33 protein-coding genes and 2 tRNA genes are annotated in these 45224 nt (G+C 37.5%); 16 read left to right on the forward strand and 19 right to left on the reverse strand.

Translation table 11 applies throughout. The features are described 5' to 3' along the window. Together ACOVQ4_RS14105 and ACOVQ4_RS14110 are read left to right on the forward strand one after the other, a co-directional pair. Positions 1-1723, forward strand: a 1723-nt coding sequence (locus ACOVQ4_RS14105; protein ID WP_421821271.1) for a TonB-dependent receptor plug domain-containing protein, incomplete at its 5' end; no start/stop codon positions are given. 194 nt (positions 1724-1917) lie between these two features. After that, a complete protein-coding gene (locus ACOVQ4_RS14110; protein ID WP_421821272.1) occupies positions 1918-2406 on the forward strand; it encodes a hypothetical protein in 489 nt (162 codons plus the stop codon). Positions 2407-2567: 161 nt separating this feature from the next. Here ACOVQ4_RS14110 and ACOVQ4_RS14115 read toward each other — a convergent pair whose 3' ends face one another. Continuing rightward, positions 2568-2948, reverse strand: coding sequence for a hypothetical protein (locus ACOVQ4_RS14115; protein ID WP_421821273.1), 381 nt, complete (start codon positions 2946-2948; stop codon positions 2568-2570). A gap of 432 nt (positions 2949-3380) precedes the next feature. Between ACOVQ4_RS14115 and ACOVQ4_RS14120 the strand changes: the two genes are divergently transcribed. Beyond that, positions 3381-3839, forward strand: a complete 459-nt coding sequence (locus tag ACOVQ4_RS14120) for a hypothetical protein (protein WP_421821274.1) — start codon at positions 3381-3383, stop codon at positions 3837-3839. Between the two features lie 235 nt (positions 3840-4074). Here ACOVQ4_RS14120 and ACOVQ4_RS14125 read toward each other — a convergent pair whose 3' ends face one another. The 7 genes from ACOVQ4_RS14125 to ACOVQ4_RS14155 form a co-directional block, all read right to left on the reverse strand. Next, positions 4075-4998 (reverse strand): sugar phosphate isomerase/epimerase family protein, encoded by a 924-nt coding sequence (locus tag ACOVQ4_RS14125; RefSeq protein WP_421821275.1) that lies wholly within the window; start codon positions 4996-4998, stop codon positions 4075-4077. 52 nt (positions 4999-5050) lie between these two features. Beyond that, entirely contained in the window at positions 5051-6766 is a 1716-nt protein-coding gene (locus ACOVQ4_RS14130; RefSeq protein ID WP_421821276.1) for a GMC oxidoreductase, read from the reverse strand. Positions 6767-6932: 166 nt separating this feature from the next. Beyond that, positions 6933-7919 carry an alpha/beta hydrolase gene (locus tag ACOVQ4_RS14135; RefSeq protein WP_421821277.1) on the reverse strand — a complete coding sequence of 329 codons (987 nt, stop codon included), beginning with the start codon at positions 7917-7919 and terminating at the stop codon, positions 6933-6935. A 427-nt stretch (positions 7920-8346) separates the two neighbouring features. Further along, positions 8347-9615, reverse strand: a complete 1269-nt coding sequence (locus ACOVQ4_RS14140; protein ID WP_421821278.1) for a DUF4105 domain-containing protein — start codon at positions 9613-9615, stop codon at positions 8347-8349. A 180-nt stretch (positions 9616-9795) separates the two neighbouring features. Then, the gene (gene rsmI / locus ACOVQ4_RS14145) at positions 9796-10473 is read right to left on the reverse strand and encodes a 16S rRNA (cytidine(1402)-2'-O)-methyltransferase (protein ID WP_421821279.1); all 678 of its coding nucleotides are present in this window, start codon (positions 10471-10473) and stop codon (positions 9796-9798) included. Positions 10474-10497: 24 nt separating this feature from the next. Continuing rightward, positions 10498-10728: a 4a-hydroxytetrahydrobiopterin dehydratase gene (locus tag ACOVQ4_RS14150; protein ID WP_421821280.1), complete on the reverse strand. Its 231-nt coding sequence runs from the start codon at positions 10726-10728 to the stop codon at positions 10498-10500. Between the two features lie 221 nt (positions 10729-10949). After that, positions 10950-12098 carry a DNA-binding transcriptional regulator gene (locus ACOVQ4_RS14155; RefSeq protein ID WP_421821281.1) on the reverse strand — a complete coding sequence of 383 codons (1149 nt, stop codon included), beginning with the start codon at positions 12096-12098 and terminating at the stop codon, positions 10950-10952. Positions 12099-12230: 132 nt separating this feature from the next. Between ACOVQ4_RS14155 and ACOVQ4_RS14160 the strand changes: the two genes are divergently transcribed. Then, complete coding sequence (locus ACOVQ4_RS14160; protein WP_421821282.1) at positions 12231-13316, forward strand: mandelate racemase/muconate lactonizing enzyme family protein; 1086 nt, start codon at positions 12231-12233, stop codon at positions 13314-13316. Positions 13317-13318: 2 nt separating this feature from the next. After that, positions 13319-14074, forward strand: coding sequence for an SDR family NAD(P)-dependent oxidoreductase (locus tag ACOVQ4_RS14165; RefSeq protein WP_421821283.1), 756 nt, complete (start codon positions 13319-13321; stop codon positions 14072-14074). A 194-nt stretch (positions 14075-14268) separates the two neighbouring features. Here ACOVQ4_RS14165 and ACOVQ4_RS14170 read toward each other — a convergent pair whose 3' ends face one another. The 5 genes from ACOVQ4_RS14170 to ACOVQ4_RS14190 form a co-directional block, all read right to left on the reverse strand. Next, complete coding sequence (locus ACOVQ4_RS14170) at positions 14269-15066, reverse strand: DUF3667 domain-containing protein (RefSeq protein WP_421821284.1); 798 nt, start codon at positions 15064-15066, stop codon at positions 14269-14271. Positions 15067-15291: 225 nt separating this feature from the next. Continuing rightward, positions 15292-15474, reverse strand: a complete 183-nt coding sequence (locus tag ACOVQ4_RS14175) for a hypothetical protein (RefSeq protein WP_421821285.1) — start codon at positions 15472-15474, stop codon at positions 15292-15294. Positions 15475-15964: 490 nt separating this feature from the next. Then, positions 15965-16052 (reverse strand) — tRNA-Ser (locus ACOVQ4_RS14180). A 210-nt stretch (positions 16053-16262) separates the two neighbouring features. Further along, on the reverse strand, positions 16263-17507 hold the full coding sequence (gene fabF / locus ACOVQ4_RS14185; protein ID WP_421821286.1) for a beta-ketoacyl-ACP synthase II: 1245 nt from the start codon (positions 17505-17507) through the stop codon (positions 16263-16265). Positions 17508-17658: 151 nt separating this feature from the next. Continuing rightward, positions 17659-18243 (reverse strand): TetR/AcrR family transcriptional regulator, encoded by a 585-nt coding sequence (locus ACOVQ4_RS14190; RefSeq protein WP_421821287.1) that lies wholly within the window; start codon positions 18241-18243, stop codon positions 17659-17661. Positions 18244-18480: 237 nt separating this feature from the next. On the opposite strand from ACOVQ4_RS14190, the gene ACOVQ4_RS14195 reads away from it, so the two are divergent. Next, the gene (locus tag ACOVQ4_RS14195) at positions 18481-18927 is read left to right on the forward strand and encodes a hypothetical protein (protein WP_421821288.1); all 447 of its coding nucleotides are present in this window, start codon (positions 18481-18483) and stop codon (positions 18925-18927) included. 37 nt (positions 18928-18964) lie between these two features. Here ACOVQ4_RS14195 and ACOVQ4_RS14200 read toward each other — a convergent pair. After that, positions 18965-19052: transfer RNA gene (locus tag ACOVQ4_RS14200), tRNA-Ser, on the reverse strand. Positions 19053-19464: 412 nt separating this feature from the next. Here ACOVQ4_RS14200 and ACOVQ4_RS14205 point away from each other — a divergent pair. Then, entirely contained in the window at positions 19465-22056 is a 2592-nt protein-coding gene (locus ACOVQ4_RS14205; RefSeq protein ID WP_421821289.1) for a penicillin-binding protein 1A, read from the forward strand. Positions 22057-22207: 151 nt separating this feature from the next. Further along, entirely contained in the window at positions 22208-23104 is an 897-nt protein-coding gene (gene hemF, locus ACOVQ4_RS14210; protein WP_421821290.1) for an oxygen-dependent coproporphyrinogen oxidase, read from the forward strand. 481 nt (positions 23105-23585) lie between these two features. Here the strand turns inward: hemF and ACOVQ4_RS14215 are convergent, their stop codons facing one another. From ACOVQ4_RS14215 to ACOVQ4_RS14225, 3 genes are all read right to left on the reverse strand, one after another. Beyond that, complete coding sequence (locus ACOVQ4_RS14215; protein ID WP_421821291.1) at positions 23586-24428, reverse strand: L,D-transpeptidase family protein; 843 nt, start codon at positions 24426-24428, stop codon at positions 23586-23588. A 21-nt stretch (positions 24429-24449) separates the two neighbouring features. Continuing rightward, positions 24450-24854 (reverse strand): hypothetical protein, encoded by a 405-nt coding sequence (locus ACOVQ4_RS14220; protein ID WP_421821292.1) that lies wholly within the window; start codon positions 24852-24854, stop codon positions 24450-24452. Between the two features lie 149 nt (positions 24855-25003). Next, positions 25004-26098, reverse strand: a complete 1095-nt coding sequence (locus tag ACOVQ4_RS14225; protein WP_421821293.1) for an o-succinylbenzoate synthase — start codon at positions 26096-26098, stop codon at positions 25004-25006. A gap of 362 nt (positions 26099-26460) precedes the next feature. Here ACOVQ4_RS14225 and lpxK point away from each other — a divergent pair, with 362 nt between their 5' ends. From lpxK to ACOVQ4_RS14260, 7 genes are all read left to right on the forward strand, one after another. After that, positions 26461-27534, forward strand: coding sequence for a tetraacyldisaccharide 4'-kinase (lpxK, locus tag ACOVQ4_RS14230; protein WP_421821294.1), 1074 nt, complete (start codon positions 26461-26463; stop codon positions 27532-27534). Positions 27535-27585: 51 nt separating this feature from the next. Then, a complete protein-coding gene (locus ACOVQ4_RS14235; RefSeq protein WP_421821295.1) occupies positions 27586-29556 on the forward strand; it encodes a putative porin in 1971 nt (656 codons plus the stop codon). A gap of 216 nt (positions 29557-29772) precedes the next feature. Then, positions 29773-30354, forward strand: a complete 582-nt coding sequence (locus ACOVQ4_RS14240) for a tRNA-(ms[2]io[6]A)-hydroxylase (RefSeq protein WP_421821296.1) — start codon at positions 29773-29775, stop codon at positions 30352-30354. 796 nt (positions 30355-31150) lie between these two features. Further along, positions 31151-34519 (forward strand): TonB-dependent receptor, encoded by a 3369-nt coding sequence (locus ACOVQ4_RS14245; protein WP_421821297.1) that lies wholly within the window; start codon positions 31151-31153, stop codon positions 34517-34519. An 11-nt stretch (positions 34520-34530) separates the two neighbouring features. Next, positions 34531-35904, forward strand: a complete 1374-nt coding sequence (locus ACOVQ4_RS14250) for a RagB/SusD family nutrient uptake outer membrane protein (protein WP_421821298.1) — start codon at positions 34531-34533, stop codon at positions 35902-35904. Between the two features lie 213 nt (positions 35905-36117). Beyond that, positions 36118-37242: a redoxin domain-containing protein gene (locus ACOVQ4_RS14255; protein ID WP_421821299.1), complete on the forward strand. Its 1125-nt coding sequence runs from the start codon at positions 36118-36120 to the stop codon at positions 37240-37242. Between the two features lie 381 nt (positions 37243-37623). After that, positions 37624-39669, forward strand: a complete 2046-nt coding sequence (locus ACOVQ4_RS14260) for a protein-disulfide reductase DsbD family protein (RefSeq protein WP_421821300.1) — start codon at positions 37624-37626, stop codon at positions 39667-39669. A gap of 436 nt (positions 39670-40105) precedes the next feature. On the opposite strand, the gene ACOVQ4_RS14265 is transcribed toward ACOVQ4_RS14260, so the two are convergent. Both ACOVQ4_RS14265 and ACOVQ4_RS14270 read right to left on the reverse strand, forming a co-directional pair. Then, positions 40106-40756 carry a hypothetical protein gene (locus ACOVQ4_RS14265; protein ID WP_421821301.1) on the reverse strand — a complete coding sequence of 217 codons (651 nt, stop codon included), beginning with the start codon at positions 40754-40756 and terminating at the stop codon, positions 40106-40108. 182 nt (positions 40757-40938) lie between these two features. Beyond that, complete coding sequence (locus ACOVQ4_RS14270) at positions 40939-41973, reverse strand: LacI family DNA-binding transcriptional regulator (RefSeq protein WP_421821302.1); 1035 nt, start codon at positions 41971-41973, stop codon at positions 40939-40941. A 507-nt stretch (positions 41974-42480) separates the two neighbouring features. Here ACOVQ4_RS14270 and galB point away from each other — a divergent pair. Then, a complete protein-coding gene (gene galB / locus ACOVQ4_RS14275; protein ID WP_421821303.1) occupies positions 42481-45201 on the forward strand; it encodes a beta-galactosidase GalB in 2721 nt (906 codons plus the stop codon). Positions 45202-45224: the final 23 nt, after the last annotated feature.

A 45224-nucleotide genomic window follows, 5' to 3' on the forward strand; every position in this document is an offset into this window, starting at 1 on the left:
TGCAGGTAATATCAACGGCCAGCCTGAAAACACAGCTGCTAAGTTTTTGATTAATGGAGGTTTTCCTTTAACAGATAAGGCAGAATTATATTTTAACGGAGCTTACGTATATAAAAAAGTAAATTCATTTGCTAACTATCGTACGCCATATTGGAGAACTACCGACGATGGTTTATTGACACCAGCAGGACAGCCTTATATGGGTTATGCACCAACATTTCAAGGTGATTTGAATGATTACAATGCAACTATCGGCTTGAAAAGTACACATAATGGTTGGAGTACAGATTTGAGTTTTACGACAGGTGGAAACAAGCAATTGTACACAGTATCGAATACTCGAAATAGAGATTTAGGTAAAAACTCACCGACTTATTTTAAACCGGGTGGATATCAATTTACAAACAATATTGGAAACATTGATGTTTCAAAACAGCTTTCGGATAAATTAAGCTTTGCATTTGGTTCTGAATTCCGTATGGAACAATTTACAGTTTTTGCAGGTGATTCAGCCTCTTACTATCTTTCTGGCGCTGATTCATTCCCAGGAACTCAACCAGGAAATGCTGGTATATTTTCACGTTTTAACTTTGGTGGATATATGGATTTGAGCTATGATATCACTAAAGATTTCTTGGTAAATGGTACAGTTCGTCAGGAACGTTATAGCGATTTTGGGGATGCAACCGTATACAAAATAAGCTCTCGCTACAAATTCAATGATGATAAAATTACCCTTCGTGGTTCATTCTCGACAGGTTTCCGTGCGCCATTATTGCACCAAATTTATCAGCAACAAGCTCAGGCAAGTTTTGTGCCTGGACAAGGTATCCAAACAAAAGGTATCGTAAACAACGTGTCTCCACAAGCATTTGCTTTGGGTGTACCAAAATTGACGCCTGAAAAATCAAATAACTTTACTTTAGGCCTAGGTTATAAGCCAAACAAAAACCTTAGTGTTACTTTGGACTACTATAATATCGTAGTAAAAGACCGTATTGTGTTAGGTTCGGAGATTGCAGGAACAGCTAGTGGAAATACAGCTTTAGACCAGATTTTGGTGAAAAATGGTATTGTTGCGGTTAGTTTCTTCTCAAATGCTTTGAATACTGTTACTTCTGGTTTGGACTATGTAGTGTCTTTACGCAACCTCGAATTGGGTTCTGGTAAATTAGCTGTAAACTTGGCTGGTAACTATACATTCGAAAATAAGTATACTTCTATCACAAACACGAAATTGATTGCAGATGCAGGTAAGTCTGTATTTGATAGAACTCAAGATGCATTATTGTTCCAATCTAGACCAAAATATAAAACAATTTTAGGTTTGGATTACACGGTAAAAGGTATCAACGTTAACTTGAACAATACTTTGTTCGGTCCAACTCGTTTCCATCAAAATGGTTTGGACGCAAACACTGATACAGAATTTGTGCCTGCTGTTTTGACAGATTTAGCTATCTCGTTGCCACTTTCAAAAGATATTACTTTCAATTTCAACGTAAACAATATCTTGAATGTAATGCCTAAATGGGACTTTATCGACCTAAAAACAGGTGTTAAAACGCGCTACGATGCTAGCAATAACGTACCTTCTCAAAAGTATTTCGAGCAATTTAACTTGATTACCTTCAATGGTCGTTATTCAAATGTTACTTACGATGGTTCGCAGTTTAATCAGCTTGGTACTACTTTCCAAGCTAGTTTGAATGTGAAATTCTAAGTAAAGATAATAGTAAGCCATCTGTGAAAGCAGATGGCTTTTTTGTTTTAAAATAGAAAAACAAAAGAAGAAACTGCAAAAAGAGGCTTTTAGTCTTTTTTTTATGCGATTTTGTCGCATACAATATGAAAGTTCACTGTATATACATATTTTTGTTACTGATTCTATTGCAATAAATCACAAGAACAAAATCAATGTCCGTTACAAAAAAATTACTCGCTACGCTTTTGATAGGAGCGGGCTTGTTTATATGCTCAACAAATGATGCCGACGCCCAATACGGTGGGGGCTATGGTGGTGGATACGGCGGAGGCTTTGGAGGCCGTAGGTTCGGCAGCGGTATCCCGCAAGCTGGGCAAGGCGATGATCGTAAAAGAGATAATACGCCCGACCCCGAGAAAATTGCAGAGGAAGAAACTCGTTGGATGACCAAGAAATTGAGTTTGAACGAGGATCAACAAATGAAAGTCGAAGATATCAACATCAAATATGCTTTCCAGCGATTGGACATGTATGAGGCGATAAAGAAGGCTACTAACAATGGAACAACTCCTCCTTCAGAAGAAACACGGATTAAACTTCGTGAGCAGATGCAGAAAATGAAGGTAGATAAAGATAATGATTTTAAAGCCGTTTTGACACCTGAGCAATATGAGATTTATCTCAAAAAGCGCAAAGACTAGGTCACGGCCAAAGACTTTTTGATTGAGAAGTTTAAAGAGGTTTATACAGCAAAGTCACTCCTAAATTAGGAGTGACTTTCTTTTTGTGCTTGTTTGGTAAAATAAAATTGCGCTTTTGACAAAATTGAAGCTTTTGACAATTAAAGCTCAGCCTAAAGTAATCACAAACTTTCTGACAAGAATCTTCTGAATTCAGTTTTGTTTTCGGTCCAGATTTTTTCAAAAACTTCAATCTTATCCCTTAATTCAACTAAATCTTCAAAAATAACTCTATCGCCTGCTGGATTGCCCTTTACTTTTTCTCCTAAATCATTATCAGTAATTTGTAGTTCGTGAGATAATTCGTCGTTTACCTCATCTTGTCTTATGAAAACACTTTCAAAATGCCCAACTTTCATTTTGACTTCTTGAGCTGTATTTTGAGATGAAACATTGGCCAGCTGATCTTGGAAAGTTTTAAGTTCATCTTTTACAAAATTTACTTTACTCTTCCACTCATTGATTTCTGAATGTAACTCGGTAATATGTTTTTTGTTACTCATGGTTGGTTATGGTTTTGGGTACATCAATTAATTATGCTGAATATACCGCCAATAATTTGGGTATAGTCAATTCAATATTGGGAAGATTTGAGAAGTTTTTCTTTCATTATTTATTAATCTTCTGTAGCAAAGTTGTATCGAAATTAATAGATGGGCTATGAGAAGAGTCAGTCAAAAATCCAACCTTTCTCAGGAGCATAAAAGCGCCTGTTAAAGCATTTTTCATTACAAAATCCTATCGTTTAATAAATATTGGAACAAAATTGTTTGGCTTGTGTTTTAGGGTAATTTGTTGTTTGTCAAAAAGTTATAATTACTTTTTTTAAAAAAAAAGGACATGTTGAAAAAAAGAAGTTATCTTAATTTACTTATATTTGTACTAAAACTGTTCGATTGCCGTTAACAAGAAAGTATCAACTCAAATAATTTTTTATGAAGCATTTAGCCCTTGTCCTTGTAGGATTGTTATTAGTAGTTTCATCTAGCTGTAAGAAAAATAACGTTTCTACGAAAACGAATACAGAAAAATTGACTGCCAAAGTATGGATGGTATCAGAAGTTTCTTCTACTGGTGGTTTGGTAGTAGTCTACAAAAGAGATTTAGCAAATAACGGATATGATTTATCTAAAGTTAGATTAGAATTCCTTGCCAATGGGACAATTCGTGGGGTAGATAACAATGGCAATACTTCTACTAGTGGTACTTGGAAGTTTGTAAATAATGAAACTCAAATAGAAATATCAGGTATTAACTTTGCGGGGATTACTTTTGGTACAATTACCGTTACCCGCTTAGAGGATGCAAACTTTGATTTTACAGGAACTGCATCGATTCCTCAGTTAGGAATTCCCTCAACTGATGCAACGGTGAAAATGATTCCAGCAAGCTAATTTTTAGTGAGTTCGTGGTTTTTTAATCATAAATTCATTATCGTCTTTAAAAATCCCCACCAGACTAATTTTATTTGTTTGATGGGGATTTTTAGTTAAAAGTACTGTTTTAAGTACGAAGCATTCTGCAAAATTAGAGTTATGTTTATGTTTTAGGCATAAGGCAGTAGTCACAAGGCAAAGAGTTGTGCTTGCCTAAGACCTACAGCCTACAGCACTCAAGTCGCACGATAACTTAATATGGCAAAAACTGCTTTAAATAGTTTCTTGCGGTCAGAATAGCCTTTTCGATATCAGCACTTGAGCCTTCGTAAGCTTTGTCTTCTACCTCGATTACAATAGGTCCTCGGTATCTAACATCATTGAGTGCAGATATAAATTTTGACCAGTTTATATCTCCAAGCCCTGGGAGTTTTGGCGAATGATACTCCAAAGGATTAGCCATAATACCAACTCTGTCTAGTTTTTCTTTATATACTTTAGCATCTTTTAGGTGAATATGGTGCAAACGTTCCGTGTAGTCATAAATAGGACGACAGTAGTCCATTTGTTGCCATAATAAGTGCGAAGGGTCATAGTTTAGCCCCAGTGTTGCTGAAGGGATAATCGTAAACATTTTGTCCCAAATAGCTGGAGTGGTAGCTAGGTTTTTGCCCCCTGGCCATTCGTCGTCTGTAAAAAACATTGGACAGTTTTCAATCCCTATTTTTACGCCGTTATCTTCTGCTAGTTTGACAATCTCTGGCCAAACTTCTTTGTATTTGTCGAGGTTGTAGGCAACATTTTTCGAAATATCTCTTCCGATAAAAGTATTCACTACAGGCACTCCCAATTGTGCTGCCGTCAGGATGATTTTCTTGATATGGTCTTGAAAAAACTTAGCTTGCGTTTCGTTGGCATCTAATGGATTTGGATAATACCCTAAACCAGAGATATAGATTCCTTTGGAGGCTACATATTGTTTGATATAGTCAACTTTTTCGGCAGTCAAAGATTCTACATCGATATGTGTAACCCCCGCATAACGACGGGCATCGGCATTTCCTGCGGGCCAACACATAATTTCAATACATTTAAAGCCGTTGGCTGCCACAAAATCTACCGCTTGCTCGAAGGTATTATCCGCTAAAATGGCACTTACAATTCCTAAATCTAACATGTTTTTGGATGGTTTTATCTTAGTTTATTAGTTGGATGTTTTTTAGAGAATTTTACAAATTTTTCTTCTTCAATTCATTTACCGCATAATTAACTGCTCTTGCGGTAAGTGCCATGAATGTCAACGAAGGGTTTTGATTACCAACCGAAGTCATTGCTGCACCGTCTGTTACAAATACATTTTTGCAATTATGTAGCTGATTATGAGCATTGAGCATTGAAGTTTTGGGGTCTTTGCCCATACGAACGCCACCCATCTCATGAATATCGAGCCCAGGGGATTGTTTGGTATCGTACATAAAAATATCCTTTATCCCTGATTTTTCTAATATTTCGCTAGCTTGAATATGAAAATCTTGCACCATTTTGGTATCGTTGGGCTCGTTGTATCCAATAGAGGTAATTAATTGAGGAACTCCCCAAGCGTCTTTATGTTCTTGAGAAAGTCTAACATGATTTTGCTCCTGTGGTACTGTTTCACCTTGCATCATAATAAACACCCCCCAAGGGCCAACTTCAGTAGATTCTCGTTTAAAGTCAGAACCAAATGCATCGCTCTGTATATTACGGTTCCAGCCCGTTCGGTAGGCCGAAAAAGCAACCATATAGCCTCTAAGAAAATCCGTTTCTTGTTTACGCAAGTTTCTGAAAGATGGCATAAACGCTGTAGTTGGTCGGCGCCCTAAGTAATATTCTTTCTCAAAACCTTCATACTTGCCGCCTCCAGCACCACGATAATTGTGGAAGGCAACATATTTCCCAAGCAAACCGCTATCGTTGCCAAGTCCATTCGGGAAGCGATTCGAGGTTGAATTGAGGAGTATCAAATTGGTATTTAAACAAGCAGCATTGACAAAGATTATTTTAGCGTAAAACTCTGTCATCTCTTTAGTTTGGGTATCGATGACCCTCACACCCGAAGCTTTTTGTTTTTTTTCATCAAAAATAATTGAATGAACTACCGAGTGGGGTCTTAAGGTGAGATTCCCGGTGCGGGCTGCCCAAGGTAGGGTAGAGGAGTTACTGCTAAAGTAAGCACCAAAAGGGCAACCTCGATAACATAAATGACGAGCTTGGCATTGACCTCTTCCTTGTTTAAGGTGGATTTCCTTGGGTTGGGTCAAGTGAGCACACCGACCAATGATTACCTGACGGTCTGTATAGTTTTGTTTTACACGTTGTTGGATATGTTTTTCGAGACAATTGAGCTCCCAAGGAGCTAAGAACTCCCCATCTGGAAGGCTGTCAATGCCATCCTTATTACCACTAATTCCCACAAATTTTTCTACCTTAGTGTACCAAGGAGCTAAATCTTTGTATCGAATAGGCCAATCAACGGCAAAACCATCTCGAGCTGGTGCCTCAAACTCAAAATCACTCCAACGCTGAGTTTGACGAGCCCAAATCAAAGATTTTCCACCGACTTGATAGCCCCGAATCCAATCGAAGGGTTTTTCTTGAACGTAGGGATGTTCGTGGTCTTTGACAAAAAAGTGTGAAGTAGCTTCATCATACGCATAGCAACGCTTCACGATAGGGTCTTTTTCTTGTTCTGCTAATGGAATTCTACCATGATGTGGCATATCCCAAGGATTGTACATGGCAGTTGGGTAATCTTCGACGTGCTTTACGTCTCGTCCTCGCTCAAGTACAAGGGTTTTGAGACCCGCCTCACAAAGTTCTTTGGCAGCCCAACCACCACTTATTCCTGAGCCAACAACGATGGCATCATAAGTTCTTGTTTTTTGTGAAGTTATATTCAAATTCATGTTGAAAATTGGGTTGTGTTTTTGATAAAGCTTAATCCTGATAGAATGAATCAATGCTTTTCAGCTTTTTATTAAAATTTATCAAAAAAAAAGAATAGCTTTTTCATCCTGAATTTAAGCTATTCTTAGTAATAATTGTTGTGGGTTTGTCTGGTTAGTTTACCAATTACTTATCCAGAAAACCCTTGATATGCGCTACCATTTGCTCTGATTGACAGGAGGTTGCCATGTGTCCACAATTGCCCTCTAACAAAACCAACGGGCACTTGAGTATTTTTGAAAGCTGTATAGCCGCCAAAGGGTTAACCATTTGGTCTTCGGGGGCTACTAATATCATTACCTTGGCCTTTACTAAGGTGGCTATTTCTTGAGGTGCTTTTCCCTGATAAATATCCTGCTGTAGCATAGCTCTTAGCTGCGAGGCCCAATCGTAAGCATTGAGCGTGCTTGCCTCTTTTTCAACTTTTTCGATAAGCTCTTTATAAGTATTTGAAGAGGTATTTTGGGCACGATATGAGGGCGTCCATAGGTGTATTTGATGCAGTGCATTTACCGATGCCATGGCTTCTTGGCTGTAATTTCCTCGCTCAATGATGTTTAATTGAAGATTCCAGAATAGTTTATCATAGCTACTTTGTTGTGGTGAACCAATAATGGGTATCACTTTGTCCATATAATCAGGATGGCTCACCAGCCATTGGAAGCTTTGCATACCGCCCATCGAAATACCTGTAACTGCGTATAAATGAGCCAATTTTAAATGTTCAGCACTCAGTTTGTAACTGGCCTCGACCATATCTCGAATACTAAAGACGGGGAAAAGCTGGTTTTTTTGAGAGAGGCTATTCGAAGGAGATGAAGAGACTCCATTGCCAAGGGCATCGACAATAACGACAAAATATTTGGTACTATCCACAAAACTGTTGGGCGCCGCTACAAAAGATTTTTGCTGGCTATTGCCTGTAAACCAAGTAGGCACTAATACGGCGTTGGATTTGTTTGCATTAAGTTTACCAAATGTTCGATAGCCGATTTTACAGTCTTTGATAACCTGTCCATTTTCAAGTTTAAAATCACCGAGTTGATAGAATTTTTGTTGGGCTATTGCCCAATTAGTAAGCCCACAAAAAAGTAGGAAAAGGATTTTTTTCATAGTTGGTAAAAGAAGTTATTGCTTAGTTGTTTTTCAGTTATTGGATATGCGCTTATAATCAGAGAGTTATGGTAAAAGTGTATCTCGAAAATACAATTAAGTATTCGCGCAGAATAAGATTTAAGTTATGTGCTTAGGCAAAAGGCAGCAGGCACAAGGCACAGATTGTTAAATTGTTTTTAGCAACGATGGATATGTATTTGCCGAATGCCAATAGCTGAAAGCAGAAAGCTAAAGAAAAAAAAGAGATTTTATTAAATTATAAAGACTTTTGCCTAATGCCTACGGCTTACAGCCTAGCACTTAAATCTAGCTAAACGAAAATTTAACTCACAATTCGTTCAAAAAAAAAGGGATTAAGGATTTTTTCCTTAATCCCTTAAAACTTAAATAGTTTTTGGGAAATGTGTCCTTGACCTAGACTGAATTATTCTTCATTGTCGTAATTGATTACCTGCATCTTACGACCTTTGATAACCTTACGGAATTTGTTCATTGTCAAGCGGTGTTCACGTTCGAAGCCTACATGATACATAGATCTTACCAGAAGCGTTAGCACAATTAGTACTAATTCAATCATATAAGGTGCTACAAATACCAAGGCAAGAGCAGAAGCTACCCCCGTTACTACAAAATAATACACATACCAAGACTCACCATTCTTTTCTCTTAATCTAAAAATTAGAGGCAAATGAAAAGGTAATGCCCATAAAATATTTTTGTTATTCTCTGTTACTCCATGATTAGTCCCGAACCATAAAAATACTAAAATCCAACCAATAAAACCAGCAATACTGAATAGGATTTTATCAAATTTATATCCTTTTTGTCGTCTTTTCCAATGATCATAAGTTTTCCAACAAGTAAAAAGTAAAACCACTAGGAAAAAGAAAGCGGGTTGGAGGAAAAAAGGCATAGGTTTTACTTCCTCTTTGGTTATCGGATACATAGGTGCTTCTGTGTCAACCAAGTAGCGAAGTACTCGGCGAGTCATTCTTTTAGCAGCGCCTAGGCTTCTTTTGAGATTTGCAGGGATATAATTGGCTTCGTACTGAGTGGTGCGCTCGTCTGCATCTGAGCCCAGTGCAATATTCATTGCAACGGCAGGCCATCGCATATCGCCTGCATAGAGTGACTTATTCATCCATTGTCTGAAGGTAGTGTCGCTCATGGTTTGCAAATTAGCGAAGTGCACACTATCGGTACATGCTACCACAATTGCTTCACGTACCCGAGTGGCGCAGTTATCTGTAAAAAATTTATATTGATAGGTACGTTTGCTTGGGTCGTTATAAGTTTTGTCGAGTTCTTCAAAAATTCGCTGTTTTTGAGCTAATGCCATATCTAGTACCTGCTCAGTCATGCCTCGCTTCATGTACTGATAATAGGCCATATAATCTCCAATTGGACGATACTCCATTTTGTAGGGTAAGGTTCCTTGGATAAATTTCCAGTAAAAGTTAGGAGTACTAAAATCGTAAACGCCCCAGTTATAAGCACGATCAACGCCATTGGCAGGGTCATAAATCCATAAGAGGGAGTGACCAAATACATCATTCAACTCCTTACCCGGGTCGATTGTAATAACACTAACTTTGGCACTTTCTGAAAGTTTCTGAGCGTTGACCGAAAAGAAACAACTACCCAGAAAACAAAATAACAAAATAATTTTAGATAGAATGTTGAGGTTTTTCATGTAGTTGAGGTTTTACAATGGCTATAAAAGCATTCGTTTGGATTGTACTAAAATCAGATATTTAGATTCTAATAATACAACTCAGGGGGAATAGACTATTATTAGTTTTGGCGATAGTTTATGTAAATTATCAATATTTCATCAAAAATAGAAACATTTTATCTCACAATCGCTGAAAATTTATTCTTTCCCTGCAATTACAAGAACTATTTCACCTTTTATCGTATTTGGATTTTCTTGATAATGTTTCAATACTTCAGCTAAGCTCCCTCTGATATTTTCTTCAAACATTTTGGTGAGCTCTCTCGACACACAAGCTTGTCTATCCGCACCCAGATATTCTCCTAATTGTTCAAGGGTTTTGATTAAACGATGAGGTGATTCATAAAAAATCATCGTACGCTCTTCGTTTTGAAGATTTTGCAAGCGAGTTTGGCGTCCTTTTTTATGCGGTAAAAATCCTTCGAAAGTAAAGCGGTCAGAAGGTAGTCCCGAATTGACAAGTGCAGGTACAAAGGCTGTTGCTCCTGGGAGGCATTCAATTTCCAAACCTTGTTTCAAACACTCCCGAACCAACAAAAAACCTGGGTCAGAAATGGCAGGTGTACCTGCATCCGAAACAAGAGCAAGGTTTTTTCCTTCTTTCAACATTTTGATGATACCCGCAGCACTATGATGCTCGTTGTGGGCATGGTGTGCAAAAAGGGGCTTAGAGATACCCAAATGTTTTAAAAGCATACCAGAGTTTCGAGTATCCTCTGCCAAAATACCATCTACCTGTTGCAGTATTTTAACGGCACGAAGGGTAATATCATCAAGATTGCCAATGGGAGTTGGCACTAAATACAATTTACTCATTAGTTCAATGTCCAAAAATAATCTTTATAAAAGTGCATCAATTGCCTTAGCCAAGGCATGGTCTTTCTCTGTAACGGTATTGCCAGCATCGTGCGTAGTAAGTTCGATGGTAACCGTATTCCAAACATTCGACCACCAAGGATGATGATTCTGTTGTTCGGCCAAAAGTGCCACACGGGTCATAAAGCCAAAAGCTTCTGAAAAATCCTTAAACTGAAAAGTACGTTGTAATTTTTGGTCTTTTTCTATCCACATAGTCGATGAAGAGGGCTAAATGCAAAAAGGATGCTTAATCAAGCCCGAAGATACTTGATTTTTGAGGGAAAATGATGATGTCGTGGGAAAAATAGGGTAAAAATAGGGAACAGACACCAAGGCATAAAGTGACATAGTGTTTTCAGAATCTTTTACGAGCTTTTTAAACAAAGTAAATTTTACTTTCAATCACTCTGTGCCTGTTGCCTGTTCCCTCTTTTTTATCCCCCCATTTTCTTTCGCCACTCCAAAGGTGTTATGCCTTCTGAATGAGAAAACCATCGACTAATATGACTATGGTCGTTGAACCCCAATTCAAAGGCTATTTCTTTTACACTCTTATTGGTGGAAAGTAATTGTTTGAATCGGGAGAGTTTTCGTACTTGTATTTCTTGGAAAATCGAATGCCCGATGGCTTTTTGGAATTTTTGATTTAATACTTTTACAGAAGTATTACTTACTTGTACAACGTCTTGTACTTCAATAGCTTTATGAATATTGGCAGAAATAAATTGGATAGCCTTGTTTACTTCTTTGTCAGTAATAGCCATGGTTTCCGTGGAGCTTCGTTCGACGACTTCTAGGGCTTCGGTTAAAATAATGGGTTGCTCTGGCGCTTTACCTTGCAACATATTACTTAGCGTCGAACAAATGTTGAAAGCTGTACTTTGATGATTGCGAGCAATGCTCGAGAGGTTGGGATAGGTAATATTACAAATTAATTCATCGTTGTCTATGCCCAAAACTGCTATTTCATGCGGTACTTTTACTTGTGCCATCGAACAAGCATTGATAAGTATTTGTCCAAAATCGTCATTACAACATAAAACGCCTGTGGGTTTTGAGAGAGATTTTATCCAAGTAATCAAATTTTCAAAATTGTAAGAAAGTACATCTTCTTCATTCCCTTTGAGTAAAAATGAGCTAAACTGTGCCTTCGAAGAAACAGCCATTTCCTGAAAAAAGGACATTCTTTGTACCGACCATTCTAGGTTTTCTATTCCTAAAAAAGCCAAACTTTTGAATCCTTTTCTGGTAAAATATTGACTCGCCAACTTAGCATCTGATAAATAATTGCCCTTCACATAAGGAATACCCTCCACATGATTAACAGAGGTTACCTGAATGATTGGAATACCTAAGTCGGCCACTAAAGCAACATCTTCGCTATTTTCTAAAATACAGGCATCTGGTTTTATCGACTCAATTAGACTGATTCGGTTGGTTGCCTGATTATTTTTTAGAAAATAAACTGGTTCAAAAATAATATCCCAATGACTAATCTGATTGTTGTAGTCATAAATACCACGCAACAAATCACGACTATACCCTCGATTAGACTCAAGATGGATAAATACTTTGTGAGACATGGCTTTTTGTTTTGAATAATACTTTTCCAAAAATACAGAATTTGGAAATAATTGGCGATATAATAACCAAAAATGGTGTCCTATTGTCAATTTTCACTTTTTACTTTTGTAAAAAATCAAAAAGTAAAAACCATGAGTTCTTCTGTTAACATAAGAGATTTTAAATTATACAAGGCAGTGGCGCCCTTAAAAAAGCCAATTGCTGATGCGACACATACGCTACACGAAATTTCGTTTTTGGTATTGCGTTTACAGCTCGAAAATGGTATCGTTGGCGAATCTTATCTGCTCTCATTTCAATATTCTCCTTATGCCATTCAAGGGGCTTTCAGAGATTTATTGCCACTTGTAAAAGGCTATGCAGCCTATGAAACGGGAAAGGTTTATCAGAAATTAGACGAAGCCAACGAATATTTTGGCAATCAAGGTATCAACCGTTGGGTTCAGGCCGCCGTCAATATTGCCATGTGGGATGCTTGGGGCAAATGTTTGAATCAGTCTGTTGGCAAGCTTTTGGGTACTTATCGTGATAAATGTGCAATCTATGGCAGTGGGGGCTGGCTTTCATATACGACTGACGAACTACTTGCCGAAGTGACGGATTATGTATCCAGAGGCTTTCAGGCAGTAAAAATCAAAGTGGGCAATCCTGATTGGCGTACAGATTTGGAGCGTTTGAGAATAGTGAGAGAAGCCGTCGGTAATCAGGTAAATATCATGATGGATGCCAATCAGGGTATGAAGTTGCCTTCGGCATTACAACTAGCAAAAGCTGCGCAAGATTTGAATATCTTTTGGTTTGAAGAACCACTTCACCATCAGGATTTTGAAGGATATAAGGCACTCAAACAACAAGCGGGCATATCTTTAGCGATGGGCGAGCGTGAATATGATACCTTACCATTGGTGGAATTATTGAAGCGAAATGCATTGGATATTTGGCAACCCGATATTCTCAGAATTGGTGGAGTAGAAGCTTGGCGAGAGTCTGCCTTATTGGCTAATAGTCATCATATTCCTGTTTTACCACATTATTACAAAGACTACGATGTGCCTTTGGTTTGTTCAATTCCAAATGGAGTAGGCGTAGAGTCCTTTGATTGGATTGACCCATTAATCGATAATCCGATGACAGTAAAAGATGGCTTTGCTTATCCACATCAAGGAGCAGGTTGGGGATTCAATTTTGTCGATGATACTTTAGAACTGATTTTTTAGGTATGAATATTTTTTCATTAAAAGGCAAAAGAGCTTTGGTGACAGGCGGAGGTACTGGTATTGGATTAGGAATCAGTAAAGCGCTCATCGAAGCTGGAGCCGAGGTAATTATTACAGGACGAAGAGAAGACGTTTTACAAGATGCTTTTAAGCAACTAGGAGAAAATGCTCGATATCGTATTTTCGACGTAACTCACAAAAAGGAAATTTCGGCATTTATTCAAGATTTAGAGACTCAGTTTGGTGGTATCGATATTTTGGTTAACAATGCAGGAATACACTTGAAAAAGTTTTCAAACGAAACAACCGATGAAGAATTTGAAAGTATCATTCAGACCAATTTGTTATCCGTTTTTTCACTTACCAGAGAATGTGCCAAATATATGGCACAACGTAAAAGAGGAGTAATCTTGTTTATTGGCTCAATGGCAGGACTCTTTGGTATAGACCGTGTCTCTGCCTACGGGACCTCCAAGGCAGCGCTGACAGGTTTGATGCAAAATCTGGTAACGGAGTATTCTAAGGATTTGATTCGAGTAAATACCATCGCCCCTGGTTGGATAGAATCTCCTATGTTTTTGAATGCCATCAATACAGATTTAGCAAGAAAAGAAAAAATCACTAATCGCATAGCCATGCCAAGTTATGGTACACCAGCCGACATAGGGCATACGGCGGTGTTTTTAGCTTCGGAGGCCGCGCGATATATTACAGGTGTTGTATTACCTGTAGATGGCGGTGCATCAGTTAATTTTTAACAAAAAACCTGATTCAATTTTGTTGAATCAGGTTTTTTGTTTTACAAGTTTAGGTATTTATTGAAAATATAGTCATGATTTTATTAGAAATAATTTGTGCTTTTTGCTTACAAAATATAGCCTAACTAACCGTGAACACAAAGTGGCAATCATTAGAAAATTACATTCAAAACTCATTATTCAGCAATAGTAGTCTATTTTGGTTTGGCGTATTCTAGTACTGCTTTATCTACAAATAATCCATAAAGTATGAATGCGACCGTAGACACAATAACAACAAGTATGTATGCCAGCAAAGTAAGTGCCATCACTGCAAGAATTTTGATAATAATCTTTTTGAGAGGAATCTGATTGTAAAAACCTTTGAAAAACCAAACTAAAATAAAGGGAAGTATCAAAAAAGAACTTTGTGAAACGAGCATCAATTTTTCTGGACTTTGTCTAAAAAGAAAGAGTATTGGGTACAAGACAATTATGCTTACGAGGGTGTAATAAGACACTACATACGAGTTCATAACGATATGCTCATAATAATTATGTCCCAGCTTTTTGAATGGAATTCGGGTAATAAAAGCAAAAACGGGTAAGAGCAATATCATGAGTATTGCATAATAACTTGAAATAGCTGCAAAGATATCCGACATGAGCTTTGAATTAATGTGCTGCTGCTCGGTATATTTTTTCATGATATCGTTTAAATTCAATAAACTTACTGATATAAAAATTGAAATACCAGCTAGCACAAAAGTAAGAGCGATAGGTTTGTAATGGTCGACTCGGTTGCCTTCCATATACTCACGAGCGGTTTTGCCAGGATTGCGAAGAATTTTTAACACCGAATAAAAAAAGCCTTTGTTAACATCCACAAAAATATCTTGAATCTCCTCTACCACATATTGTCGATTTATTCGTTTATATCTTCTTTGTCCACAGTTCGGGCAAAAGTTAGCAGTAATAATTTCTTTGCAGTTTTTGCAATTTTCTTCAAGCATTGTATTTCAATTTGAGTTTTGGAAAATACCTATTTTCCTGAGTAATAGGCTACGCAGGTTTTAACAAAAAGGGGGATTGACATTAGAGTTAGCCTCGAAACAGAAATGTTACAAAGCTGAGGATACATTTTACTGATAAAATGCCAGTGGTTGAAAATTTGACGCCGTAAGGTATAAAGGTTTCATAAGTGTCGGTTTAAAAATGTATTAAAATGGAGCTCATTATTATTCATTTTCCTTCTTGCCTTTAAACAAAAAGTATAGTCCCGCTGTCAGGGAAATACCATACACTATGTCGAGATAAGGTCTTTTAAAGGTTGAGGTAGCAAAGTCAAAATCCTTGTATAGACCAGTTGCAATAATAATGACAATAAGTAGCATCGGGAAATTTACATTTTGGTTTTTCATCTTGAAAAAATTAGTTTAGAAATAGTAAAACAAAAATCTAAGAGAATTGAGGCGAAAATTTTATTGGGAGATATATTACTATAGGTAAGTTAAGAGAGGTTATTAGTTAACAGTATATCAGTTATTGTAATATATTCATAATTAAAAAGTTATCTTCAACTTTTACCTTTGACATACGATTGATTTAATCTTTCCTGCTACTTAGTATAAAAGATTAAATTAATAGTATAATAGAGGTGAAATTTAACTATAATCTTTTGATTATGAGTGTTTTAAAATTACCTACATACTATTAGCTAATAACATTTTCCTACTTAAAGATAGCAGGAGCATAGAATATAACTCACTGTTAGAAATTTGAAAATATACAATAGTAGAGGTAAATTCTAATAAAACCTTGAGTTTTTATCTATTAGTAGTAGAAAACTGTACGATAAAGGCGGGAAGAGTCAAAAACAAAAAAAGCCCACCGTAATGGTGGGCTTTTTGTTGGTAGAGAGCGAGGGATTCGAACCCCCGGACCTGTTACAGTCAACAGTTTTCAAGACTGCCGCAATCGACCACTCTGCCAGCTCTCTGTGTTTTGATGATGCAAAATTAGTCTTTTGCACAATACGATGCAAACTTTTTTTACAACTTCAATTGAAATATTTCCTAAAAAAGTACTTAAAGTTTTAGTAGTATTTTCGTAATCAGAATATTACGAGGAGAGGTAAATCCTGAAAAAAAATGAAAATATTTTTGGAATAGTCACTAGCGAGAACTTAAAAACTCGCTAGTAACGCTTATTATGCCTCAAATTTTTTGAAAATAGAGGAAGCAGTATGTCCTCCAAAACCAAATGAATTGTTTAAAGCATATCTGATTGGCTTCTCTAATTTTTCTCCTAAAACTATCTGAACATGTTGTGGAATCTCTGGGTCTAAGTCCGTAACATTTATGGTAGGAGGGATAGTATCATGCTGAACAGCCAATACACAGTAAATACTTTCAATAGCTCCAGCAGCACCCAATAAGTGCCCAGTCATAGATTTTGTAGCTGAAATAGCCGTGTTGCTGTTGCCAAAAATGGCAGAAATTGCTTTTATTTCACTCAAATCGCCTACACCTGTTGAGGTGGCGTGTGCATTGATGTAGTCAATATCTTCGGGGTTTAATCCTGCATCTTTTAAGGCATTGAGCATTCCTAATTTTGCGCCTAAGCCATCGGGAGATGTGCCAGTCAGGTGATAGGCGTCAGCGGCCATACCACCTCCAGCAATTTCCGCCAAGATTGTTGCTCCTCTTTGCACAGCATATTCATAATCTTCCAAGATTAAAGCGCCTGCGCCTTCAGCCGCCACAAATCCTGTACGATTGACATCAAAAGGTTGCGAAGCAGAACTTACATTGTTTTTAGATAGGGCTTGAGCTGCTCCAAAGCCACCGATCGTACCAGGCGTAATAGCTGCTTCAGAGCCACCAACAATCATTACTTTGGCACGCCCCAGTCTGATATTATCAAGTGCATTGATTATGGCAGTATTGGAAGATGCACAAGCAGAAACTGTACAGTAATTGGGTCCTAACAAACCATTTCTGATTGAAATAACGCCAGCAGCAATATCTACAATCATTTTTGGAACAAAATATGGATTGAATCTCGGCGTGCCATCGCCAGTAAAGAATTCCTGTAATTGATCCTCAAATGTTTGCATACCACCTTGACCAGTCGCCCAGATTACACCAATTTCGGCTCTTTGGGCTTCAGTCATTGTGGCAAATTGCAATTGCGATTGTTGAATTGCCTGTTCACTCGCTGCCACGGCATATTGAGTAAACAAATCGTATTTACGAATTTCTTTTTTCTCAAAATAATCGAGCGGATTAAAGTTTTTAACTTCACCTGCTATCTGAGTTTTAAATTTGCTTGCATCAAATTTGGTAATGTGGCCAATGCCCGAAATACCTTTGAGACTATTTTCCCAAAAACTAGCAACATCATTTCCCAAAGGAGAAATAACACCGAGTCCTGTGATTACTACGCGTTTCATAATGCTGAATTTAAGGCAGTAAATGCCTGTTCTGGTGATTGAAGATAAAGTTGAAATAAAGAATCGGTTAATCCAACATCTACTTCATATTGTGCTTCCTTTGAATACTTTACAAAAATGTACCGTTCGGTATATTTTTGTGTAAAAAAAATTATAACGAGTTTATTAAATTTTCAACAGTCTTCATAAGACTTTGCATATAGTCTAATTTACCACTGACTTTGGTAAGCATAACAGCTCCTTCAATGGTAGCTATAATTTGCAATGCTAAATCTTCTGCGTTGTTTTCTGAACGAAATTCTCCTGCTTTTATACCTTCATTGATTAAAAATATTAGGGTATTTTTCCAAGAATTAATGGCTTTGCTAACCTCTTCACACATAAATGGTAGTGTGTCGTCTACCTCGATAGCGGTATTCAGAATCACACAACCGCCGACAGGAAACCTAGGGTCATCAAATAAAGTATAGATTCGTGGATAACAAAGAATCTTGCCTCTAAAGGTTGATTCTCGTGCCATTTCTTCTGCTACAAGGTTGGTAACCTTTTTGAAATTATAGCGAAACACTTCAAGCGCTACTTCATCTTTATTTTTGAAGTTGCCATAAATACTTCCTTTAGTCAGCCCTGTAGCCTCCGTCATATCCTGCAAAGAAGTAGCCGCAATTCCTTTGGTATTGAAAAGAGTTGCGGTTTTCTCTATGATAAACTGTTTGGTACGTTCGGCTTTCCCCATGACTAAGCAAATACTGAATAAATAATTATGAAGTAAAAATATACCGTTCGGTATTATTTTGCAACTATTTTTTATTTTTTCGAAAGAAAAATACATATCTCCTTTAAATGAAGAGTGCAAATTATAATAATTGGAAGTTTTAATTGTATTTTATTTAAAATGTGATAAATTAGTGATGAAGACGAGCGCTGTTTCGTCCTTTAAAAAATTAGCGTGTCAACCTAAATATAGAAACAAATGAAAATACTTGCTTACTTATCTATCGTGCTCGTAGGACTTGTATTTAGCGCTTGTCAGCGTGAGGTTCAGCCGTATGTCCTATATTATAGCAGTGCGCAATTCAAAACGCAACAAGGTGATACTTTAGCGTCGTTGAAGACAATCAAAAATGGGATCATCTTTAATAAACATATCACATTGGTGATGCGAGATGGAAGTCGTAAAGAAATATCGAAGGAAGGACTTTGGGGTTATTCACAAGGAGATAAAGTGTATCGAAATTATGGAGATAGGTTTATTCGGGTAGTTACGCCATATTCAGATAGTACTATAAAGTATATGGCAGATAGAAGTGTTACTTTTTGGACATCCAATGGCAACCGAACGATGAACCAAGTGATGTTATTATACAGTAAAGACTTGGATTCAAAAGTTTACACTTCTGTAAAAAAGGCGAAGCGATAGAAATAGAAAAAGCCCACCGTAATGGTGGGCTTTTTTTTGGTAGAGAGCGAGGGATTCGAACCCCCGGACCTGTTACAGTCAACAGTTTTCAAGACTGCCGCAATCGACCACTCTGCCAGCTCTCTGTGTTTTGATGATGCAAAATTAGTACTTTTTTACTTTGTCTCCAAATTCGTTTTACAAAAAAAACAAAATAAAATAGTGAGCAGAACCTCCTGTCTTTGATTTTCAGGTAGATAAGGTTCAAAAAAAAATCACTTTTTTTTTGAATATAGAGATTTTAACTAAGGATTTTGATAGGGCTCATGCCTTTTTTAAAGATTCTCCCCAATCATTTCCTTTGTTTATTGCCATCTTAAGCAGAATTATTCAGGATTGTTTCTGATGGTGGTAATGCGGATTTTTGCTCAAAGAATATAATCTTGTTGAATGAGCTTAAAAGGAGCTTAAATTATGCCCTCAATGCCATCTATAGACTTGGAAGTATTACTACTTTTATTGTAACTTGTCATTCGTTTTTTCCAGACAGAAAAGTATATGATAAATAAAATAGGTCAATTCCTTAAAAATCTTGGAGTTAAACTTTTTCGACTGATTTGGTTTCTACCAAACCTTTTATTAGAAAAAGCCCTTGGAAAACAGAAACTCACTGCTTTCTATCAACAATTTGACTCTTTTCAAGGTCTATTCAATGAAAAGAAAGATGAACTACTCGACAAGTTAGGAGTAGATAAAGAGGCACAATACTATCTTCAGGTTCGTAAACTATGGAAGGCTTTTGCTTGGACGGTATTTGCAGGCGTTTTTTTTATTTTTACCATAGAAAACAACTTCTTATGGCTTACTGGTGAGATGCCTTCAGTAGGAGAGTTGCAGAACCCCAAATTGTCTCAATCTTCAGAAATCTATTCTTCCGATGGGGTATTGTTAGGCAAGTTTTTCCAAGAAAATAGAACTCCTGTCAAAAACTTTCAAGAACTTTCTCCTTACTTGGTAAAAGCGCTAATTGCCACTGAAGATGCTCGTTTTTATGAGCATTCGGGTATTGATTATCGCGCGATGTTTGGTGTGGCTGTTGGGATTTTGAAAGGTGGCGAGCGAGGTGGTGGTAGTACCATTACACAGCAGTTGGCCAAAAACCTTTTTAAGACTCGAAAAAAAGAGGGCATAGCCAAAAAAGGTTTACTTGGGGTTATTCCTGGGGTAAAAACACTCGTTATCAAAACTAAAGAATGGCTAACGGCTATCAAACTGGAACGATATTACACCAAAGATGAAATCATTTTGTGGTACTTAAACACCGTTGATTTTGGGAGTAATTCTTATGGGATAAAGGTTGCGTCTAAGCGATATTTTAATACTTCTCCCGATAGTTTGAATGTTCAAGAGGCTGCCGTTTTGATTGGTATGCAAAAAGCTACTACTACGTACAATCCGATCAGATACAGAAATAAACCTTTGGATGAAAACAAATCTTGGAAAAGAAGAAATGTGGTATTGTCTCAAATGGTAAAATATGGCTTTTTGAAGCAAGCTCAGTATGACTCTTTAGCAACATTGCCGATTGTTCTAAAAGAGCATGAAGAGTCTCCTTACGATGGTACTGGTAACTATTTTAAAGTGGCCGTTGCGAAATACTTAAATGAATGGGCAGCAAAAAATGAAATTGAATTAGACTTGTATCGTGATGGCTTGAAAATTATCACTACCATTGACTCTCGACTACAAACTTACGCTGAGGACGCCGTATCTGAAGGCATGCGTAATATCCAAAAAACCTTCGATGGCCACTGGTCTGGTAAAAATCCATGGGTTGATGAAAAAGGAACCGAGATTCCTGGGTTTATAGATACAGTTGCCAAACGTACCGAATTTTATAAGTCTTTAGTAAAGCGTTTTCCGACCAATCAAGATTCTGTTTGGTACTACATGAAGAAGGTAAAACGCAAAATGTGGGTATATTCTCGTAATACGGGTGGCGAAGAGCAAATGGAAATGACACCTTACGACTCGATTCAGTATTACAAAAAATTCTTACAGGCCGGGATGATGACCATGGACCCCTTCACTGGACATATCAAAGCTTGGGTAGGAGGTTTGGATTTCAAATATTTCAAATACGACCACGTCAAACAAGGGAAGCGTCAGCCTGGTTCTACTTTCAAACCTTTTGTTTATACTGCGGCAATTGATGGTCCAAAAGACCTTTCGCCTTGTTATACAATGAAAGACGAACCTTTCGAAATTGAAGTAGAGGAAAAAGGAGAAATAAAACTGTGGCGACCAAACAACGCTGATGGTCGTTTTAGTTACCAAACTATGCCAATCAAACGTGCGTTGGCAAAATCTATTAACTCTATTACAGCAAGACTTACCGATGAGGTTGGCGCTGATACCGTAATGTATTATGCCAAACAAATGGGTATCGAGAGTCCATTGCGCCCAGTTGCCTCCATTGGTTTAGGTTCTTTTGATGTATCATTATATGAAATGGTGGGTGCATATTCAGCCTTCGTAAATGAAGGTATTCATGCTGAACCTTTATTAGTTTCCGAAATTCAAGATCAAAATGGTAATGTAATTCAACAGTTTGATCCTCAAATTAAGCGTGTAATTAAAAAGGAATCAGCTCAGCTATTACTCAATATGCTACAAGGAACAATCTATGAAGGTGGTACGGGTAGTAGCTTGTTATGGGGCGATGGAGCGAAGTTATTACCAGAAAAAAATCGCTATGCTCCAGCATTTGCAGGTAAAACGGGTACTACTTCTAACCATTCGGATGGTTGGTTTATGGGAATGACAACTAACCTTGTAACAGGTGTTTGGGTAGGAGGTGACGACCGATCCATACACTTCCGAACGGGTGCCTACGGGGAAGGCTCCAAAACTGCGATGCCTTTATATCGTAGGTTTATGCTGAAAGTCAAAGCAGACCCTGATTTGAAACAATATCATCCTGTACCTTTTGAAAAGTTAGATCAAAAGAAATTTTCGAAACAGTTTAATTGTACAGGAAACTGGTGGGGCGAAAGCCGTGCAGCTAATGATAGTACTGCCGTTTCAACTGATTCTTTAGGTGGTGGCAATGGGGCAGCCGTAGAGATAAAACCAGACTCTACCAACTAGCAAGACTTACCAGTATTTTGAAAAAAGAAAATTGTCTGTGCTTTATTTAAAGCACAACCTATAAAACAAAGATTATATAGGCACAGGGTAAATTTTGGTTTAAAGCTAAATAATACTCTGTGCCTATTACCTTTGTAAAAACAATAAAGAAATGATTACTAAAGAGGAAATAAAACTATACTTCGAAGGTTTGCAAGACCAAATTTGTACAGCTTTGGAACAAGCAGACGGTTCTGCTAAATTTCAGGAGGACTTATGGGTTCGTGAAGCTGGAGGCGGAGGTCGTAGTCGAGTGATTCAAAACGGAAATGTTATCGAAAAAGGTGGCGTTATGTTCTCGGCAGTATGGGGTGATTTACATGAGAAAATGTTGGCTTCGATGGGGCTGAAGGAAAAAGTAGACTTTTTTGCTACTGGTGTCTCTATTGTAATCCATCCGCAGAGCCCAATGGTACCTATAATTCACATGAATGTGCGTTATTTCGAAATGAGTAATGGCGTATTCTGGTTTGGAGGAGGTATCGACCTTACCCCACATTATATCGTTGATGAGGATGCACGTTGGTTTCATCAACAATTAAAGGATGTTTGCGATAAGTATAACCTTGATTATTATCCAAAATTTAAAGTTTGGGCAGATGATTATTTCTTCAATACACATCGTAATGAAACTCGTGGGGTTGGAGGTATTTTCTTTGATTATCAGAAAATTGATGAGACTCGTGATAAAAACCAATTATTCGAATTTGTAAAATCAGTAGGGGAGGCTTTTGCACCAATCTATACTTATTTTATGCATAAGAATAAGGATATTCCTTTTACTGAAAGAGAACGAGAATTTCAAGCCTTACGTCGTGGTCGATACGTCGAATTCAACTTAGTACATGACCGTGGAACAAAGTTTGGCTTGGAAACCAACGGCCGAACAGAATCTATTTTGATGAGTATGCCACCAATGGCTCAGTGGGTCTACAACTATCAAGCAGAAGAGGGTTCTGAAGAAGAACGCACGCTTTCTCTATTAAAAAAAGGAATTGAGTGGGTGTAGGGTGATTTGAAAATGTGGGATTTTGTAATTTGAAGATTTGAAAATTTGAAGATGTGGGGATTCTTTGATTTGAAAATTTGAAAATTTGAAAATTTGAAAATATGGGGATTTTGTAATTTGAAAATTTGAAGATGTGGGGATTCTTTGATTTGAAGATTTGAAGATTTGAAAATAATTTATATTCAAATCTTCAAATTTGAAAGATAGCCTATTATGATATGATAAAACTAACTTGTGATGCTATTATGTTAGATAGGAATGGTTTTAGGCACAAGGCAAAGAGTGTTAAACTGTTGATTATTAACGATGGATATGTGTTTGCTAAATCCCAAAATCTTCAAATTCCCAAATTTTCAAATTTCCAAATCCGCAAATTTTCAAATCTTCAAATTTCCAAATTTCCAAATCTTCAAATTTCCAAATCCCCAAATTTCCAAATTTTCAAATTTTCAAATCTTCAAATCCCCAAATTTTCCAATCATTAATATACATATTTCCCCTTTTCATTTACCTTAAATGATTTCAGTTGTCTGTGTGTTTCGAAATATTGGTAGCGAGGTTTCAATTGTGCCCAAAATAGATTCATGGCATCGCTATTGATAACTTTATTACCAAGCCAAGGACGCCAATATTCGATATATTCTGGACTTTTACTGTAAGCTTTTAATTCCTCAAAAGATTTTTCATCTAACCTTGCTGGGAAAATATCAACGGGGATTTTTTCTTGACCTGCATTTTTCGCTTCAATCGCTAGGATATAAACTTCTTTTATTTTTTCGTCTGTAATTGGAATACAGCCCGAGGTTATGTTAGTACCATGAATAAATATATCTGAGCCAGGTTTTGATTTATGACCCAAAATTCGGTCAGATTCATTCGGATAATTTAGTCCTAAGGAGAGGTAGAAACTACTCATAGGATTAAAACGATTGATATGATAAAACCCCTCGGGAATCTGCATATCTCCTTCTTTTCTTTTGGGTCCTAAGGATCCGCAGTAGCCTGCAAAAACATAATCTTTGACGTGCTGGAAAGTTTCGTCTGTGCGGTTTTTAGCCCAAATCTCTAAAGTTTTTTCGTTCTTTATGGCTCTAAAATACAACTCCAGTTGGCTAGGTTGTAAATGCTTAGAGGCTAATAAAGCAAAAACCGCTTCTGATTTTTGGTCATAAGCGGTTTGTACTCGGTCATATTTCAATTGCAATGCTTTGAAATCTTCTACCATAAATGCAGTTGTAAGTAAAATAGTGGCAATCAAGATGCCAGTGAATTTGAAGTTACGCAAGGCAATGAGGATTAAGTAAATTTGAAAATTCAACGTCATGAACTCGGTAACCTCAAGTGACTATTCAGCTTTCCAAACGATTTTCTTTTGTTTTCCTACGATAAATACGATACGAGTAGGGCTTGGTAATAAAACCAAACGAGCGTTTGCAGCAGGATCATCTACAAATTCCACCTCCACGCCTGCATCTCTACCGATTTCGATGGCACCATCGGCAGTCACAACGAATTTCTTCGCTAGATAGGCAGTTGGCAATAATACGTCAGACTCTGGGCAATATTCATCGTGTACTTCTTTCAAAATTCCTTCTAAATAGTCGCCATATTCGTCGTTGAAGTCATCTTCCAAGTCGTGAAGTGCTTCTTCAACATCGTCATAGTCAGCGTGGTCATAGCCCATTTGACTCAATTCAACTCTTTTCTCGAATAGGGCTAGTAAAGCTTCGTCTAATTTTTGCAAATCCATTGTTGGGAATGTTTCGTGTTTTATATATTCCGAAACGAGGTTCGGTTGATTACCACAAGTTTTAAGGTACTTGAGATAAAAGAAATTTCACAAAAATAACAAATGACCAGCAACCTTAAAGCATAATTTAAAAAAAATCACGGATTGCTTTACACCAAAAAGTTCAGAATCGATAAATCCCAAGGCTGATTGGCTTGATAGGTCATGTATCCTTTTTCGATAACCAAGGGCGAGGGGATATTGTTATCATAAAGTTGCCCTGTACCCAAACCTTGTGGAAGTGGATTGGCAAATTCGGCAGTAAATTGCGTAATCGCATTTAGGCCAACATTCGACTCTAGAGCCGAGGTCATCCACCAACCAATCTTTAGTCGGTTGGCATTTTCTATCCATTCACGACATTGCTGAAATCCGCCCACTAAGGTTGGCTTGAGGATAATATATTGAGGCATGATTTTTTTGAGCAATTTGTATTTCTCGGGATATTCCATCATGCCGATGAGTTCTTCATCGAGGGCAATTGGCAGAGGAGAACTTTGGCATAGTTCTGCCATGATTTCATGGTTGCCCTGTTTGATAGGTTGTTCAATTGAATGTAGCTCATATTCAGCTAAACGTTTGAGCTTTTCAAGTGCCGTATCAAAACCAAAAGCCCCATTGGCATCTACCCGAAGCGTAATTTCATCTTTGGAAAAATGTTTACGAATATAAGCCAACAACTCACATTCTTTCTCAAAATCGATTGCTCCCACTTTCATTTTGATGGTTGTATACCCAGCCGACAACTTTTCGTCTATCTGGCGAAGCATAAACGCTTTATCTCCCATCCAGATTAAGCCGTTGATGAGCAAATTGCGTTGATTTTGATGAAAAGCATTATCGAATACTACTCTTTTTCCACCATTCAGTAAATCCAACATGGCAGTTTCGAACCCAAATACTATCGAGGGAAAAGATTTATCTAACACTTGATCTAAAATAATACTCAAGTTCCAAGAAAATACTTCTAAGTCGAGTGTATTGAAATATTCACAGATACTTAAGAGTTGAAGCTCAAAATCTGGTCGGTCGTCTATGCTCAGTCCTTTCAGAGGTGCACATTCGCCCAATCCAAAAACCCCTGGATTTTCGGTATCGAAAATTTTTATAAAATAACTATCTTTTTCGGTAAGAACACCCCTTGAGGTTCCTGCCTCGAACTTGAAGTGGAGTGTATGTTTTGAAAAGACCGCTTTGAGACTCATTTTTATGTATTAATAAGGACGCAAATAGGAGAATGCTCCGTTTGGTTGATGACTGTTTTTCAGAAAAGGACGGATAAAAGTTTTGACTTAAAAGTCAAAAGAAAAAATTCCTCAGTTATCCTTTTGTTTTGTCCAAAGCTTGAAGAAAATCTACTTAGCATGGCAGTGTACAAAAATATTAAAAAACAATTTACGATTTTTTTACTTGGTAATAGATTGACTTTTAGAATATTGTCGAAAATTGTTTTGCCAGATACTCGTTAAACTTTCTTAAAAGGGAGGTGAAATTAGTAAAAAGTCGTTACTCTTTCAGATTTTTGTCTGGTAAAATCGGTCCAATAAGTGAATTTATTTAAAAATCGATGTCTAACTTGCTCAAGAATGTTGTTTTAACAGGTCTTCTACGACCTTTTTCCATACTCTATGGTTGGATTACCGCTTTCAGAAATCTACTTTTTGATTGGGGAGTACAATCGTCCAAATCTTTTGATTTACCTGTTATCAATGTCGGTAATATCACCGTTGGGGGCACTGGCAAAAGCCCGCATGTAGAATATTTGATTCGATTACTGCAGCCTTATTATTCGCTAGCAACTTTGAGTAGAGGCTATGGTCGTAAAACGCGGGGCTATTTATTAGCAAATCCTCATTCAACTGCAGAAGATATGGGCGACGAACCTATGCAATTTTATCAAAAATTTGGTCATCAAATTTCTGTTGCTGTATCCGAAAAACGTGTGCTTGGTGTTTCTGAATTACTAAAGGGAGTACATCCAGAGGTCATTTTGTTGGACGACGCCTTTCAGCATCGAGCCATCAAACCATCTTTAAATATTGTTTTGATAGATTACCAAAGACCCATCTTTCAAGATTTTCCCTTTCCTGCGGGAAGATTGCGTGAAAATCGCAGCGGTTTGAAAAGAGCTGATATTGTCATTGTTTCGAAATGCCCTCAAAACTTTGGGAATGCACAACGTTTAGGTTTTATTCAGAAGCTGAAACCATACCTTCATGAAGCATGTCCTGTCTTTTTTTCTTCTATTCGGTATGGAGAAGTAACCTCATGTGTAGATGATTGGGTTTTACAAAAGCCGATTAAAGTAGTTCTTCTTTCAGGTATTGCCCAACCAATACTTTTTGAGGCCTATGCCAAACAAACCTTTGAAGTGCTAGAGAGTATTAATTATCCCGATCATTATGCCTATTCGAAAGCAGATATTGAAAAAGTTTTAAATATATTGGAAAAAAATGAAGTCTGCGCCAAAGGTATTTTGATGACTGAAAAAGATATGGTAAAAATAAAACCTTTACTATCTGATTTTCCTGAAAAACAACATCTTTTCTTTTATTTACCTATTCAGATAGGCTTTGATGCAACACAAAAAAAGCAATTTGATGAGTTGATTTTGAATCATTGTCAAATGTACATCTCTTAATTCTCACAGATATTATACCGAAGGATTCGGATAATGGATTAATTTTGCAGCGTGAAAACATCGCAATATCTTATACTCGTACTTACACTGCTGTTTTCGGGCAGTATTTTTTCCCAAACCACTACTAGTAATACATTTTCTACGAGTGGCTTAGGGAACAATAACGGCTTTCCACCAGCCCAAACCCAACAAAAAAAGACCAATCAAAAAGGAGGTTTAGATGATTCTACCAAGGTCATTTACGGGCCTACTTCGAGTCGCTATTTTTTAGAAGAGGATGTTTTTAATAATAGAAAAACACTTTTTACCATCGACACGCTTTTAAAGGGTTTTCATAACTATAGTCCCATTTTACAGCGCAATAATACCTACGTCGACTTGGGTTTATTAGGTACAGCTTCGCGCCCTTTGTTTTATCAAGCTCCCGACCAACTAGGTACTCGAATTGGATATGATGCCTATCAGCTTTACGCAATCGAGCCAAAAGATGTAAAATATTACAATACCAAATCTCCATATTCTGATATCTATTATGTGACTGGCGGTAAGGGACAAGATATTTTGAATTTTGACTTTAACCGAAACATCGATTCTCTCTGGAATGTGGGGTTGACCTTGCATAGAATTACTGCTACGAAGGCCTTAGTAGGTGGTACCACCACCGGTACTATTCCTAATGCTATTGGACACTGGGAATTTATGCTACATTCTAATTATCAGAGTAAAAATAAGAAGTACAGTATTATGGGCTATCTCAACCGTTTCGACCATAATATTATTGAAGAAGGTGGCGTCGCTCCAAATGGCGTTACATACGATTCATTGTTATTGTATGATGACAATAATGCTATTTTGACCTCAGCTAATAGCCGTGATACTTGGAATAATGTACATATATATCACGAATATGCGGGTTATAAAGCTTTTCAAATTTTTCAAACCTTAGATTTCGAAAGTAGAAAAAATCAGTTCAAAGATAAAGCCTACGCTAATAGTTTAACAAATAAGTTTTATGCCTCTAGTTATTTAACTAGTCCAACTAGTACCGATACTTTGTATAATGGTTTTAGTTCAAGTACATTCCAGCACAAATCAGGGATTAAAGGTTTTTATAGAGGTTTTAATTATCGTCTACATTTTCGACAGCGAATTTTAAATTATACCAACTTGTTGAATAATGACAAACTGAGTCGCAGCGAAAACTTTTTGGGTGTTTGGTTAAATCAGTATTTAAAAGATAGCACAAGATTCTTTGCGGAGGGTGAATATCATATCGGAAGTGGTTATCGATTAAATGCAGAGCTAAAAGGGAAATGGCTCAATTTTGGAGGAACATTTTTTAGGAATGTTCCGACTTTGGCGCAACAATATATGTACAATAGCTCGTATAGATGGCTTAATGATACGCTCCCGCAGGCAAGTCAACTAAAAAACTTGCAAGTGCTAAGCTTTTATGCCAATGGTACCTTGAAGGTGAAGAAGTTTGTTTTTAGCCCATTTGCGAGTTTCCAAACGATAGATAATTATATTTATTTTGATCAAAAGGCGGTTGTTAAACAATCGACAGGTAGCCCAATTGCGATTTTCAAAGCAGGTGGAAGTATTGGTTTTCAGTCTGGTAAATTTACCAATATCAACAATATCTATTGGGCCTATACCAAAAGTTCTGATTTAATCCGTATGCCAGCCATTACGATAAACTCTCGTCTGGCCTTAGATATTTTATATGCCAAAGTCCTGTATATTCAAGCAGGTTTGGAATTATATTATAAGTCTGGCTATTATGGCGATGCCTATATGCCCGCTACACAACAATTCTACTTACAAGATACTCAGTACCTAAATAGTAATTTCCAAGCAGATATTTTTGCCGACATGCGTATCAATCGGGTACGTGTATTTTTCAAAGTGTCTCATGTCAATCATCGACTGTTAGGCTATAATGGCTATTACATGTCGCCAGGTTATGCAGGAGTAGGTAGAACTATCGGCTTTGGGGTAAGATGGCTGTTGTTTGATTAATTTAACGAAAGAATGCTAAACTTAAATTTTGGATGATTCAGTCCATAAGCTGTGGATCTTAGGCAAAAGCATTTTATGAATTTATGAAAAATATTTTTGCATAAAGCCAAATTGCAAATAGTTGATTTTAGTTTTTCATTACAACCTGACATCTAATAACCGATATTCAATTAACAGATAGCGTCTATTGCTCAAGAATCTTAATTTTAAACTTCCATGCTTGGACTTAAGCTTCCGACCGACCCTCGTTGGGTAAATATTGCAGAAAAAAATATAGCAGAAATTCTTGTTGACCATGCTTATTGCGAGCAAAAAGCGGCCTCTTCTTGTATTTCATTGATTATTCAATATCCCGAAAGAGAAAAGCTAAGAGAAGTACTAATGCCCGTAGTTTCGGAGGAATGGGCACACTTTCGCATGGTGATTCGGGAGCTCGATAAAAGAGGCTTAACTCTCGGAAAACAACGCAAAGATGAATACGTAATCCAACTGAATGCCAATATCCGACATGGAGGTACACAAGATCAACAGTTGGGAGAGCGACTTTTTATCAATGCACTCATCGAAGCCCGTAGCTGTGAGCGTTTTAGAATATTGTCTCAAGAAATTCAGGATGAATCTTTGAGAGTCTTTTACCATGAATTAATGATTTCTGAGGCAGGTCATTATGTTAATTTTATAGACCTTGCTAAAGAATATCTCCCTGCCGAATACGTCAAACAACGTTGGAATGAATGGCTCGAAATAGAAGCCAATATTATTACCAACTTAGAAATTCGTGGCGATAGAGTTCATTAGTGGAGTTTTAAGTTGTGAATGATGAATTGTGAATGATGAATTAGGATTGTCCGAAGGATTTTATATTGTTCGGAAGAGTTCATTTCATGAACATTTTTGCAGTAGCGGCAACCCTTGCGGTTGCCCAACTCAACATGGCAACCGCAAGGGTTGCCGCTACTGCAAAAATGCTCAGGAAATGAATGTTTCTGAACAAGATGAAATCCTTCGTATATTACTAATTCACAACTCATAATTCATACTTGAAGATTAATCAATCATTAGACTAGTTCCAGTAGTCGACATGAGAAGCTATTTAATCTGAAAGAAGTATTTTATTACTGGACAAAATGAGTAGGTGTCATTCAGTTGTTTGGACTGTTTCATTGCATTTTTTAACAGTTTTTAACTGTTAAAAAATGAGTCCAAGACTAAGTCTTGAACTAGTAAAGTGCAAAATAAGATTGAATTTGATAGGTTCGGTGCTGTTAGTCAAAGCTTTAGAAAGAAATGTTTCTTTGAACTCCTAAGAAATATTTTTGCCGAGAGCCCATAGCTAAAAGCCGAAAGCCAGATACTTGAATTTCATTCAGCACTAAAATTTTTATCACTCTAAAAATTAAATTTCCTTAACTAATTCGTCAACCCTTAAAGCCCAAACGTAAAATGAAAAAAATCCAGGCATAAAAAAAGACAAGAGTGGTTCCAGCACTCTTGCCCTCGAATTTATTCGTTTCGTCACACCGCTCGGCAGCGGTGGTGAGAAAATATTGTCTTATCCCTCCATTTCAAAAAAGAATAAAACCCTATCAAAGGTATGACAGAAAATTATCGAATCAAAGAATTAATCCTTCGAATTATGCGGTTTACGATGTTTCAAGCCATCATAATTATGGTGTTTACAGGAATTATTCACGCCCATGTAAATCTTGCACAAGGTATTCTAAATCAGAATATTGCCGTCAAGGTAGAGAACGTGAAATTAAAGGCTGCTTTAACGCAACTAGAAAAAGAAGCAAAGGTGAAGTTTGTATATAGTAGTAGCCAAATCAATATCAACCAAATTGTATCTCTTAACTCTTCGAAAGAAACGCTAGGGAGTGCTTTGGAGGTGCTTTTGAAACCTCTTGGTATCAAATTTTCGGTACAAGACAATCGTATGATTATTTTGTCGAGAGTAGTAGACAACAATTTGAATTTGTTAAAAGCAAACGGCTTGCCCAATGCCCAAGCAGAAAGCAACCAAGGAGAAGAAGTTACAGGAACCGTTGTCGCTGCCGAATCTGGGGAGCCGCTTATTGGGGTTTCGGTGACAGCGAAGGGTACACCTTTTGGTACCATTACTGACGAAAAAGGTAGATTTAGAGTCGTGGCGAAAAAAGGCTATGTGCTATTATTTACCTATGTTGGTTATGAATCGTATAGTGTTACCGTTGGAAGTGCAACGAATCTCAAAATTTCGTTGAAACAAGCACTTCGTTCATTAGACGAGGTGGTGGTAATTGGCTACGGAACTTCTTCCAAAAGAATCAATACAGGTTCGGTAACGTCGATTACTTCGGCCGAAATCGGGAAACAGCCAGTATCAAACGTTTTAGCTGCTTTACCCGGGCGTATTGCGGGGGCACAAATTGCGCAAAATAATGGTTTGCCGGGGAGTGCCGTCCAAATTCAAATTCGTGGTCAGGGGTCATTGTCATCAGGAACAATTCCTTTGTATGTAATTGATGGTGTGCCGTTTACCAATTTTAATGGTGGTAGCCCCGCAACTGATAACCTTAATGCTTTTGGTATTTCGGGGGCTAATGGCGGTATTAGTCCATTTAGCATGATTAATCCCAACGATATTGAACGAATTGATATTTTGAAAGATGCCGATGCAACCGCTATTTATGGTTCTCGTGGCGCTAATGGTGTGGTCTTGATTACAACAAAAAGAGGACAGTCTGGTAAAACAAAATTTGATGTAAACGCTTCAACAGGTTTTACAGAACTAAACCGCTTTATACCAATGCTTAGTCCAGAGCAATATTATGATCTGAGAACACAGGCATTTAGAAACGATGGTGTTACACCCAATACCAGCAATGCGCCAGATTTAACCTTATGGGATAAAACGAAAACAACCGACTGGCAGAAGTACTTCTTGGGAGGTACAGGCAAAGTAAGTGATGTACAAACGTCATTGTCTGGTGGTGATGCTTTTACCAAATTTATGTTCAATTTGGGGTATCGTAACGAAACTACGATTTTCCCGGGAGATTACTCAAGTACAAGATTTTCGAGTAGATTAAATCTTGACCATAGCACTAGAAATAAAAAATTGAATTTTACTTTGGCCTTAAGTTATTCTAAGGATAAAACAAATTTGCCGCAAAGCGATTTGACCTCAGTATATAATTTACCTCCAAACTTACCGCTGTATGATGCTAATGGGAAATTGTTTTGGTCAAATAACTTCACCAATCCTTTGTCGACTTTGATGCGTCAGAACAATGCCAATACAACCAATTTGATTAGTAATGCAACGGTTCGTTATAATGTTACGAAAGGATTAAACTTAAAGGCAAATTTTGGATATACTGTTACTGATTTGGAGCAGAAAAACTTGACTCCTGCTTCGGTGTTAAACCCAGCATCGAACCCGACAAGTACTTTAAATTTTGCCGATACTAGGGCTCAAAATTATATTATTGAACCAACGGCGGAGTATGTAAAAGAAATTGGCAAAGGCAAACTTTTGGCAGTGGTAGGAGCAAGCTGGCAACATAATACTTCTAATGGGTTTTATTTGACAGGTTCCAATTACAGTACAGAGGCGTTGTTGAATACCCTTTCTGGCGCGGGTTTAATAACTGTTAATTACAATAACATTGTTGAATACAAGTACAATGCAATATTTGGTCGTTTAAATTATGATTGGCAAGGCAAATATTTTGTCAATGCAACTTTCCGTCGTGATGGTTCTTCAAGATTTGGTCCTAACAATCGTTTTGGTAATTTTGGTGCATTGGGTGCCGCTTGGGTATTTTCACAGGAGGATTTTGCCAAAAGTATCTCAGCTTTGAGCTTCGGTAAATTACGTGCAAGTTATGGGACAACTGGCAATGACCAGATTTCAAACTATTTGTATCTGCCACTTTATAACACTTCAACCACCTATTTGAGTAATCCGTCATTGATTCCTTTGACTTTACCAAATGCCGATATTCAATGGGAAACTACCAAGAAGTTTGAAGCAGCCTTGGAATTAGGTTTCTTAAAAGATAAAGTATTGTTTACAGCTGAATATTACAACAACCGCTCAGATAATCAGATAGGTTCTTTACGTGTTCCAACCCAAAGTGGATATAATTCCATTCAAGCAAACTTACCAGCTTTGATTGAAAATAGTGGTTGGGAATTTGAGGTAAATACCACGAATATTTCTCGTGGAGATTGGAAATGGACAACTACTTTCAATATTACCTTGCCTCAAAATAAGCTACTCAAATTTGATGGTATAGAAAACACTTTTTCAAGTAGCTCTTATGTCATTGGTCAGCCAATCAATTTTACCCGTTTATTACATTTTATTGGTGTAGACTCAAAAACAGGGGCTGCTCAGTACGAAGACATCAACAAGGACGGTATCGTAGATTTTAATGACAGATATGTTGCCAAAATAGGCACACCCTATTATGGTGGTTTGGGCAACTCAGTTTCGTACAAAGGATTCCAATTTGATATTTTCTTCCAATTCAATCATCGTTTCGGACAAACCAATATCATCAACACAAGGCCAGGAGCACTTACCAACCAAAATACCTCTTATCTGAATATTTGGAAACAAGAAGGTGATATGGCGAGTCTTCCAGGGGCATCGGCTACCGCAGGTACAGCAATTGCCAGTTCTTACAATTTCTTTAGCTCATCGGATGTTTTTTGGGGTGATGCTTCCTACTTGAAAATGCGCTCCGCAAGTGTTTCGTACCAGTTCCCAAGTCAAATTGCTAAAGCGATTGGTATGACCAACTGCCGTGTGTTTGTTCAAGGACAAAATTTGTTTACTTGGTCAAAAAACAAATACATTTTTGATACAGAGACACAAGTTCAAGGTGGTCCCTCTGGTTTGGGAACAGGAACAATCGGGCAAGTATTGCCTCCACTCAGAACCATCATGTTAGGACTTAACTGCTCATTTTAATAGAAATTACTATGATTACTATACATAAATTTAAAAGTGGTTTTTTGGCATCAGCCATCGCTATTTCGACTTTGTTTAGCTCTTGTGAGTCCTTTGTCGAGTTAGGAGCACCTCCAACCCAAGTTGTTTCTCAGGATGTTTTCAAGGCAGATGCTACCGCAACTAGTGCTGTGCTTGGATTGTATTCTACTGGTATAATGACCAATTTTGTGCAAGCAAGTACTTTTTTTACTGGTATATCTGCTGATGATATTCAGTACAATACCGTGAATGCTTCCTACGACGAGTTTGAAAAAAATGCTATTACAAATACCAATTCTTTGGTAGAAAATTCGATTTGGCTTATTGCTTATCAGGAAATCAAAAATGCCAATAACGCTATTGCTGGTCTGAATCAATCACAAACATTGACGCCGTCGATAAAAGACCAGTTGTTAGGTGAGGCAAAATTTATTCGTGCCCTAACTTACTTTTATTTGGTAAATTTATTTGGGGACGTACCTATGCCGCTAACCGCTGACGCTGATTATGCTACCAATGCGATTTTGCCAAGAACGCCAGCAGCTGATGTTTGGAAACAAATCATTACCGATTTGAAAGAAGCACAAGCGCAACTTCCTGCTACTTACGCGGGAACGTTTAAGGCCAGAGCCAATAAACATGCTGCGTCAACTTTGTTAGCAAGAGCATATTTGTATACAAAAGACTGGGCAAATGCTGAAACTAATGCTACCTCTGTGATCAGCTCGCAAGCCTATACTTTACCAGCATTGGCAGACGTATTTGTGAATACAAGTAACGAAATTATTTGGCAACAAGCTAATCTAACTGGAGTATCAACTTTCGGGGCTAACTTCCTAGCGGCGTCTGGTGTTATTCCTGCCTACACGCTTGTAGATACTCTCTACAAGTCATTTGAGGATGCTGATTTAAGAAAAACAAACTGGGCAGGTGTTACGACTGTAGGTGGTGTAAGATATTACTTTATCAATAAGTACAAGGTAAGAACTGGTACAGGAAATGAATACAATGTAGGTTTACGTTTTGCCGAATTGTATTTAATTGATGCAGAAGCTAAAGCTCAGCAAGGTAAAATTGCGGAGGCCAAAGCCGAGGTAGATATTATCCGTAAAAGAGCAGGATTAGCTCCGTTATCTTCTAACATTACCAAAGAACAGTTGTTATTAGCAATAGAAAAAGAGAGAAAGCTAGAACTATTTGGAGAATGGGGACATCGTTGGCTTGATTTGAAACGTACAGGTCGTGCCGATGCTGTTTTGGGAGGAATGAGAAAAAATACTTGGAAATCAACCTCTGTATTATTCCCAATTCCCGAAAATCAGCGTGCAGCTAATAAAAATTTGACTCAAAACCCAGGTTATTAGGTGTTCATGTAGAATTGTGAGTTAGTAGTATATCCATTTCGGATATCGGATGTTGGATTGCGGAAGTGTATTCTTTCATGTTTTGAAAAATTAGAGGTATTTTACTCTATTTTCGAAATCAGAAATCCCAAATCTGAAATTGTTTGATATCCTTGGTGCACAACTAACTCACGACTCATAAATCATCATTTTCAAAGTTTAACCGATTCTTTTATGAAAAAAATATTCTTGACGATGAGCATCAGTATGCTCGCTGTCTCAACGCTTTTTGCGCAAAAAAAAGCCATTACAACTGATAAATACTATATTTCTGGCAAAATCTCAGGCCTTAAAAATGAGAAAGTGTATTTGTCAACTTATAATGGGAAAGGCTTTGATATAGACTCATTGATTAGCTCTGATGGTACTTTTACTTTTCAAGGAGAAATCAAACACCCTGCGATTTACAACCTCTATCTTGTCCCTAAAAAAGAGAGTGCTCGTATATTTGTTCAAAGTGGTAAAATTACCCTTATGGCATCAAGAGATTCCATCAGTAAAGCAATTGTCAAAGGTTCTAAAATGCATGATGATTGGTTGATACATCGTAAGCAAATGGATGGAGCGCATGCACTTATGGGCAAAGCGGATAAAATGTTTTGGGAGACTAGACAAACTAAAATGCCTGATAGCTTGGCTATTCGTGAAAAAGCAAGTAGACTCTTCCGTCATGGCGAAAGCTATGCAGATAGCGTTTGTAAGCAATTTATCTCTACTCGTCCTACTTCTTTGATTAGCCCATTTATTATTTATAGTTATTTTACAAGACCAGGTTCTGAGGAAAAAGCAAAAGAATATTACGGTTATTTGGCAAAAAATGCACAAGAATCATACTATGGAAAAGAAGTGAAATCCTTTTTGGACAAAGCTGCAAAAGTAGATGTGGGTCGTATGGCACCAGTGTTTTCAATGGCTGATTCCTCTGGAAAAACCTTTAACTTGGCCTCACTCAAAGGTAAATATGTCCTTGTAGATTTCTGGGCAAGCTGGTGTGGGCCTTGCCGAAAAGAGAACCCAAATGTGGTAAAGGCGTATAATCAGTATCGTGATAAAAACTTCGAAATCGTAGGGGTATCCCTCGACGATAAAAAAGCCAATTGGTTAAAAGCAATTGACACAGATAAACTAACTTGGATTCATGTTTCAGACCTAAAAGGTTGGCAAAATGAAGCGGCTAAATTGTATGTGGTTGCAGCAGTTCCGATGAATTTTTTACTGGACAAAAATGGTAAAATCATTGCGAAAAACCTCCGAGGCGAAGATTTGGAGAAAAAACTGGCAGAGTTAGTGAAAGAATAAATAGGAGAGGTAAGGTGTTGTTATACATAGATTTAAGTAAAAGGAAAGATTAAATTAATAGTATCTCAAAGGTAAAAGTTGAGTATAACCTTTTGATTATGATTGCATTACTATAACTGATACACTGTTAACTAAGAACGTCTTTTTACTTAATCTCCGTTTAAAACCGTTTGCAACAATTGCTCCCTTGGACGAACCTGACAATAAATCCTTGAATAATCAGATGAATGACATATTTCAGTACTACATTCACTGAACTGTTGCAACGGTTTTAAAGTATGATTCAATTAAAATCTATCTCTTTTTATCATTGTAAAATTTTCTTGTGAGAAATCTCCAAAAAATGATTAACTTATTCATCAATAAACCTTATAACGTTGTATGAAAAAAATCTTCACCTTTTGCTTTGTGTGCCTCTTCATTGGTGCTCATGCTCAAATCAAAAAGCCTGTAAAATGGTCATTTAAAGCTACTTCTCTGTCAAATATGGAGATTCAAATATCCTTCATTGCTACCATCGACAAGCATTGGCATATTTATTCGCAACATATCGCTGAGGGCGGTCCTGTGCCGACAAAGTTTAAACTTACTCCTTCAGCTGATTTTGAATTGTTAGGTGGGGTTTCGGAAGATAGTAAAGTCATAAAAGCTTTTGACCAAACTTTTGGAATGGACTTATTGTGGTTTGAAAAATCGGCAATTTTTTCTCAAAAGATTAAAGTAAAAAATACAAGCGCCATCGTCAAGGGTTCGGTCGAGTTTATGGTGTGTGACGATACCCAATGTCTTCCTCCCGATGAGTTGGAGTTTTCGATTCCTGTAAAGGTGGAGGAAGAAAAAAGTTCGAAGAAGGATACTAGTCTTGTCACAATTCCCCAGAAGGATACGGTGATTCAAGAAGCTAGTACAGCGACTCTTCCTGTTGCCAGTGTAGATACTGCCAGTAAGGCACAAATCAGTTCCACAACATTGCCTCCCAAAGAGGAGCAACAAGCACTGTGGTTAACCTTCGTGGCTGGTTTATTAGGTGGTTTTGCAGCCTTGTTGATGCCTTGTATTTTTCCGATGTTGCCTATGACGGTTAGTTTCTTCACCAAACAAGCTAGCTCAAAGTCAAATGGCATTACCAAATCATTGGTGTATGGTTTGTCGATTATTGTGATATATGTTGCCTTGGGATTATTGATAACGGTATTTTTTGGCGCAGACGCCCTCAACGACCTCTCGACCAATGGAATCTTCAACTTGGTCTTTTTTGTTATGCTGATTGTTTTTGCTGCTTCCTTTTTTGGCGCATTCGAAATTATGTTACCAGCGTCGTGGCTTAATGCCTCGGATAAAGGCGCCGATAAAGGCGGATATTTGGGGATTTTCTTTATGGCAACGACGCTTGCGCTAGTCTCTTTTTCATGTACAGGGCCTATCATCGGAACGCTATTGGTACAAGCTGCCACGATGGGGCAACTATTAGGCCCAGCCATCGGAATGTTTGGATTTGCCTTGGCTTTGGCCTTACCGTTTACCCTGTTTGCCATGTTTCCATCATGGATGAACGCTTTGCCAAAATCAGGTGGTTGGTTAAATTCTGTCAAAATTGTCTTGGGCTTTTTGGAAATAGCCTTGGCCTTGAAATTTTTGTCAAATGTAGATTTAGCTTACCATTGGCAGTGGTTCGACCGTGAGATATTTTTGACCCTCTGGATTGCTATTTTTGCTTTATTGACGCTTTATCTTTTGGGCAAAATTCAATTTTCTCACGATTCACCCGTGGCGTATTTATCAGTGCCACGTTTATTTTTGGCGATTATTTCTTTGGCATTTACCGTATATATGGTGCCAGGTTTGTGGGGTGCTCCGCTCGACTCGATAGCAGCCTTTTTACCACCACAACATACCCAAGATTTTGATTTGTACACACAAAAAATTGGCTCAAACAATCCACAAGCGAGTCAGCACCCAGTTCGAAAATACGGGGAGATTTTTCATGCACCACTCAATCTTGACACTTTCTTTGACTATGAGGAAGGAATGGCGTATGCAAAAGCCAATCACAAACCCGTCATGATAGATTTTACGGGTCATGCCTGCGTTAATTGTCGCAAAATGGAGGCGACAGTTTGGTCCAAGCCTGCTGTATTAAATCGTCTACAAAATGACTATGTGATTATCCAGCTGTATGTAGATGACAAAACCGAATTGGCAAAGCCAGAGCAATATTTTTCTACCTATAGCCAAAAACAGATTGCGACTATTGGTAAAAAATGGAGTGAAATGCAGGCAAAGCAGTTCAATACCAATTCCCAGCCATATTATGTCTTACTTGACAACGAAGGACAGACTTTAGTAAAGCCACAAGGTGCCAATTATGACGAAAACAACTTTATATCTTTTCTTGAAAGTGGTTTAAAAGCTTATCATACTAGATAAGTAATCATGCACAATTAGATTTAACTTTTGTGTTTTAGGCATAAGGCAACAGGCACTAGGCAAAGAGTGTTAAAATGTTTTTTAGTAACGATAGATATATTTTTGCCGAAGGCTCAAAGCTGAAAGCCGAATGCTCAAAAATTAAATTTTATTTTGCGTTAATACTTAAGAAGGTAGGTAGTCGGGAAAAGGTAATGGCACTTGGCAAAAGTGTTATTTTGTTCATCTGCTACGTTTTTGTATTGCTTTCTTTTGTAATAAAGTAGTAGTTCATGGTTGGTTTTATGTCCAACAAAAGTTTTTATTTAGTTAAGGTAAAAGACGCAAAAAGCTACAGCTATGATATAGTGTAGCTTTTTTTTGCTAAAATTCTTGTTTTTACAAAGGGTTAACCCAAAGTTGAAATTTAATTATACTTATCACTCGCAACTCCTAATTACTTCGTATTTTCTTTGACGATTTTTAAGATTTCATCAAATTTATAAACAGCAATACTTCCATCACTTATCTGAATTTTAACATAATTATTTGGGATTTGCTCCATAATTATTCCTTTTACTGTGCTTCCGTCTTTGAGATATATCACATCTATGAGTGTTTGTGGGGTAGAAATAACTTCATCCTGATGGAAATTCTGGCAAGAACCATAATTAACCGTGTAAATATATGTTTTATAATCCATCTTACTAACGCCAGGTTCATGCTCATCAGGCTTGTAGAGGGCTCCCGAAGCAAGGTCGATAATTACACCATAAGGTATTGGGACTCCTCCTATACCTGTAAAAAAAACTAGTGAGGAAGCAAAGGCCCAACCTCTAAATTTCCTTCCTTTGAATGGGATGTGTTTGGTTTCACAACCATCGGCTTTGAGCGAAATTACCACGTTATTGGCGTTTTTTCGACTCATTTTTACAATGCCTTGGCCGCGTCCAGCATACACATCACTTACAAAAATTTGTGCATTGGGGTTGTCGACTACACGGATATGAGCAGTGTATTTGGAAGAGCCAATTATTGAAGCACAGCTCGATAATAAGGATTCAGCAATAACTAAGGTAGAAAAAAGATAAATTGTAGATTTTTTCATGTTGTTGTAAATTGTGGTATGTTATAGGAAAGGCTTAAGAAGAGCAGAACACTAAAACATAGATGATTTATGGAAAAGCAAATAGTATTTTAATAGATTCCTGAAATTAGCAAAAAAGAAATATTTAGTTACATAATTATAAGAAAAATTTAGGTGAAGAATTGAAAATAATTTTGCTTAAATTAACTACATGTTTTCAAAGATGAGCCTCTTACAATTAATTCAGAACGAACTACTAAGGTGCTGATTGGATTAATTTTGGAATCACCGTCTAGTTGTTCGATAAGATTTTTGGCTGCAATTTCGCCTACGTCTATCCCCGGATAGTCGATGGTTGTGAGTTGTGGTTCGATGATTTTACCAATAGCATCATTGTTAAAGCCTACAATTGCAATGTCTTTAGGAATGTTTATGCCATTTTCCTTTAGCGTTTTCATACAAACTGCCGCCGAAAAATCATTGGTAATAAATGCACCATCGGGGCGTGGATTCATCTGTAAAATATACTCTGCGGCTTCAACGCCACATTGTTCGCTTAAATCTTTAATCAAAATATTGCTTTCAACAAAGGGTAGACCAGCTTCCTCAAGGGCGTCTCGGTAACCTTTATAACGTTGTAGATAAACGTTGCGAGTCAGACTCGCGGTAACTAACATAATGTTTTTACAACCCTGTTCTATCAAGTGTTTGGTCGCTTGATAACCACATTTATAATTATCGATAATCACTTTGGCACTGTCCGAACGCTCCTCGACGCGGTCAAAAAATATTACTGGAATATGCTTGTCATGATATTGCTTGTAATGATTGAGATTAGGCGTGTTGAGGGCTAAAGAAGCAATCAATCCATCCACTCGTTTATGAAAGAGATTAGTGGCGTTGGCAACTTCTTTTTCATAGCTCTCATACGAGTGAGCAATAATCAAATCATAGCCAGCTTCGGTGGTGATTTTTTCGATGCCTGCCAACACTGAAGTTATAAAGTTGCTATTCAGTTCATGCACAATCACACCAATCGTATTGGTTTTTTGTCTGCGAAGATTACTGGCGATAATATTTCTACGGTATCCCAATTCGATGGCTGTCTCCAAAATCTTCTTTCTAGTCTCCTTTTTAATCGCAGGATGATCTTGCAATCCACGACTCACTGTAGCCGACGAAATATTCAACTTTTGGGCAATATCGTATATGGTTGTTTCTTTCTTTGTGTTCTTCATATCGCAAACGTTTGCGTAAAAATACTAAAAAAAATCTTTTCTTTAAGGAAGACTCAGGATAAGCCATTCTACCCAAATTTTAACATAAGATATTATCAGAATTGTCAGATTTTTTTAAGGTAAATATCTGGTAATAAGGGTTTTGCTTTATTTGTTTCTTTCTTTTTTACTAGAGTGCCTATCTGAATGTATCCGATTGCATAAAATTATACTTATTTTTTTATTTTATGAATAACTTAACACTTTGGCTCCCTTGAAATTTGATATTTGCCAATAAATAATTTGTCTTTTTACAAGTATAAATAAAAATAATCTTTTTGAAAAATCTTATAATTGAATTTTATCAAAGAATTATTATGAAATACTTTCATTTAAAAATTTATGCAATCGATTGTATTTTTATCGTTTTTATTTAATTTTGCAATCGTTGGATTTGTACAATTTTGGAAATAGCAGTTTGTCGAAGATTTTATAAAATCAACTAAAACGTTTTCTAAACTTTAACTTATGATTTTGAAAAGATGCGTGCTGTGGATATTGATATGCTTTATGTTTTGGCTGATTAATATCCCATCTTTGGCTCAAACCGCCGAGCGATATAAAATCAATAAAGGTTGGCGTTTTGAAAGATTCGAAACGTCTCCAGATGACATCCAATACGATGTTCGTCCTGAGGTGACTGATCGTAATGATAACATCGTTGCTGATAGTAAACCAACAGAATCTGTAAGTATCAAATCAAGCAATCATACACTCAAAGCATGGATATTGCCAACTGCCAATAATTTCATTAAAGACGCTTCAAAGCATTATCTAAAACCCACAGTTGAACCTGTGGTTACAACGCCATTGATTGATAAAAATTTCGATGACAGTCATTGGCAATATGTCAATTTACCACATGACTGGGCTATCAAATTACCTTTTTATAAGGGCGAAAATGTACCTGTTGGTGGTGGTATGGGACGCTTACCTGTACAAGGAATTGGCTGGTATCGCAAAAAACTAAGATTTGAAGCTCAAGACGCTCAAAAGAAGATTTATCTGGATATTGATGGCGCTATGTCCTACAGTATGGTCTGGCTCAATGGTAAACTAGTAGGAGGGTGGCCTTATGGGTATAATTCTTACAGATTGGATTTGACACCTTATATTCAATTTGGGCAAGAAAATCAGTTGGCTATTCGAATTGATAATCCTACCAACTCTGCTCGATGGTACCCTGGTGGTGGTATTTATCGCAATATATGGATTGCTAAAGTAAATCCTGTTCATATAGCCCATTGGGGTACATTTGTGAAGACACCATCAGTGTCAGCAAAGAAAGCGAATATCGATATTTCTGTATTATTGAAAAATGAAAGTTCTCAAAATCAGTCCGTCGAGCTAATTACAGAGATTTATTTATTGGATAAAAATGCACAAAAACTGCTCAAGAAAGTTGCAACGTCATCCAAAAAGGAGATTGTGCTGGAGGCCAATCAGCAGGCGAAGGTTCAGCAAGAAGTCTCTTTGATAAATCCTGTATTGTGGTACCCTCTGCCTACAACAAACCAGCAGTTGTATCTCGCCAAAACTACGGTTTTTCAAAACAGTAAATCCATAGAAATCTATGATACTAAATTTGGGATTCGCTCGGTAAAATTTGATTCCAACAAGGGCTTATTAGTCAATGGAAAATCCGTAAAAATTCAAGGTGTAAATCAGCATCATGACTTAGGTGCGTTAGGGGCGGCTTTCAACGTTCGCGCAGCTGAACGCCAGCTAGAAATCTTGCGCGAATTGGGTTGTAACGCCATTCGTATGTCGCACAATCCTCCCGCTGAGGAGCTTTTGGATTTGACAGATAGAATGGGCTTCTTGGTCATCGATGAGGTTTTTGACAGTTGGGAAAGAAAGAAAACCCCTTTGGATTTTCATTTGATTTTTCCAGAATGGCATGAGCCAGATACCAGATCTTTTATTCGTAGAGATAAAAATCATCCCTCGGTCATTGCTTGGAGCATTGGGAATGAAGTAGGCGAGCAATACACTGAGGAGGCTGGTGCTAAAATTGCTCAAAAATTGTATGAGATTGCTAAAGACGAAGATGATACTCGACCCATTACCGCCTCGATGAATTATGCCAAACCGCAGATGCCATTTCCAAAGGTTTTTGATATAATTAGCCTCAATTATCAAGGTGAAGGCATCCGAGATGCACCTGCCTACGCTCATCTGAAAGGTATCCGAACCTCGCCTTTATATCCTGCATTTCAAAAACAATTTCCTGATAAGCTGATACTTAGTAGCGAAACAGCTTCTGCCTTGAGTACTCGTGGTACCTATATTTTTCCAGTGGCGAAAGAAAATAGCGCTCCAGTTTCAGAAGGGGTGGGAGGGAACGGAACCACACAGCAAGTAAGTGGATATGAGCTCTATACCGCGGCATTTGGAGCTTCACCAGATAAGGTGTTTTCTTCTCAAGACAAACATCCTTTTGTGGCTGGCGAATTTGTTTGGACAGGTTGGGATTATATTGGTGAGCCAACGCCGTATTATTCAGCACGTAGTTCCTATTCTGGAATTATTGACTTAGCAGGATTTAAGAAAGACCGCTACTATTTGTATCAAGCCCGATGGAGACCTGAACTTAAATTTGCTCATATTTTACCACATTGGAATTGGCCAGAAAGAGTTGGGCAAATTACGCCTGTTCATGTGTTTTCCTCTGCCGACGAAGCCGAACTTTTTCTGAATGGTAGGTCTTTAGGACGGAAGAAAAAAACAGCATTCGAATATCGCTTCCGTTGGGATGATGTGATTTATGAAGCTGGAAAATTAGAAGTAATAACCTACAAAAATGCTAAGGAATGGGCTAGAGATGTGGTTCGCACAACGGGAATACCTACAAAATTAAAGCTTAATGTTGATAGAAAACAAATCAATAACAAGGGCGATGATTTGGCTTTTGTTGAGCTGAGCGTTCTTGATGCACAGGGAAACATGGTACCTACGGCTAATCAGGAGGTTGAGTTTGAGGTATTGGGAAATGGTGAACTTGTGGCAACGGATAACGGCGACCCTGCCGATTTGAATTCTTTTGTTTTACCTAAAAGAAAAACTTACAGCGGTTTAGCCCTAGCAATTGTAAAAGCGAAAGAGGGAAAAAAAGGATCTATAACCGTCCGTGCCACATCCAAAGGATTGCAGTCCGACGAAATCATTATTCAAAGTGTTGAATTTTAAATAAAACATGATGTCAAATATTG

The sequence above is a fragment of the Flectobacillus sp. genome (assembly GCF_049240685.1).
GTDB lineage: Bacteria > Bacteroidota > Bacteroidia > Cytophagales > Spirosomataceae > Flectobacillus.

What these genes read in the sequence shown, in the direction of transcription:
- ACOVQ4_RS14110 (WP_421821272.1), top strand. Translation starts at nt 1,918, where the DNA reads ATGTCCGTTACAAAAAAATTACTCGCTACGCTTTTGATAGGAGCGGGC.
- ACOVQ4_RS14115 (WP_421821273.1), bottom strand. Translation starts at nt 2,948, where the DNA reads ATGAGTAACAAAAAACATATTACCGAGTTACATTCAGAAATCAATGAG.
- ACOVQ4_RS14120 (WP_421821274.1), top strand. Translation starts at nt 3,381, where the DNA reads ATGAAGCATTTAGCCCTTGTCCTTGTAGGATTGTTATTAGTAGTTTCA.
- ACOVQ4_RS14125 (WP_421821275.1), bottom strand. Translation starts at nt 4,998, where the DNA reads ATGTTAGATTTAGGAATTGTAAGTGCCATTTTAGCGGATAATACCTTC.
- ACOVQ4_RS14130 (WP_421821276.1), bottom strand. Translation starts at nt 6,766, where the DNA reads ATGAATTTGAATATAACTTCACAAAAAACAAGAACTTATGATGCCATC.
- ACOVQ4_RS14135 (WP_421821277.1), bottom strand. Translation starts at nt 7,919, where the DNA reads ATGAAAAAAATCCTTTTCCTACTTTTTTGTGGGCTTACTAATTGGGCA.
- ACOVQ4_RS14140 (WP_421821278.1), bottom strand. Translation starts at nt 9,615, where the DNA reads ATGAAAAACCTCAACATTCTATCTAAAATTATTTTGTTATTTTGTTTT.
- rsmI (WP_421821279.1), bottom strand. Translation starts at nt 10,473, where the DNA reads ATGAGTAAATTGTATTTAGTGCCAACTCCCATTGGCAATCTTGATGAT.
- ACOVQ4_RS14150 (WP_421821280.1), bottom strand. Translation starts at nt 10,728, where the DNA reads ATGTGGATAGAAAAAGACCAAAAATTACAACGTACTTTTCAGTTTAAG.
- ACOVQ4_RS14155 (WP_421821281.1), bottom strand. Translation starts at nt 12,098, where the DNA reads ATGTCTCACAAAGTATTTATCCATCTTGAGTCTAATCGAGGGTATAGT.
- ACOVQ4_RS14160 (WP_421821282.1), top strand. Translation starts at nt 12,231, where the DNA reads ATGAGTTCTTCTGTTAACATAAGAGATTTTAAATTATACAAGGCAGTG.
- ACOVQ4_RS14165 (WP_421821283.1), top strand. Translation starts at nt 13,319, where the DNA reads ATGAATATTTTTTCATTAAAAGGCAAAAGAGCTTTGGTGACAGGCGGA.
- ACOVQ4_RS14170 (WP_421821284.1), bottom strand. Translation starts at nt 15,066, where the DNA reads ATGCTTGAAGAAAATTGCAAAAACTGCAAAGAAATTATTACTGCTAAC.
- ACOVQ4_RS14175 (WP_421821285.1), bottom strand. Translation starts at nt 15,474, where the DNA reads ATGAAAAACCAAAATGTAAATTTCCCGATGCTACTTATTGTCATTATT.
- fabF (WP_421821286.1), bottom strand. Translation starts at nt 17,507, where the DNA reads ATGAAACGCGTAGTAATCACAGGACTCGGTGTTATTTCTCCTTTGGGA.
- ACOVQ4_RS14190 (WP_421821287.1), bottom strand. Translation starts at nt 18,243, where the DNA reads ATGGGGAAAGCCGAACGTACCAAACAGTTTATCATAGAGAAAACCGCA.
- ACOVQ4_RS14195 (WP_421821288.1), top strand. Translation starts at nt 18,481, where the DNA reads ATGAAAATACTTGCTTACTTATCTATCGTGCTCGTAGGACTTGTATTT.
- ACOVQ4_RS14205 (WP_421821289.1), top strand. Translation starts at nt 19,465, where the DNA reads ATGATAAATAAAATAGGTCAATTCCTTAAAAATCTTGGAGTTAAACTT.
- hemF (WP_421821290.1), top strand. Translation starts at nt 22,208, where the DNA reads ATGATTACTAAAGAGGAAATAAAACTATACTTCGAAGGTTTGCAAGAC.
- ACOVQ4_RS14215 (WP_421821291.1), bottom strand. Translation starts at nt 24,428, where the DNA reads ATGACGTTGAATTTTCAAATTTACTTAATCCTCATTGCCTTGCGTAAC.
- ACOVQ4_RS14220 (WP_421821292.1), bottom strand. Translation starts at nt 24,854, where the DNA reads ATGGATTTGCAAAAATTAGACGAAGCTTTACTAGCCCTATTCGAGAAA.
- ACOVQ4_RS14225 (WP_421821293.1), bottom strand. Translation starts at nt 26,098, where the DNA reads ATGAGTCTCAAAGCGGTCTTTTCAAAACATACACTCCACTTCAAGTTC.
- lpxK (WP_421821294.1), top strand. Translation starts at nt 26,461, where the DNA reads ATGTCTAACTTGCTCAAGAATGTTGTTTTAACAGGTCTTCTACGACCT.
- ACOVQ4_RS14240 (WP_421821296.1), top strand. Translation starts at nt 29,773, where the DNA reads ATGCTTGGACTTAAGCTTCCGACCGACCCTCGTTGGGTAAATATTGCA.
- ACOVQ4_RS14245 (WP_421821297.1), top strand. Translation starts at nt 31,151, where the DNA reads ATGACAGAAAATTATCGAATCAAAGAATTAATCCTTCGAATTATGCGG.
- ACOVQ4_RS14250 (WP_421821298.1), top strand. Translation starts at nt 34,531, where the DNA reads ATGATTACTATACATAAATTTAAAAGTGGTTTTTTGGCATCAGCCATC.
- ACOVQ4_RS14255 (WP_421821299.1), top strand. Translation starts at nt 36,118, where the DNA reads ATGAAAAAAATATTCTTGACGATGAGCATCAGTATGCTCGCTGTCTCA.
- ACOVQ4_RS14260 (WP_421821300.1), top strand. Translation starts at nt 37,624, where the DNA reads ATGAAAAAAATCTTCACCTTTTGCTTTGTGTGCCTCTTCATTGGTGCT.
- ACOVQ4_RS14265 (WP_421821301.1), bottom strand. Translation starts at nt 40,756, where the DNA reads ATGAAAAAATCTACAATTTATCTTTTTTCTACCTTAGTTATTGCTGAA.
- ACOVQ4_RS14270 (WP_421821302.1), bottom strand. Translation starts at nt 41,973, where the DNA reads ATGAAGAACACAAAGAAAGAAACAACCATATACGATATTGCCCAAAAG.
- galB (WP_421821303.1), top strand. Translation starts at nt 42,481, where the DNA reads ATGATTTTGAAAAGATGCGTGCTGTGGATATTGATATGCTTTATGTTT.